Origin of the sequence: Halopenitus persicus, from assembly GCF_900107205.1 — an archaeon.
Lineage (GTDB): Archaea > Halobacteriota > Halobacteria > Halobacteriales > Haloferacaceae > Halopenitus > Halopenitus persicus.
The window spans coordinates 56,776-114,152 of the sequence record NZ_FNPC01000008.1; the positions used below are offsets into that span (position 1 = coordinate 56,776).

The following is a 57,377-nucleotide window of genomic DNA, read 5'->3' on the forward strand; positions in this document are numbered from 1 at the left end:
TGTGTTGGACTTCCTTGAGGAGCGCATCGAAACAGTGTGGTAACTGTACCTGAAGAGAGCGCTAAGGCCCACCCTCAAGGAGCGAGCCGCGAACGCGGCGAGCGAGTAGGGTGGGGAGGGAGTCACCGTGCTCCACTCACGTGTCCCCGCATATCGTTAATACGGTACGGGCCGTATGAACGGTATGACCGCCGAAATACGGCTGAACCGGCTCCGAACCGTCATCGACGCGCTCGAGTACCCGATCGAACGAGCCGACGCCCGCGAGGAGCTGTCCGACGTGACGCTGCTGTATGCCGACGGACGGGAGTCACTGGCCGCGGTCGTTGACCGGTCGAACGACGAGGTCTTCCGGTCGATGGAGGACCTCGAGGCCGCGGTCTTCGGGAACGTGCCGGTCGAAGCGGTCGGCGAACCGGGGCAGTCGGACGGCGACGCCTAGTACAGCCGATCTCGCGTCCATCGTACGAGGGTACTTGTCGTAACCCAGCGACGCGGATCGTGAGACGCCATCGCATATTTCACTTTCACTCGCCTGTTAACGTGGGTTTATATGGGAGAGCGAACAAGCGGGGTGTACATGCCCGAAGACGAACTCGAAGACCTCCCAGGCGTCGGCCCCGCGACCGCGGACAAGCTCGTTGACACCGGCTACGAGAGCTACCAGAGCATCGCGGTCGCCAGCCCCGGGGAGCTGTCGAACACCGCCGACATCGGCTCCTCGACCGCCTCGGACATCATCAACGCCGCGCGGGAGGCCGCCGACGTCGGCGGCTTCGAGACCGGCGCGGCCGTCCTCGAGCGGCGCGAGCAGATCGGCAAGCTCTCCTGGCAGATCGACGAGGTCGACGAGCTGCTCGGCGGCGGCGTCGAGACGCAGTCGATCACGGAGGTCTACGGCGAGTTCGGCGCCGGCAAGTCGCAGGTAACCCACCAGCTGGCGGTCAACGTCCAGCTGCCCCGCGAACACGGCGGGCTCGACGGCGGCGCCATCTTCGTCGACACCGAGGACACGTTCCGACCCGAACGGATCGACGACATGGTCCGCGGGCTCGACGACGAGATCCTCGAAACGGAACTGGAACGCCGCGAGATCGAGGGGACGCCGAACAGCGACGAGGCGCTGGCGGAACTCACCGAGGCGTTCCTCGATCGGATCCACGTCGCGAAGGCGTTCAACTCCAACCACCAGATCCTGCTGGCCGAGAAGGCCAAGGAGCTCGCGGGCGAGCACGAGGAGAGCGAGTGGCCGATCCGGCTCGTCTGTGTGGACTCGCTGACGGCCCACTTCCGCGCGGAGTACGTCGGCCGCGGCGAGCTCGCCGAGCGCCAGCAGAAGCTGAACAAACACCTCCACGACCTGATGCGGATCGGCGACCTGTACAACACGTCGATCCTCGTCACCAACCAGGTCGCCTCGAACCCCGACTCCTACTTCGGCGACCCGACCCAGCCGATCGGCGGCAACATCCTCGGCCACACCTCCACGTTCCGGATCTACCTGCGCAAGTCGAAGGGCGACAAGCGGATCGTCCGGCTCGTGGACGCGCCGAATCTCGCCGACGGCGAGGCCGTGATGCGCGTCCAGGACGCCGGCCTCAAACCGGAGTAAGCCGGCCCGAGAGGACGCGACGGGCGTCGGTCTCACACCACCCACGCGAGCCGACACCATCTCTTGCAACGATTTCCGCGACGACGTCTTTTGCAACGATTGCCGCGACCACCTTTTGAAACGATGTCCGCGATGGCGACTCACGAGAAGCGCACGCGAGCGTTTCGGGGTGAGATACCAACTGTTTGATAAAACGATCGTCAAGTTGTTCGGCAACATTTGTGCCGAAATTGCCGAGAATACGTCCTTATATTGGCCTAATTCGATTGTATATATGACGAACGTCGACTGAGAAACCATTATTATGCTGTTTTTCAACTCCACGATTTATATACCTCCATCCACCCCAGTCGAAACGTGATTTCGAACACGAACGCGGAGGAATCGGTTGGAATAGTTCACGATCGTAAACCATCTACCCTCGATGGGGCGGTGATCGCCTGATGGTGGGCGCGGGTCTCCTCGCGCAGGTCGATCCCTCGGTGATCGCCGAGGGCGTGAACCTGCTGTGGGTCGCGGTCGCCTGCTTCCTGATCTTCTTCATGCACGCCGGCTTCGCGATGCTGGAGGCGGGACAGGTGCGTGCGAAGAACGTGGCGAACCAGCTGACGAAGAACCTGCTGACCTGGAGCGTCGGCGTGCTCGTCTACTTCCTGATCGGGTTCGGGATCGAGGGCGTCGCCGGCGGCGGCGGATTCACGATGGAGACGCTCACCGGCGCGATGACCGCGTCGGACGGGGCCTGGGTCAACAGCTGGCTGTTCGGCGCCGTCTTCGCGATGACGGCGGCGACCATCGTCTCCGGCGCGGTCGCCGGCCGCGCGAAGCTCCGCGCGTACGTCGCGTACACGATCGCCATCGCGGCGGTCATCTACCCGGTCGTCGCCGGGATGTCCTGGGGCGGGAACGGGTTCCTCGTCGGGCTCGGCTTCACGGACTTCGCCGGCGGGATGGTCGTCCACGGGATGGGCGGCATCGCCGGCCTGACGGCCGCGTACGTGATCGGCCCGCGGATGGACCGCTACGCCGAGGACGGGTCCACGAACGTCATTCCCGGCCACTCGATGACGTTCGCGGTGCTCGGCACCCTCGTCCTGGCGTTCGGCTGGTACGGCTTCAACGTCGGCACGACCGCGACCGTGTTCACCGTCGAGAACGGCGAGCTCGCGCTCGGCGGGTACTCGGTCGTCGGCCGCGTCGCGCTCACGACGACGCTCGGGATGGCGGCGGGCGGCATCGGCGCGGCCCTCGGGTCGCTCGCGCTCACGAAGAAGGTCGACACGCTCTACGTCGCCAACGGCCTGCTCGCCGGGCTCGTCGGCGTCACGGGGATCGTCAACCTGGTCACCTGGTGGGGCGCCATCGCGGTCGCGCTGGTGTGCGGCCTCCAGCTGCCGTTCGTCTTCGAGTTCGTCTCCGACACGCTGAAGATCGACGACGTCTGTGCGGTCTTCCCGGTTCACGGCTCCGCCGGCGTCATCGGCATCCTGGCGCTGCCGTTCGTCCACGTGAACGGCTTCTCGGTCGACCTGCTCGTCTCGCAGGTGGTCGGGACCGTCGTGATCACGGTCTGGACGGTCGCGGCGACCGCGGCCGTCTTCGGCGTCTTCAAGGCGGCCGGTCAGGCTCGCGTCGCGCCCGAACACGAGCGTGAGGGCCTCGACGTCTCCGAACACGGCGTCGACACCTACCCCGAGTTCGGCAAGCCGATCGCCGCCGACGGCTCCGGAACCAGCGTCCGCGCCGACGGCGGCGAGGAGACTGGCTCGGAGATCAAGATGGTCACGGCCATCGTCCGCCCCGAGAAGCTCGGCGACATCAAGACGGCGCTGGCGGGGATCGGAGCCCCCTCGCTGACGGTGACGAACGTCTCCGGCCGCGGCTCCCAGCCGGCCAAGACGGGCCAGTGGCGCGGCGAGGAGTACGTCGTCGACCTCCACCAGAAGGTGAAGGTGGAGTGCGTCGTCGCCGACGTGCCGGCCGACGAGGTCGCCGAAGCGATCCGCGAGGCCGCAAGCACCGGCGAGCCCGGCGACGGGAAGGTCTTCGTCCTGCCGGTCGAGGACGCGCTGCAGGTGCGTACGGGCACGGCCGGCCCCGAGGCGGTGTAAGCCGCCGAGGCAGTCCGAATCGGTCCGAGCTTCGGGTGGTTTTTTAAGCAGTCACCCGCTCCATTTCGAGCAGTTACCCGCTTTCTTTTTAAGTAGCCACTCGGCCTCTTTTAAGTAATCTCCCCGAGAACGACCGCTCCGTGACGCGTCACTCCGCGTCGTCGAGCCGGTCCCGAACCAGCGGCGAGTCGGACGTCGTACACTCGGGTCGACCGCAGACGCCGGCGTCGGCGCCGGCACGTTCAACGCCCGCGGAGAGACGGTCGATCGACCAGTCGGCGTCGTGACCGTGGGTTCGTCGATGGTCCTCGATGGCGGTCCGTGCTCGGCGAAGGGACGTGAACGTCTCCGTGAACGCGCAGGACTCGCAGTCGACCGTCACGCGAGCGCTATCCATACCGGAGCGGTCGGGGTCAGCGGAGAAAACGATCACGGTTTGAAAAGCCTGAGCGAGCGGTCCGACGGGAAGCGGGCGACCGACCGCGCTCCGAACGGAACCCCTTTTTCACCTCCCGGTCGAAGGGGGGGATATGAACAACGACCGCTCGCGCGCGCTGTACGACCGCGCGCTCTCGGTGCTTCCCGGCGGGGTGAACTCCTCGGTGCGGGCGACGCTGCCGCATCCGGTGTTCGTCGACCACGGCGACGGCGGCCACGTCATCGACGCCGACGGAAACCGGTACGTCGACTGGGTGATGGGCTACGGGCCGCTGCTGTACGGCCACGACGTCCCCGAACCGGTGACCGCGGCGATCCAGTCCGCGGCGGCGGACGGCCCGATGTACGGCGTTCCGACCGAGATCGAGGTCGAACACGCCGAGTTCATCGCGCGCCACGTTCCCAGCGTCGAGCAGGTGCGGTTCGTCAACTCCGGCACGGAAGCGACCGTCTCCGCGGTTCGGCTTGCCCGGGGACACACCGGCCGTGACAAGATCGTGGTGATGCAGGGCGGCTACCACGGCGCCCAGGAGTCGACGCTCGTCGAGGGCGAGCCCGGGTCGCAGGCGCCCTCCACGGCGGGCGTTCCCTCGGAGTTCGCCGAACACACCCTGCCGATCCCGTTCAACGACCCGGAGGCCGCACGCGAGGTCTTCGCCGAGCATGGCGACGAGATCGCGGCGGTGCTCGTCGAGCCGGTCCTCGCGAACTCCGGGATCGTGATGCCCGTTGACGGGTACCACGAGACGCTGCGCGAGCTGTGTGACGAGCACGGGTCCCTGCTCGTCTTCGACGAGGTGATCACCGGCTTCCGCGTCGGCGGGCTGGGGTGTGCACAGGGCAAGCTCGGCGTGACCCCCGACCTCACCACGTTCGGGAAGATCGTCGGCGGCGGGTTCCCCGTCGGCGCGATCGGCGGCCGCGCGGACGTGATGGAGGGCTTCACGCCGGCCGGCGACGTCTTCCAGGCGGGGACCTTCTCGGGACACCCGGTGGCGATGGCGGCCGGCAAGGCCTACCTGGAGTACGCGGCCGAACACGACGTCTACGAGCACGTCAACGATCTCGGCGAGAAGCTGCGCGCCGGGATCACCGACATCTGCGCCGACCAGGCGCCGACGTACACGGTCGTCGGAACGGACTCGCTTTTCAAGACGGTCTTCACGCGCGAGGGCCCGACCGGGGAGGACCTCGAGGCGTGCTGCCCGGCGGGATGTACCCAGGACCCCGACTGTCCGCGGTACGACTACTGTCCGAAGACGGGCGCCGACGTCGCCCGCGCCGAGACCGACCGCTGGGAACGCGTGTTCCGCCAGGAGATGAAGGAGCAGGGGATCCTCCTCACCGGCAACCAGTTCGAGAGCCAGTTCGTCTCGTACGCCCACACCGAGGCGGACGTCGAGGAGACGCTCGAGGCGTACAAACACGCGCTCTAGGACGCGGAAACACGCGACCGCGGACCGAAAACACGCGACCGCGGACCGAAAACACGCGACCTCGGACCGAAAACACGCGACCTCGGACCGAAAACACGCGACCGCGGACCGAAAACGCGCGCTTAGCACGCGACCGTCGCCGCCGCTCGACGGACGGATGCGCCACATCCCGACGAGACCGAAATTGGTGGCCTTTTCACCGCCGGGACCGTCGGTTCGAGTATGACACGATCGCTTCGACTCGCGACCCGCGGATCCGACCTCGCCGTGAAACAGGCGGCGACGGTCGCGGACGCGCTCGCGACCCGGCGCCGGGAGGTCGAGACCCGTACGGTCGAAACCCGCGGCGACCGGATCCCGGACGCGCTCATCCACGAGCTGGGGAGGACGGGCGCGTTCGTCCGATCGCTGGACGAGGAGGTGCTCGCCGGCGACGCCGACCTCGCGGTCCACTCGCTGAAGGACGTCCCGACGGAGGGGATCGACGACCTCGTCATCGCCGGCGTTCCCGAGCGCGGACCGGCCGGCGACGTCCTCGTGACGCCGGCCGGGCGCGACCTCGACGACCTCGACCCGGGATCAGTGATCGGAACCGCATCGCTGCGCCGCACCGCGCAGATCAAGGCCGCCCGGCCGGATCTCGAGGTGGAGCCGATCCGCGGAAACGTCGACACGCGGATCGAGAAGCTGCTCGCGCCCGAACTCCAGCGCGAACACGAGGCGCGAATGGAGGCGCAGTCGGAGGCGAAAGGCGAGGCGGGGGGCGAGGAAAACGCGGCAGACGCTGCGGACGATGAGGACGACCGCGAGTTCGAGGCGACCGTCGAGGAGTGGTTCGACTCGCTGTCGGAGCTCGAACGGGCCGCGATGGAGCGGGAGGTCGAGAGCGAGTACGACGGACTGGTGCTCGCGGAGGCGGGGCTCGCCCGGTCCGGCCTGCTCGAGGAGGTCCCGACCGTGCGGCTCGAGCGCGGCGAGTTCGTCCCGGCGGCCGGCCAGGGCGCGATCGCGGTCGTCGCCGCGGACCCGGACGTGATCGACGCGGTTCGCTCGGCGGTCGACCACCCGCGGACGCGCGTGGAGACGACCGTCGAGCGGACGATCCTCGCGGAGCTGGGCGGCGGCTGCATCGCCCCGATCGGCATCAACGCGATCGTGCAGGGGTCGTACGTGCACACGACCGTCCGCGTGCTCTCGCAGGACGGGACCGAGGAGGTCGCCGAAACGCGAGACCTCGATATCGAGCGCTACGGGCAGGACGCGCGGGCGTTCGGTCGGGATCTCGCCGACCGGGGCGCGGACGAGCTGATCGAACGCGCGCGCAAACGGAGCGACGAGGATGACTGAGGACGACGTTCCGGCCGAGGCGGGGTCGGCCGATGGGGTCCCGACGGAGGATCCGGAGGAGGCGGCCGGCAAGGTGTACCTCGTCGGCTCGGGACCGGGCGATCCGGAGCTGCTGACGGTGCGGGCGAAGCGGCTCCTCGAGGCGGCCGACGTCGTACTCCACGACAAGCTGCCGGGCCCGGAGATCATCGAGTCGATCCCCGAGGAGAAGCGCGAGGACGTCGGCAAGCGGGCCGACGGCGAGTGGACGCCGCAGGAGTACACCAACCGTCGGCTGGTCGAGCTCGCCCGTGAGGGCAGGACGGTCGTGCGGCTGAAGGGCGGTGACCCCTTCGTGTTCGGCCGCGGCGGCGAGGAGCTCGAGCATCTCGCGGCGGCCGGCGTGCCGGTCGAGGTCGTGCCGGGCGTCACCTCGGCGATCGCCGGAGCCGGCGTGGCCGGGATCCCCGTGACCCACCGCGAGCACGCCTCCTCGGTGTCGTTCGTGACGGGCCACGAGGACCCGACGAAGGAGGATTCGGCGGTCGACTGGGAGGCGCTCGCGGCCACCGGCGGGACGATCGTGGTGTTGATGGGCGTCGGCAAGCTGCCGGAGTACGTCGCCGAGCTCCGGAGCGCGGGGATGGACCCCGAGACCCCCGTGGCGCTCGTCGAGCGCGCGACGTGGCCGGACATGCGCGTGGCGACTGGGACCCTCGAGACGATCGTCTCGGTTCGCGACGAGGCGGGGATCGAGCCGCCCGCCATCACCGTGATCGGCGCGGTCGCGGCAAGTCGGGACCGCGTGGTCGACGTCCTGGAGAACGCCAACGCGGCGCCGGTCGGAACCGAACCGGAGCAAAGACAGGGGAGGAACCGATGAGCCGGCAGGTTCGCGTCGCCGTCTTCCGCCCCGACGACGACCGGATCGAGGACGCGGTCGAGCTGCTGGAGTCGCTGGGTGCCGACCCGGTCCCCGACCCGATGCTTGCGGTGAAACCGACCGGCGAGACGCCGGCTGACGCGCCCTACGTCGTCCTCACGAGCAAGACCGGCGTCGAGCTCGCCGCCGAGCGGGGCTGGGTTCCGGCCGCGGAAACGACGCTCGTCGCGATCGGCCCCGCGACCGCGGCGGCGGCCCGGGAGGCCGGGTGGACGGTCGATCTGATCCCCGAGGAGTACACCTCCGCGGGACTCGTCGACCTGCTCGCAGACCGGATCGCGGAGGGGCCCGAAGGGGACGAGGGGGACGAAGGGACCGAGGGAGCCGAGGGGGGCAAGGGGGCCGAGGGCACCGCGAACGGAGGCGTCGCGATCGAGGTCGCCCGGTCGGACCACGGCAGCGCGGTGCTCACCGAGGGGCTCGCGGCCGCCGGGGCGGACGTCCACGAGACGGTGCTCTACCGGCTCGTCCGCCCCGAGGAGGCCGGCCGGTCGACCGAGCTGGCCGCCGCGGGCGAGCTGGAGGCCGCCGCGTTCACCTCCTCGTTGACCGTCGAGCACTTCCTCGAGGCCGCCGCCGAGCGCGGGGTCGAGGACGCCGCGCGGGCGGGACTCGCGGACGCCGTCGTCGGAACCATCGGCGACCCGACCCGCGAGACGGCCGAAGCGCACGGGATCGACGTCGACGTCGTTCCCGCGGAGGCGACCTTCGAGTCGCTCGCGACCGCGGTCGTCGAGCACGCGGCGCCGAGCCACCGCGGCGAGTGAGCGTCTCGGCGCGGCGGTGACCCGACCCGCGGCGGCAGCCACCGCCGGCAGCCATCGCCGGCAGCCATCGCCGGACCGATCTAGCCGCGGATCCGGTCGTCGAACGCCGCCCAGGCGTCGGGAAACGCCTCGAGTCGGGCCGCCGATAGCGTGTACAGCGCGTACTCGGCGTCCAGCCGAACCGTCCTGTCGTCCGTGATCCAGCGGCGGATCCGGTCGTCCGTCGACGCGATCCGGGACCGTTCGGCGGCAAGGAAGTCGCCGCCCACGGTGGGGTCGGCGGCCGAGACCGGAAGTTCCTCGAGCGCCGCGACCGCCGACTCGCGGGCCGACCGAACCGTCTCGGGCGTCGCCTCGCGATGCCCGCCCTCCTCGATGGTCGTTCGAACGCGATCGAGCGCCCGCCGGTTGACGTCGAGCTCGAGGGCGGTCGCGAGCGACCGGCCGAGCCGGCGCTGCTCCTCGAACAGGGTTTCGTGTAGATGCGAGACCACCCGGGCGCCCTCGGCCACGATCTCGCGGGCCGGGGCCGCGTCGGTCTCGATCAACTCCCGTGGATCGGCCGTCTTGTCGGTCGGATACTCGGCAGCCCGAAGGTCCTCGCGCGCGGTTTCGAGCGCCGCCGTAAACCGTCCTTCGTAGTCGGTGGGTGAGTCGGCGTCGGCATCAGCAGCGTCGCCGGTATCAGCATCGCCGTCGCCACCGCCGTTGCCCTCGTCCTCAGCACGCTCGCGGTGGCGCGTCGACAGGTGCTCGAGAGCTGCCAGCCGCGAGACGGCGCGTTCGACCTGCCCGGCCAGCGCGCCGACCCACAGCGCGTGCCCCTCGGGCGCGGCGTGGTGGTGCGTGGGCCGATCGAGGTCGGTACGGGCGCGGTCGAGGAGCGTCTCGAGACGGACGGCGGTGAGCAGGGTCCGGTGCGGGTCGATCCCCGCATAGGTGAGCGCGTCGGCACCGGTCGCGAGTCGATCCCGTGCGTCCGCGCGGGCGTCCTCGACGGCGGACCGCCGCTCCGTCGGCGACCCGACCGCGGCAACCGCCGCGGCGGCGCTGCGGGCGTCCCCGCGGGGGCCGTGGGATTCCGCGAGCGCGCGGGCGGCGGTCGGCGCGTCCGTGACGTCCCCGAGGCCGCGAGCAGCCTGCTCGCGAAACCGTTCGACCTCCCGGCGTGCAGCCCCGTTCGGAACGTCGGCGGCGGTGAGCGGATCCGGAACGTCGGCCAGCAGCGCGTCGACCCGGTCGGCTGCCGCGGCGACCGCCCCGGCGCTCGGCTGCACCGGTTCGGGCTGCGGCGGGGTCTCGATGGCGGACTCGACCGTCCCCTCGAGCGCCGCCGCATCGTACGTCGGGGGCGAGTCCTCGCCGCGATCGAGGACGTCGAGACAGCCGGCCGACGCGAACGCGAGACCGGCGCCGGCCGCTCCGAGAACCGACCGACGTGACCGGGTCACGCGTCATCACCGCCGTTCGTTCCGGTCGCGTCAACCGATTCGAGCCGGCAGTTCGAGCTGGTTCCGAGCCCCATCCCGGACGGGGACGAGTCATAGGCCTGCGGAACGCGCAGCGCCGTCACGAGCAGGTGGCGGTCGTCCACCTCGCAGGCTGCGTCCGCCGGACGGAGCCGTCGACAGCGGCTGGCGTGAAACTCGTCGGCCTCGAGCTCGACGTACTCCGTCGAGAGCGCGTAACAGGCCGAAATCGGCTCCTGGATCAGGACGGCCGACTCGGACTCGAAGTCGGTCGCGGCCAGGAAGGACCGGAGGGCGTCGACGCCTTCGGGTTCGCGGTCGAACCGAAGGCGGTCGAGATGGGCGTCCTCGAGAATGAACCACATCCGGTTCCGGAGTCCCCGGTCCTCGAGATCCGGCGTCGGGGTGGTGGGGGAGGCATCCGGTTCGGTCGTTTCCCTCCCGCCGTCCGGATCCTCCGGATCGAACCCGAACGGGACGATCGGATCGAGCGACGGATCGCGCAGCGTCTCGACCGCGAAGTCGGTCGTGGCCGACTCGGGCGGGTGCGAGGGGTCGTCGCCGACGGTGCGGCTCGTGGACGTGCTCCCGTCGAGACACCCGGCCGCGGCGCTCGCCAGGAGGGCGGCGCCCGCGGCGAGGAGGGATCGCCGGGACCGATGGAGGGCGGGCATACGTCCCGCTGATCGGTCACGATTGAAATAGCTACGGGAACCGACCGCGCGGAACGGGGAGCGATAGCGCGGCGGAAAGCCGACCGCGCGGTGCGAGCGGCGTCGACCGGACGACCCCTTTTAGGCGATGGCGCGTGCAGTGCCGGTATGGCCGACGAGGGGATCGACGACGGACAGCGGGATGACCGACGCGGTGGCGGGCAGCACGACGACGGCGACGAGGACGCGGACGCGGACGGCGACGAGGGGGGCGGCACCGGCGCGGACGACGAAACGGAAACCGCGCGCTACGCCGATCCGGACGAGAACCCGTACGTGACCGACCCGCCGACCGACTTCGACCCGGTCGCGGAGCTGTCCGAATCGACCGCGCGCACGCAGGCCGACCGCCTCCGGGCGGCGATCCGCGAACACGACTACCGGTACTACGTCGAGGCGGACCCGATCGTCTCGGACGCGACCTACGACGCGCTCTTCGACCGGCTCGTTGACCTCGAGGAGGCGTTCGACCTGCGGACCGAAGATTCCCCGACCCAGCGCGTCGGCGGGGAGCCGGTCGACGAGCTCGAGGCGGTCGAGCACGCCGCGCCGATGCTCTCGATCGACCAGACGACGGACCCCGACGACGTTCGGGAGTTCGACGACCGGGTGCGGCGGGAGCTCGCGGAGGCGGAATTCGACGGCGTCGGCGACGACTGGAGCCTCGAGTACGTCTGCGAGCCGAAGTTCGACGGCCTCTCGGTGGAGGTCGTCTACGAGGACGGCGAGTACGCCCGCGCGGCGACGCGCGGCGACGGGACGACCGGCGACGACGTGACCGAGCAGGTGGCGACGATCCGTGCGGTGCCGGGCCGGCTCCGCGGGGCGCCCGACGACGTCCCGTCGACGCTCGCCGTCCGCGGTGAGGTCTACATCCCGCGGGACGCCTTCCAGGAGCTGAACCGCGAGCGCCAGGAGCGCGGCGAGGAGCCGTTCGCGAATCCCCGGAACGCCGCGGCCGGAACGCTGCGACGGCTCGACCCCTCGATCGTCGCCGACCGGCCGCTCAGCGTCTTCTTCTTCGACGTGCTCGAGTGGACGGTCGGCGATGCCGGGACGGACGCGGCGGACGAGACGGACGCGGCGGACGAGACGGCCGGTGACGCTCCCGAGCGCCCGGCAACCCACTGGGCCGAGCTCGACGCCCTCGAGAGCTTCGGGCTGCGCCGGAACGACCGGACCGAACTCGTGACCGACGTCGAGGACGCGATCGACTACCGCGACCGGACCGCCGCGATCCGCGACGAACTCGAGTACGAGATCGACGGGATCGTGATCAAGGTGAACGATCTGGCGGCGTGTGAGGAGCTCGGGACCACCTCCCGCTCGTACCGCTGGGCGTTCGCCTACAAGTTCCCGCCGCGGACGGAGACGACGACGGTCGAGGAGATCGTCGTCCAGGTCGGGCGGACGGGACGATTGACGCCGGTCGCCCTCCTCGACCCGGTCGACGTCGGCGGCGTCACGGTCTCACGGGCGACGCTGCACAACCCCGCCGAGATCGAGGCGCTGAACGTGAACGTGGGGGATCACGTCCGGGTGTATCGCGCCGGCGACGTCATCCCGTACATCCCGACGGTCGTCGAGAAGCGGTCCGACGGCCCCTACGAGTTCCCCGAGACCTGTCCGGTCTGCGACTCGCCGGTCGAGCGTGACGGTCCGCTGGCGTACTGCACCGGCGGGCTCGGCTGTCCGGCCCAGCTCGAGCGCGCGATCGAACACTGGGCGCGTCGGGATGCGCTCGACATCGAGGGGCTGGGTCCCGAGACGGTCGAGCAGCTGCGGGCGGCGGGGCTGGTCGAGTCGCTGCCGGACCTCTACCGGCTCGACCGCGAGGATCTCGCCTCGCTGGAAGGGTTCGGCGAGACGAGCGCGGAGAACCTGCTTGCGGAGCTGGACGCGAGCCGGAACCCGCCGCTGCCCGAGTTTCTGGCCGCCCTCGGGATCCCGGACGTGGGCGCCGCGACCGCCCGGAACCTCGCCGAGTCGTTCGGCACGCTCGACGCGCTCCTCGAGGCGTCGGAGGACGACCTCCGGACGGTCGAGGACGTCGGCGAGACCGTCGCGGGCGAGATCAGGGAGTTCCTCGACGGGGAGCGGAACCGCGAGACGATCGCCGAGCTCCGCGAGCTGGGCGTGGACCCCGAACCGTACGAAACCGAGACCGGTGACGCGGAGCTCGAGGGACTCACGTTCGTGTTCACGGGCGCGCTGTCGGTCCCGCGGAGCGAGGCGCAGGCGGTCGTCGAGCGACACGGCGGCAGCGCGACCGGGAGCGTCTCCGGCAACACGGACTACCTCGTGGTCGGGGAGGACCCCGGCCGGAGCAAGCGACGGGACGCCGAGGACCACGGCGTCGAGACGATCGACGAGGCGGACTTTGCGGATCTCCTCGCCGACCACGGGATCGAGTGGCCGCCGGAATCGTGAGGACGGCGGACGCCCTGCCCCGTCCATCGAGCACGACGTACCCCCGTCCCGCGAGCGCCTCGAACACCCCGTTTCGAGCGCCGTCGAACACCCACAGCCCTTTATCCGAACGGGCGGAACCGGGGCGTATGACAGCCATCGAGCTCTCCGGCGTGACGAAACGGTTCGGGGAGTTGACAGCGGTCGACGACCTCGACCTGGCGGTCGAGGAGGGCGACGTGTTCGGCTTCCTCGGGCCGAACGGGGCCGGCAAGTCGACGACGATCAACGTCCTGTTGGACTTCGTCCGGCCGACGTCGGGGTCGGTCCGCGTCCTGGGACACGACGCCCAGCGGGACGGCGTCGCGGTCCGGGAGCGGACCGGCGTGCTCCCGGAGGGGTTCGACGTCTACGACCGGCTGACGGGACGGCAGCACGTCGAGTTCGCGGTCGAGTCGAAGGAGGTCGACGACGACCCCGACGCGATCCTCGAACGGGTGGGGCTGATCGGGGACGGCGACCGGAAGGCCGGCGGCTACTCGAAGGGGATGCGCCAGCGGCTCGCGCTCGGGATGGCGCTCGTGGGCGACCCGGATCTGCTGATCCTCGACGAGCCGTCCTCGGGTCTCGACCCGACCGGCGCGAAGGAGATGCGCGAGATCGTTCGTGAGGAGGCCGCCGACGGGACGACCGTCTTCTTCTCCTCGCACGTGCTCGGGCAGGTCGAGGCCGTCTGCGACCGCGTCGGCATCCTCCGCGACGGCCGGCTCGTCGCCGAGGACTCGATCGACGGCCTGCGGGAGGCGGTCGGCGGCGACGAGACGCTGATCGTCACCGTCGACGCGGCGACGGCCGAGGACCTCGAGGGGGTTCGCGCGATCGACGGCGTCGCCAGCGCCGAGACCGATGGCGAGGGGACCGTCCGCGTGAGCTGTGACAGCGGCGTGAAGACCGACGTGATCGGGGCCCTCGAGGCGGCCGGCGTGACGGTACGGGACTTCACGACCCAGGAGGCCTCGCTCGAGGACCTCTTCATCGCCTACACCGAGGGGGAGGTGGCCGAATGAGCTACCGCGCGGTCGCCCGCAAGGACTTCCAGGACGCGGTCAGGTCCCGGTGGATCTGGGTGCTCTCGGCGCTTTTCATCGTGGTGTTCGCCGGGCCGGCCCTGCTGCGGTTCACGCTCGGGATCGGGCTCGGCGACACCAACGAGGCGACCGGGATCACGGTGCTTTTCATCCAGTTCATGAAGGAGGGGACCGCGGTGCTCGTGCCGATCATCGCGATCGTCGTCGGCTACGCGTCGATCACGCGCGAACGCGAGAGCGGAACGTTGAAGCTCCTGTTGTCGCTGCCGCACTCGCGCGGCGACGTCGTGCTCGGGAAGGTGCTCGGCCGGTCCGCCGTCGTCGCGCTGCCGATCGCGATCGGCTTCCTCGTGGCCGGACTCGTACTGATCCCGGCCACGAGCGGGGGCGCCGTGAGCCGGTTCGTCGCGTTCGCGCTGCTGACCGTCGTGCTCGGCGTCGTCTTCGTCGGGTTGGCCGTCGGGATCTCGGCGGCCTCCGAGAGCGACCGCCAGGCGATGGTCGGGTCGGTCGGACTGTTCCTGCTCACCAGCCTCTTTTGGGGGACCGCCGCGGGGCGGATCGCCTCGGCGCTCAACGAGTACGCCGGCGTGACCGTCCAACAGCAGTATCTCGTCGAGCTCGGGCTCAAGGTCGTCAACCCGGTGGCGGCCTACAAGACGCTGGTCGACTCGCTGGTCTACGCGAGCCAGATGGAGGCCCGCCAGCAGCTGTTCGGGTTCTTCCTCTTCTTCGACCCGGCGGCCGCCGAGGCGCTCGGCGACGAGCTGCCGGTCGTCTTCACCGACCCCGTTATCGCCGCGCTGCTTGCGTTGTGGTTCGTCGTCCCGGTGTACGTCGGGATGACGGTCTTCGAGCGCGTCGACCTGTAGGCGGACGGCGCCGGTCGCCGCACCGACCGGAGCGTGGCGTGGATGGCGATCGGCGCGGCATAACGGCGGCGTAGCGTGACGGCGGCGTAGCGTGACGGCGGCGTAGCGTGATGGCGACCGGCGCGGCGTGACGGCGGTCGGACCGGCACGAAAGCCCTATTTCGGACGGGGCCCATCAGTCGACAGTGCCGACGTTCCGCTACCCGTGCCCCGGCTGTCACACGACGAACAGCCTCCACGAGGCCGACTGCGAGTTCGAGGGGGTCGACTGGCCGCGGATCGAGCGGGCCTACACCGACCTGTTGGCGGTGCTCACCCGGGAGCCAAAGGGGATCACGGAGCCGGAACTGCGCGCCGCGATCCCCGACGACTGGTCCGGGATCCACGCGGCCGCGCTCGGGCTGTTGGAACGCGAGCAGCGGGTCGTCCGGGACGAGGGCGAGGAGGGACCGCTCCGGCTGTTGACCGCCGCGGAGTTCAAGGAGCGCGTCTCCGAGCCGACGCGGGAGCCGATGCGGACGATCTACGAGCGCGGGTCGGTGCCGGGCTGTCACGACAACGCGGTCTTCGCGATGATCGCGTGGTACGAGATGGTCGGGCTCTCCTGGAGCGAGACGAAGGACCACGTGGTCGACTGGCTCCGGACCTCCGGCGCGTGGGACCGGGGCGGCTTCGAGGAGTCCTCGCCCGCGGAGCTCGTCGAGAGCAAGCGCCACGTCTACGACGCCGGGTACGGCTGGAAGGAGAAGGCGCAGGCCGCCAAACGCGTGATCGAGCGACACGGATGAGGCGCGGAGGGACAGGCGGGGTTCGGGGACGGACCGCAACCGCGACAGGTTTAGCACGCCGCCGGTCCTCCCGCTGGTATGGTCGGGGTTGCGACGCTTCCGTGGCCGGCGATCGGGTCGGTAGCCGCCGGGATCGGCAGTCTCGCGCTGATCCGATACGTGCTCGACCATCGCGGAACGCCCGGGGCGAACTGGTTCATCGCGGTGCTGCTTGCCCAGGCGGTCTGGTGTCTCGGCTACGGGGTCGGCCTGTTCGTCTTCGATCCCCGATTGCGACTGGCGTTCGAGGCGGTCGTCTGGCTCGGGATCGTCTGGACCGGGCTCACGTTTCTGGCGTTCGCGCTCGAGTACACCGGCCGCGGGGACGTCGTTCGCGGGGCGGGCTACGGCGCGTTCGCCGCCTTCGGGGTCGTGACCACGGTGCTGACCGTGACGAACCAGCTTCACGGCGCGATGTGGTCCGGGTTCGGTCTCGACCCCGTCCTCGGCGTCGCGACGGTCACGTACGCGATCGGCGCGTGGGGCTATCTGACGCTCGGCGTCGCGACCTTGTCGGTCGTGGTCGCGGTGGTCCTGCTCGTCGACACGCTGTTGAGCTACGGACCGCTGTATCGTCGGGAGGCCGCCGCCGTCGCGTTGAGTTCGATCCCGCCGGGGTTCGCCCTGCTGGCGTGGGCGTTCGGGGTCGGTCCGGTGCCGCAGCTCAACCTGGCGCCGGTGATGTTCCTCCCGCACGTCGCGCTCGACGCGTACGCGTTCGGGCGGGCCGACCTCTTCGAGCGGAATCCGACGACGATCCGGACGGCCGAGCGGACCGCGATCGACGACCTGGCGGACCCGATCGCGATCGTCGACCTGGACGAACGGATCGTCCGGCTGAACGACGCCGCCACCGCTGCCTTCGGGGGTGCCGACGGGTCGCCGCTGGACCGGCAGTTGACGGCGGTCGTGGGCGCCGACGTCGACCTCCCGAGCGCTGCGGAGGGCGGCGGTGGCGAAACGGGCCCCGGGACGGGGGGTGGGACCGATGACGGGGCCGGCGGCGAACCGGCTCCGGGAACGATCGAGCACCGAGTCGACGGTCGGGACCGGACGTACGCGGTGTCGGCGTCGCGGCTCCGCGATCCGGCGGGAACGCACGTGGGATACACCGTGGTGTTCACCGACATCACCGAGCAGGAGCGGCGGCGCCAGCAGCTGGAGGTGCTCAACCGGATCCTGCGCCACAACCTCCGAAACGACGCCGGGGTGGTCCACGGGTATGCCGAGCTGCTCGTCGACCGGGTGGACGAGGACGACCGCCGGATGGCCGACGCGATCGAGCGGCGGGCCGGCGCCCTCGCGGCGCTCGGGGAGAAGGCCCGCACCGTCGAGACGCTGATCGACGGCGAGCCGTCACGGCGGCTCTCGGTCGACGACCTGGTTCGTTCGGCCGTTGCTGACGTCCGGAACCGGGACCGGATCGACACGGCGGACGTGGATCTCTCGGTGACGGTGAACGGCCGGGCGAACGGCGGAACCGATGGGTCTCCGGAGGACGAAGCGAGCGGCGGAACCGATGGGAGCTCGAAGGACGAAGCGAACGGCGTGATCGAGGGGGAGTTCCGGGAGGCGACCCTGACCGCGGCGGTGACGAACCTGGTGGAGAACGCGATCCGCCATCACGACGGAAACGGGAGCGAGCGGCCGGACGGAGCACCGTGGGTCCGCGTGACCGTCGCGCTCGACGGCGACGACGTCGTGGTGACGGTCGCGGACGACGGCCCCGGGATCCCCGACCACGAGCTCGAGACGATCGCGGCCGGGGAGGAGACGGCGCTCGAACACGGGTCGGGGTTGGGACTGTGGATCGTCCACTGGGCGAGCGACGCCCTCGGCGGGACGATCACCTACACGGATCGATCGCCGCGGGGCACGCGCGCCGAGCTGCGGCTGCCGGGCGGGAAGGACGATCCGAGGCGGTAAGGCCGGCGATCGGCGGGGAAGAAGGCAGGGACGAACGGGAAAGAAGGCAGGGACGAAGCGGAAGAGAACGAAGCGATCGAAGTCGTTGGGCGAGCGCGAACCGCGTTACTCGCTCTGGATGCGGGGCGCGAGCATGAACGTCACGTTGCCCATCCCCTCGGCGAAGGAGTAGTGCAGCTTGACCGGGAACTCCTCGCCGAGCTCGACGACCACCTCGGCGTCCTTCGGAATGGCCTTGTTCATGTCCTTGAGGTAGTCCAGCGAGAACAGCGAGTCGGCGGGACCGGCCGTGAGGTCGATGAGGTCGTCACGCTCCAGGTTCAGATCGACGTCGTCGGTGTCCCCTTCGGCCTCGATCGAGAAGGCCTCCGCGGCCTCGTCGACGCGGAGCCGGATGTGGTCCGAGACCATGTCCGCGGCGGTGATGCCGCGGTCGATCTGGGCGCCCTCCAGGACGATCTCCGCGGGGAGGTCGAGCTCCGGAATGTCGGGCTCCTGACGGATCGAGTCCGGGTCGATGAGCGCGAGGGTGTAGGAGAGCCCGTCGATCTCGATGTGGAGCTTGCGGGTCTCCTCGTCGAGCTCGAGGTGGACGAGGTCCCCGGAGTTGGCCATCCCGGCGATGTCCTGCAGGCGCGCGAGGTTGACGCCGATGACGCCGCCGTCGGCCTCGTAGGACTCGAAGGCGGCGGCTTCAAGCGACAGATCCACCATCCCGACGTTGGCGGGGTCGACGGCGCGGATTGCGAGCTCCTCCTCGTTCAGGCGGATCTTACACTCGTCGACCAACACGCTCACCGACTCGAGCGCGTCCTGGAGCGTCGACGCACTCACGATGGCCTTGAACATATACGGACCGCTACGGCGCAATACCCTAAAAAGACCCGCGATCCGATATAGCTTCTTCGCGTGCGCGACGCGTGCGTTGTCGCTCGAGCCAGCAGTCGTTGCCCCGCTCAGTCGTCGCTCGGATCCGGCATCGACGACCCGACGGTTCCGGGGGTTCGCGTCGTCCGCGGGACGTCGATCCCGCCGAGCACCATCGCGAACAGCACGAGCGGCGAGAGGAACCCGAACAGGTAGAACGGCGCGTACTCGAGGGTCGGAACGCCGGTCACCGAGGCCATATACACGCCGCCGGCGTGCCAGGGGAGCAGCGCGCCGGTGGGCGTCCCGGCCGCCTCGACGGCCCGCGAGAGCTGATCGCCGTCGAGGTCGAACTCGGCGTAAAGGTTCCGCAGCGTCACGCCGGGGAGGACGATGCTCATGTACTGCTGGGCCGTGAGCGCGTTGATGAGGATCGCCGAGACGCCGGTGCCGGCGATCAGGCTGCCGGACCCCTGAACCGCGCTCGTGAGCCCGTGTGCGAGGACGGCGAGAACCCCGGTTCGCTCGAGGACGCCGCCGAGCGACAGCGCGGCGACGACCACGGTGATCGTCCACGCGGAGCCGGTGAGCCCGCCGGCGGCGAGGAGGTCGTTCACCAGGTCGCTGCCCGTCTCCGGGGCCGTCCCGGACATGAAGACCTCCCAGGCGGCGACGAAGCCGGTCCCCTGAAGGAGGATCGCGGTGGCGACCCCCGCGAAGACGCCGGCGACGAGCGACGGCAGCGCCGGGTGGCCGCGCAGCGCCAGGCCGAAGGTGACCGCCAGGGGGGCGAAGACGAGCGGCGAGAGGTCGTAGGTCCCCGCCAGGGCCCCCTGAATCTCGGCGAGCCGGTCGGCTGGGATCGCCCCGGCCGTGCCCAGGCCGATGACGGCGAAGGCCGCGAGCGCGATCCCGAACGCGATGGCCGTCCCGAGCCGCATTCGCCGGATGTGGGCGTACAGGTCGGTGTTCGTCACGCCGGCGGCGAGGTTCGTCGTGTCCGACAGCGGCGACTGCTTGTCGCCGGCGTACGCGCCGGAGAGCACCGCGCCGACGGTCATCGGCGCGGGCACGCCGAGCCCGGCGCCGATCCCGACGAAGGCGACGCCGAGAGTCCCGACCGTGGTCCAGGAGGAGCCGATCGAGAAGGCGACGACCGCCGAGAGGACGGCGGCGACCGGAAGGAAGACCGTCGGGGTGAGAAACGACAGCCCGTAGTACATCAGTCCGGGGATCGTCCCGGACGCGATCCACGTCGCGATGAGCGCGTAGATGACGAAGAGGATCAACAGCGCCTGAATGCCCATCAGCAGGCCGTTCGAGACGCCATCGAAGAGCTCCTCCCACTCGTATCCGAGGTACCGACCGATCCCGGCGACGAAGACGATGCTCCACAGCAGGGGCGCGTGCGGGTCCAGGCCGAGCACGGCCGACCCGATCCCGAGGAACGCGACCACCGCGAGGACCGGAACGAGCGCGAGCCGGAAGGACGGCCGCCTCTCGACCGGTATCTCCTCGTAGGTGGTCGGGGTGAACGCTGGTGCCATCACGCCGGTGTATGTTCTACACGAATTAATACTATTTGGAATATTCCTAGTAAGCATACGCGGCGGTAACGATCACCACGGTGAATATCACCACGGTCAGCGTACGCAGAACGGTTTTCCGTCCGCATCACGAGCGATACTCAGAGGATGAGCCACGATCGACCGGGGGGACGATCCGAGGATGGTCGACCGAACGGACGGAGACGTCGGTCGATCAGTGACGAGACCGAGGGACGACGGACCATCGATCGGCGAACGATGCTCGCCGCGATCGCGGGCACGGGGACCGGCGGGCTCGCGGGTTGCGGCGCGTTCGAGCGCGGCGACGACGGCGAGACGACGGCGACGGACGACGACGAGTGGGCCCGCAGCGTGGCCGAACGGTTCGCGCCGACGCTCTACTTCGACGTCCACGAGCGCTGGTTTCCGACCGACCCACGCCCGTATACGCGCGAGGAGGAGGGCACGACGATCGTCGACGGCTTCGACGCCCTCGACGGGTATCACCGCCGCTACGAGGAGTCCGAGGAGCCCCCGAACCCGACGATGTTCTATCACGTCCGCGAATACGCCGACTCGCCGCTCGCGGTGGTGCAGTTCTGGTACTACGCCGCCTTCGATCAGTTCACGACCAACTTCCACTGGCACGACTGGGAGGTGCTCCACGTGTTCGTGGACACGGACACCGAGGACCCACAGCTGTACGTCGCGAGCTCGCACTCGCGGGCCGTTCCGAACAACGAGTTCCTCGATCCCGACCCCGAACGGACCCCACGGATCCTCTCGGAACTCGGGTCGCACTCGAGCGCCCTCTCGGTCAACGAGATCCCGGACCGCTTCCAGCGTCTCTCGACCGACGGGCTGCTCGCCGACATCACGAACACGGCGATCGAGGGGATCGAGGACCTCGCGGAGGTCCCGCTGGCCTACGGACTGCCGCGGGACGAGGGGTCGGTGCTGCCGTACGTCGTCCCCGAATACGAGGGGGCGCCGATCCACGAACACGAGGATCTCCCGTCGGTGGACCGGGAGTCGTTGATCGACGACGTCCTCACGATCCGGTCGCTCGAGGCGATCCAGGAGCCGCCGGCCGACCTCCCGGAGCGGGAGACCGGGCTCGTCTTCGGGTACGGCGGGAGCACCGACGGCGGAGGCACGGACGGCGGAGGCACGGACGGCGGAGACACGGACGGCGGAGGCACGGACGGCGGAGGCACGGCCGGTGGAAGCACGGATAACGGAGGCACGGACGACGGAACGGGATCGATCGACGTGGAATACGATCTCGTTCCAACCGCGGAGATCGAGCACATCGACGACTTCGTCGGGCCGCAGTTGAGCTTCGAGTTCGCGGTTCCCGAGACGATCGAGGACGCGGTGGCGGGCCACATCTCGACGACGGGAACCCCCTGGAGCCAGCCGCGGTACGAGAACCCCGCGGCGGACGTCACGGTTCCGTTCCACAGACAGGCGCTGGCGGACCGGTACGACGCGATCGGGGACGCGGCGCCGATCAACACCGTCCTCACGCGCGTGACGAGCACGATCGCGGACGACGACGCGCCCGAGAACGACGGGGTCACGACGACCGAATCGGCGGTCGAATCGGTCGCGCTCCTCGAGAGCGACCCCGTGGCCGTCCCGACGTTCGCCGGCGTCGCCGCGGTGCACGACGTTCCCGAGGGCGACCATCGGTTGACCGTCAACGGCGCCGGGCAGGCACCCCACAGCGAGCGCGTGACCGTCGAGGGGAGCGGGTCGACGACCACGGCCGGCGTCGAGGGCGAGATCCCGCTCGTCGCGCGCGAACGCGCCAGGCGGATCTCGGTCAGCGACGAGGCGGCCGACGTCGAACTGTCGCGGGTGGCCCTCGAGGACGACTTCGGCGGCCGGCTGTACGACTCCGCAGTCGAGGGATCGGACGCGGTCTACGTCCACGACGGCGGCGCGTACACGGTCGAGTTCCGCGACGCGGACGACGCGGTGGGTGCGTCCCGCGTCAATCCGGATCCGGCCGCCGAATCGGCGATCCGGATCGATCGCCCCGAGACCGGGACCGCGTCGCTGGCCGCCTTCGTGGGCGATATCGCGGATGAAACGCGGGCGGAGATCGCCGCGGTCGAGGACGAACGGGACGATGAGGGGGACGGCGACACGGACGCTGACGAGACGGACGCCGACGGGACGCCGACCGACGGGGGTACCGAGAACGCCGGAGGCGGCTCCTCCGGAACCGACCGGGACGGCTCCGAGAACGCGGTCGTCGGACTCCGTCGTTCCCTCGAAGCGATCGCCGAGAGCGCGCGGGCGGCGGCGGCGGCCTCGCGGGCCGGAAACCGCCGCGCCGCGGAGCAGCGGCTCGAGGCGGTTCGCGACCGGCTCGAACGCGCGGTCGAGCGTCTCGAGGCGGCGGGGGATGGCGTTCCCGCGCCGCTGTCACGGGCGACGCGTCGCCGCCTCGATCAGGCGTCGCGTCGGGCGGAGCAGGCACGGAACTCCCGAAAACCGTGACGTACGAGCCGTGTGGCGAAGAACTGGCTGCGTACCGGGGCGCTCAGGCGCGCTCGATCTCGACGTGCCACTCGTCGTCGGCGACGCGGGTCGTCTCGTAGCGGAACCCGCGTCGTTCGAGGACGTCGTAGAGCGGTTCGGGTTCGAAGCCGTTGACGAGCGTCAGCCGCTCGTCGGGGCCGAGGTCGGTGAGGGCGTCGTCGATCCGCTCGAACGGCGGATCCTCGGAGTCGCGAACGTCGAGGCGGGTGGTGTGGGTACTCATCGGGTCACTCCCGTTTCGGGAACTCCGCGCGGTACTCGTCGGGCGCCGCCTCCGTGACGCTGTACCCCTCCTCGTCGAACGCCTCGACCTCCGCGGCCATCTCGTAGAACAGCGGCTTCGGCTCGTGGTCGTTGACGATCGTCAGGGTCTCGCCCGGCTCCATCGCCGCGAACTCGTCGTGGATCGTGTCGTGGCGGTCGACCGGCGGGATGTCACGTACGTCGAGCGTGGGCATACGGCCGAGTATGCGGGACCCGTCCGCCTCCGTCTTCCGGCGAATATGTTCGCTGCGGATCGACGAACTGACTCGTCCGGCGTCGTCCCTACGAGAGCTCGTCGGCCAGTTCGGCGTAGGAGTCGACGACGAGCCCGGGTTCGTGTCCGAGTCGTGTCGGCGGGACGTCGAAGCGGTTCACGAGGGCCGTCTCCATCCCCGCCGCCGAGGCGCCGGCGACATCGAAGGTGTGGGTCGCGACCATCGTACACTCCTCGAGCGGACGGTCGACGTGGTCCTCGATCGTCCGATAGGCGTCGGGATGCGGCTTATAAACGCCGGCCTCGTCGACGCTCGCGATCCCGTCGACGTACGCGTCGAAGCCGGTGTTGCCGGCCAGCGTCCGGAGCATCTCGGGGGTCCCGTCCGAGAGGATGTAGAGGTCGTGGCCCGCCTCCCGAAGCCGTCCGAAGTGGGACAGGTCCTCGTAGGGCTCGAGGTGTTCGTAGGCCGCCATCAGCGTCTCCACGATCTCCTCGGTCGGCTCGACGCCGTAATACTCGAGCGCGTACCGAAGCGACCGAACGGTGAGCTCGTACCAGTCCTCGTAGGCGCCCATCAGCGAGACCTCCATCGAGTAGCCGATCTGGTGGTCGACCCACAGCCGCGAGAGGTCCGCCGCCAGGTCGGTCGGGAGACCGGTGACGGCCGCGATCTCGTCGACGATCGAGTGTTGGTTGTGGGTCGACCCGTACACGTCGAAACAGAGTACCTCGGACATCGCCGGGTGGACGAGCGGGGTCGTAAAGAAATCCGGGGGTGGATGGGCAACATTCACGTCCGGGCTCGACCGAGCACCGGGTGATGACCGATCGCAGGACGGACGCTGAGCGAAACGAGGCCGCCGAGCTCGCCTGGGAGACCGCGGGGACGCGGGTCGACTACGCGTGTCCGGGCTTCGACGTGCGCGTCGACGACGTCCGCTTCCCGGACGGGACCGCCGACGAGTACCACTACGTCGACGAGCCGCCGGCGGTCGTGATCCTCCCGTTCACGTCGGCGGGGGACGTCGTCGTGATCGACGAGTGGCGCCAGGCGGTCGACCGGGTCAATCGCGGGCTGCCGGCCGGAACCGTCGAGCCCGAGGACGCCGCAGGCTCGGAGACGGCACCCGCGCGCGAGTCCGGAACGACGGCCGGCCGAGACTTCGAGACGGCGGCCGCGCGCGAACTCGCGGAGGAGACGGGGTATGCGGCGCGGGGCGGCTTCGAGCATCTGATCACCGTCGAGCCGACCAACGGGATCGCCAACTCGGTCCACCACCACTTCCTCGCGCACGACTGCGAGCCCACCGCCGAGCGCGACCTCGACCACAACGAGTCGATCGACGTCGACGTCGTGGACTACGAGGACCTCCTCGCGGCCGTCGTGGACGGGGCGTGTCGGGACGGGCGGACGGTGACCGCGGTCCTGCAGTACGAGCTGACGCGACGGTGAGGTTCCGGAGTGCCAACCGTTTTGCGCCTCGGTCGCGTACCGCGGGTATGTTGATGGACGTGACCCGACGGTCCCCGATCGCGTCGGTCATCGCGGTCGTGAGCGCGATCGGATTGGGCGCCGGCGGCCTCCTCCTCGGATTTCTGTTGACGTTCGTGGGTGGCGGCGTGTTGATAGTCGGGTTCGGCGTCGAGATCGGCGCGTCGCTCGGGCTGGTTCTCAGCCTCGTGTTCGTACAGGGAGTCGGCTGTGCCGGCGTCGCGCTGGCGTACGCGTACCTCAGGCCGGAGATCCAGCCGGTCGTTCGCGACCTCCTCGGGATCCCCCCGGACGCGAGCCGGTTTTCGATCGGCGCCTCGGTGCCAAACCTCCGCGACGTCCTCGTCGTGGTCGGCGGGTACGTGCTCGCGTTCGGCGGGGCGCTCGCCGGCGCGTTCGCCCTCTCGGCCTACCAGGCGCTCACGAACACGGAGATAGACACCGGCACGAACCAGGCCGCCGAGATCGGGATGTCGAATCCCGAAACCCTGCTGCTGCTCATTCCCGCCTCGATCCTGCTCATCGGCCCCGGCGAGGAGCTGCTGTTCCGCGGCGTCGTCCAGGGGCGCCTCCGGGAGGTCTTCCATCCCGCCATCGCGATCGTGCTCGCCAGCACGGTTTTCGCGGCGCTCCACTGGTTCGCGCTGACGGGCGGGTCGGCGACCGGGAACCTCGTCAGCGTCGCGATCCTCGTGGTCCCGAGCCTCGTCTTCGGGGTGAGCTACGAGTACACGGGCAACATCGTCGTGCCGGCGCTGATCCACGGGGTCTACAACGCGACCCTGTTCACGCTGTTGTACGTCACGATCGCCTACAGCGATGCGCTCCCGGCCGCCGGGACGGCGATCACGGCGATCGTCTGAGACGGCCCCCCGTTTGAGACCGCGGTCGTCCGAGACCGCGGTCGTCCGAGGCGGCGATCGGTCGGCCGTTCGGTTCTCACTCCCGGCGTCGCACCTCGTGGCGGCCGAACCCGTATCGGAGCCGGTTCGCGAGCCGCCGGGAGAACCGCCCCTCGTTCCGGGAGTCGAACCGCTCGGCGAGCGCGTTGTAGATGAGCGGAACGGGGACCTCCTGTTCGAGCGCCTCCTGAACCGTCCAGGTCCCGGTCGACCCGCCGGCGACGTGGTCGGCGACGTCACCCAGGTCGGAACCCTCCTCGCGGAACGCCTCCTCACACAGCTCCAGCAGCCACGACCGGATCACGGCGCCGTTGTTCCAGGTCCGGGCGACGGACTCCATATCGAGGTCGAACCGGCCCTCGTGGAGCAGCTCGAACCCCTCGCCGTACGCCTGCATCAGCGCGTACTCGACGCCGTTGTGGACCATCTTCACGTAGTGGCCCGCCCCGGACTCGCCCATTCGGTCGTGGCCGTCGGGCCCCGTCGCGACCGCGTCGAAGACGGGAACGAGTTCCTCGTAGGCCCACGCCGGCCCGCCGACCATCAGCGAGAACCCGGCCTCGGCGCTGGCGGGGCCGCCGGAGGTGCCGCAGTCGAGGTAGGCCGCCGCGGTCGCCTCGGCACGCCGGATGGAGGCCTCGAAGCGGGAGTTCCCGCCGTCGACGACGACGTCGTCGTTCCCGAGGTGTGGCTCGAGGTCGTCGAGGGTGGCGTCGACGGCCTCGCCGGCGGGGACCATCAGCCAGATCCGCTTGCCGTCCTCGCCGCCCGCCTCGAGTCGGTCACAGAGGTCGGCCACCGAATCAGCCGGCTCCGCGCCGGCCTCCGCGGCGGCCGCGGTCGCCTCCGCCGAGAGGTCGAAGGCCACCACGTCGTGGCCCGCATCGAGACAGCGGTCGACGACGATCCGCCCCATCCGGCCCAAGCCGATGACGCCCAGTTGCATACGCGGGAGGTCGGGAGGCCGGTCCCTAGTGGTTGCGATCGGCGGCGGGCCAAGGGCCGGAAAAAAGCGTGGCGGACGACGATGACGGCGGCTGCCGTCCTCAGGTGTCGCTTCGCTGGTACCGGTTGCGCAACAGGATCGCGGTCGCGTTGAGCAGGATCATCGTCGCGAGCAGGACGACGACGCCCGCGGCGACCACGCCGTATCGGAACTCCGGCTGCGGGCGGGCCCGCCAGTTGTAGATCTGCATCGGCATCGCGCTCACGCTGTCGAAGAGCGTGGTCGGGACGCTGAAGACGCTCGTGGCGGCGCCGATCATGATGAGCGGCGCGGTCTCGCCGATCGCGCGACCGAGCGCGAGGATCGTTCCGGTGAGGATCCCAGGCAGCGCCTGCGGGAGCGTGACGTTTCGGAGCGTCTGCCACTCGCTGGCGCCCATCCCGCGGCTCGCCTGCCGGTAGGAGTCGGGGACGGCGCGCAGCGCCTCCTGGGAGGAGACGATGACGATCGGCAACACGAGCAGGCCGACGGTCAGCCCGCCGACGAGGACGATCCCGCTCTCGAGGCCGATCCCGCGGACGAAGACCGCGAGGCCGAGCAGCCCGTAGACGACCGAGGGAACGCCCGCGAGATTGGCGATGTTGACCCGGACGAGCCGGGTGATCCGGTTCTTGGGGGCGTACTCCTCCAGGTAGACCGCCGCTCCGATCCCGATCGGAAAGACGGCGAAGACCATCACGATCAGGATGAGCAGCGACCCGACGATCGGGGCGAGGAACCCGGCCTCGGCCGGGGTTCGCGAGGGGAGGCTCGTGAGGAACTGCCAATCGACCCAGGAGCCGTGCTCGGGGTCGAGGATCGAGAAGGCGTCGACCGCGACGTACGCAAGGAGGATGAACACCATCGCGATCCCGGAGAGCGCGGCGAGCAGGAGCGCGAACGCGAACGCCTTGTCCCGGAGCGCGCGGTACAGCGGCCCCCAGCCGCTCCGGGCGAACGGGTTGTCACCCGCGTCGGGATCAGCCCCGTCAGCGGAACCCGTGCCGGCGGTTCCGGAGTCGGTCTCGACGCTCATTGGTACTCCTCCCGGAGCCGGTCACGGATGATCTCCGCGCCGATGTTCAGGCTGAAAGTGAACACGAACAACACGAGTCCGAGCGCGAACATCGAGTAGTAGGCCGGCGTGCCGCCGCCGCCCTCGGCGTGGGCGACGTTGACCATCGCCGCCGTGATCGTCTCGCTCGACTGCAGGAGGTTCTGGTCGATCTCGAGGATGCTCAACATCCGCGGCGTCTGACCGGCCGCGACGGTGACCGCCATCGTCTCGCCGATGGCTCGCGAAAGCGCGAGCACGAACGAGGAGAAGATCCCGGAGACGGCCGCGGGGACGACGACGCGCACGGAGGTGTCGAACTTCGTCGACCCGAGCCCGTAAGCGGCCTGTCGAAGGTCGTCCGGGACCGCCGAGAGCGCGTCCTCGGAGATCGACGAGACCATCGGAATGATCATTACGCCGACCACGATCGACGCCGAGAGCGCGTTGAACGTCTCGACGGGGAGGCCGATCCACTCGAGGAACGGCGTGATGTACACCAGCGCGAAGTAGCCGTAGACGATCGTCGGGATCCCGGCGAGGATCTCGAGGGCCGGTTTCAGCACCGACCGCGTGGTCTCGGAGGCGAACTCCGAGAGGTACAACGCGGCCGCGAGCCCGGTCGGGAGCGCGATGACCGCCGAGACCACGGTGATCAGGATCGTCCCGCTCAACAACGGCAGGACGCCGAACTTGTACTCGCCGTCCCCGGTGAGCTGCGTCGGCTTCCACTCGGTGCCGGTGAGGAAGTCGGCGACGGGCACCTGCGCGAAGAACGTGGTGGCGTCCCGAAGCAGGGTAAAGATGATTCCGACGGTGATGAGAACCGTCAGGACCGCACACGCCAGGAAGACGCCCTTGACGACGCGTCCGATCCGGCGTTCGCGGTCGGACCGTTCGCCGATCGCGGTGCTTGCAGTCATCTGCTCACTCGCTTACTGCGTCGTCGATCTTCGAGAGGTTGGCCTGTATCTCCTCGTCGTTCATCGGAACGTAGCCGATGTCGTCGGCGACGATCGACTGGTCGCCGGTCATCTCGATCGCGAACCGGATGAACGGCTCGAGCGCCGGGTTCTCGGTCAGCCGGTTCCCGTTGACGTACCAGAAGATCGGCCGCGAGAGGGGATACTCTCCGGTCGAGGCACCCTCCAGGCTCGGCGGCGTACAGCCGTCGCCGGCGTCGACGTCGAGCGCCTTCACCTGGTCCTGGTTGTTCGTGTAATACGAGAACGGGAGGTAGCCGTGTGCGTACCGACTCCCCTCGACGCCGGAGGCGATGATGTCGTCCTGTTCGGTGCCCTCGAAGTCGTCCCGGATCTGACGGAACTTCCCGATGACCTCCTCGGTCCAGTAGTCGAAGGTCCCGCTCGTCGTCGCGGGACCGTACAGCTCGAAGGGTTCGTCCGGCCACTCGGAGTTGACGTCCGACCACAGTTCGTTCTCGGCGTCGGGGTCCCAGATCTGGCCCAGTTCCTCCATCGTCATACAGTCGACCCAGTCGGCCTCGTTGTTGGCGATCGCGGTCAGCGCGTCGCCGGCACACTGGATCTCGATCGGCTCGAAGCCGTTCTCCCGGCACCGCTCGACCTCCTCCTCGAGGATGGGCCGTGAGGCGCCGTTGATGTCGCTGTCGCCCGGAATGAAGAACTGTTCGAACCCGCCGGTCGTTCCGTCCGAGGAAACCGAGATGTTCACGCCGTCGTTCTCCTGCTGGTACTCCTCGGCGACGGCCTCCGACAGCGGGAAAACCGTGCTGCTACCGGTAATGCGGATCTCCCGTTCATTGCCGCCGCCCAGACAGCCGGCGAGGCCGACGGTCGCTGCCGCGCCCGCCGTCGTGAGGAACCGACGTCGCGTTCCGAATTCCGTTCGATCGCCACGGTTGGAGACGTCCATCATCGTGACCAAGTCGGGACGGAGGGATGAACGCTACTATTAGCGGTATCCATTCGACATACGACTATATAGGGATATATACCCACGGCGACCCGGAACTCGCCGTGAGCCGCGTGATCAGCGGTCGACGGTGACGGAGGCACCCTGAGAATGGTGGGAGAGCGCGGCCACGGGACTGGTGACGGACGCCACCGCGGAATAATGGCGGATCGCGGCCGTGAAGCCGGTCGACGCCCGCGTTCGCGGGAGCGCTAGGCGTAGTCGTCGTACGTCGGCCGTCCCGACGCGGGCGGGAACTTCCCGACCGGAACGGTGGCCTGGTCGCCGCTCGCCATCTCCTTGATCGTCACCTCGTCGTTGGCCAGATCCTGCTCGCCGACGATGACGGTCGTCTCGGCGTTGATCGAGTCGGCGTAGCCGAGCTGGCCGCCGAAGCCGCGGTCGGCGAGGTCGGTTTCCACGACGTGGCCGAGCGCGCGCAGCTCGCGGGCGATCCGGGCGGCCTCCTGTCGGGTGTCGCCGACGGAGAGCACGTAGTAGTCGGTTTCGAGCGCCTCGTCGGGCCAGACGCCGGCCCGCTGACACAGCAGTTTGAGGGTCGCGTGTCCGGGGGCGACCCCGACCGCGGGAGTGGGCTGGCCGCCGAAGCTCTCGATGAGGTCGTCGTAGCGCCCGCCGCCGAAGACCGACCGGGAGACCTCGCCGGTCGAGTCGAAGCACTCGAAGACGACGCCGGTGTAGTAGTCGAGCCCGCGGGCGGTCGTCAGCGAGACGTCACAGTACTCGCCCGCGCCGAAGTCGTCGGCCGCCGACAGGACCGCCCGGAGGTTCTCGACGGCGGCCTCGACGTCCGGGCCGCCGACCTCCGCGACCGCGTCCAGGTCGTCGACGCCGTCGACGCCGACGATGAGGTCGTCGAACTCGCGGGCGGTCGACCGGTCGATCCCGGCCTCCGCCAGCAGCGTGAGGTATTCGGCCTCGTCGATCTTCGCGCGCTTGTCGACCGCCCGGATCGCCGCGGCGGCGTCGACCGCGTCCGGGTCGTCGGCCAGCGCCCGCACCAGTCCGCCGAGGATGTCCCGGTGGGAGACCCGGAACTCGAAGTCGTCGCCGGTCAGCCCGAGGGACGTGAGCGCGTCCGCCGCGACCGCCAGAACCTCCGCGTCGGCCTCCGGCTCCGACGACCCGAAGACGTCGATGTTGGTCTGGTAGAACTCCCGGAAGCGTCCCTGTTGGACCTGCTCGTAGCGCCAGAACGGGCGGGTGGAGACCCACTTGATGGGCTTCGAGAGCTCCTGCCCCTTCGCGACGACCATCCGCGCGACGGTCGGGGTGAGCTCGGGCGTCAACGCGACGTCGCGGCCGCCCTGGTCGGTGAACGAATAGAGCTCCTCGACGATCCCCTCGCCGGACTTGTCCGTGTACATCCGGGTGCGTTCGAGCGCGGGCGTGGCGACCTCGCGGAAGCCGTACCGCTTTGCGGCGGCCTCGATCGTGTCGGTCACCTCGCGGCGAGCCGACTGCTCGCCGGGATAGAAGTCGCGAAATCCCTTGAGTCGGTCGTACATACGCCGCGGTTCGGCCAGCGGGCGCTTGAAACCATCCCTTCGGGATCGTGGCGGCGACGGCGCGAGGCCGTGCCGGTCGGCGACGACGCACAGCCGTGTCGGGCGACGACCGGGAGCGTACCGGGCAGCGACGACGGCACGATCCCACGTCGGTCCGATCCCACGTCGGTCCCGGTCCCGGGCCTCGGCTCAGCCGGTCCCAGCCTCGACTCAGCCGGTCCGGCCGCGAACGTAGGTCTGTTCGTGGTCCGGAAAGACCTCCGCGATCGCCGCCTCGCCGTGCGTCTCCGCGAGCAGGGCGCGGAGCTCGTCCTCGTAGTCGGCCTTGGCGATCTCCGCGCTCGGGCCGGTCTCGACCTCGAAGGTCTCCTCGACGAGCCGGTCGACGGCGTGGCGCCCGAACCCCGACAGCGGCGCCAGATAGTCGACGTCGTGACGATCCTCGAGGCTCTGCGCCTGCGCCCGGGAGACGGTCGGCACGCGGTCGTCCCGGCGGGTACCGTCGGCGATCGCGTCGACGTCGAGGGCGGCGATGGCCTCGAGGGCGTGTTCGTGAACGTGCTGGATGCCGTTTCGCGGGTAGCCGTCCTCGTGCATCCGGTCGACCGCCTCGCGGGCGACCGACTCCTCGAGGGCGACGCGCTCGAAGGGGAACCCGAGCGCGTCGGCCGCCCGCTCGGCGTGTCGCCAGTCGTCGGTGATCCCGAAGCTGCCGGTGACACACCGGACGTCGTAGAAGCGGTCGAGCAGCACCGCCGCGAGCGAGGAGTCCTTGCCGCCGCTGTACAGGAGGGCCAGCTCCATCCTCAGCGCCGGCGGATGTCGAAGCTCTTCTGCTCGGGCTGGAGCTCGCGCAGGAGCTCCTTCATCTGATCCTCGTCGATCCGTCCCTGCACGCGACCGCTCTGAGCCAGCGCCGCGACCTGCTTTTTCACCTGCGCGGCGAAGTCGGGTTTCGACATCTCGACGGCGTTGAGCCGCTGGCGGGCGCCGTCGGTGAGGTGCTGTTTGAGGACGGCCTCCTGTTGGGCCTCCGCCTGCTGGCGAGCCGCCTCCTGGGCCTCCTCGTTCCCGCCGCCCTGGGCCCGCTCCTGGAGTTCCTGTCGCTTCTGTTCGCGGAGTTCCTCGAGCCGATCGTCGTCGGGATTGCCGCTCATACGGATCCCTTTCGGCTGCTCGCGAAAAACGATTTCGGAGGCAGGAACCGATCGCGGCGATCGAAACGGCGATCCGACCCGACGATCGAAGCGACGATCGGGCCTGGTGCCGGAAGTGACGACCGAAGCGGCGATCGGGTCTGGTGCCGGAAGAGGCGGCCGAAGCGGCGATTCGACCCGGCGCCGGAAGGGGCGACGGAATCCGGCGGAGTCAGCCGGAAAAGAGGCTCGAGTGAACCGGCGCGTGCGAGGTCCCGGATCCGTCAGCCACCGGCTCGTCGGGCTCGGCGGCGTCGACGACCGACTTCCCGTCGGTTCCGGACCGAAGGAAATCGCGGACCGGCGGCCCGACGCTCTCGGGTTCGACGAGGAACGCGTCGTGGCCGTGGTCGGAGTCGACGAGGTGGTGGGCCACCGGCACGTCGGACTCGCGGAACGCGTCGGCGAGGTCGGCGGACTGGTCGACGGTGAAATGCCAGTCCTGCGAGAAGGACATCACGAGCGCCTCGCCGGTGAACGCCGCGAGGGCGTCCGCGTCGTCCGCGTACCCGCCCGCGAGGTCGTACTCGTCCATCGCGCGGGTGAGATAGAGGTAGCTGTTCGCGTCGAAGCGCTCCGCGAACGACCCGGCGTTGTAATCCAGATACGACTCGACCTCGCGGTACGGGAAGAACGCCGCCGTCGGGTTCTCGGGGACGTCCAAGCCCTCACCGCGCGTCAGCGAGTCGCGGCCGGCCGACCGCCGGCCGAACTTCCGGTCCATCGAGGACTTCGAGAGGTACATCACGTGGCCGATCTGTCTGGCCAGCCCGAGGCCGGTGTCCGGCGTGGGTCGGTCGCCGTAGTAGTCGCCGCCGTTCCAGTTCGGGTCCGACCGGATGGCCCGCCTCGCGATCGCGTCCAGGGCGAGACACTGCGGGTCGAGCCGGGCCGCCGCCGCGATCACGATCAGGTAGTCGGCGTCGTCGGGATACCGTTTCCCCCAATCGAGCACGTTCATCCCGCCGACGCTGCCGCCGACGACCGCCCGGAGCCGGCCGACGCCGAGATGGTCGAGCAGCCGGCGCTGGGCGCGGGTCCAGTCGGCGACCTGCACCGGCGGGAAATCGAGTGCCCAGCGGTCGTGGTCGACCTCCCGGTCGGGATCGACGTCGTCCGGTCGGCGGCTCGCGGGCCCGGAGCTGCCGTAACACGACCCCGGAACGTTCGCGCAGACGACGTAGTACTCGGTGGTGTCGATCGCCTTGCCCGGCCCGACGACGTCGTCCCACCACGCGCGAGCCTGGCCGGCCTGGTTGGGCGACGCCTCGTCGGCGTCGCCGGCATCATCGGCGGTGCTCGCGTCGGCGTCGCCGGCGGAACCGGCGTCCCCGTTTTCGTCGGCGTCGGCGTCGCCGTCGGCCGCAGCATCCTCCGTGGTCGAATCCGGAACCTCGGGCGTCCGCGCGACGTTCTGGCTGCCGGTCAACGCGTGACAGACGAGGACCGCGTTGTCCCCGTCGAACTCGCCGTAGGTCTCGTAGGCGATCCGCAACTCGGGGATCGATCGGCCACACTCGAAGGTGAACTCCCCGAGGGAAGCGATCCCGCTGTCGTGTGGTGTCGTCGTCATCTGTGGGCTGTGAGTGGAGCGTTCGTTCGGACGACGTCGGGGGGCGAAACGGGGACGACGTCGGGAGCGATGGCGGTCATTCGTCGATTCCGTGCGTCACCGGTCGGTCCCGACCGGCGAGGCGTCGTTTTCGGCGCCGGCGTTCGATCCGGCCGCGAGGCCGGCGTCGAGGTCGGCGAGGACGTCCGCGGGGTCCTCGAGGCCGACGGAGAGACGCAGCATCTCCGGGAAGACGCCGGCCGCGCGCTGGGCCTCGCGGTCCATCTGTGCATGCGTGGTGGAGGCGGGGTGGATGATTAACGATTTCGCGTCGCCGACGTTCGCGAGGAAGCTCGTCAGCTCGACGGACTCACAGAGCGTCTTGGCCGCCTCGTAGCCGTCCGCGACGCCGAAGGTGACCATCCCGCCGAAGCCGTCGAGGTATTTCGAGGCGTTGTCGTGGGTCCGGTGGCCCTCGAGGCCGGGATACGCGACCCACTCGACGCGGTCGTCGTCCCGGAGGAACTCCGCGACCGTCCGGGCGTTCTCGCAGTGGCGGTCCATCCGCAACGGAAGCGTGTTGGCCCCCTGAATCGTCTGCCAGGCGTCGAAGGGGGACTGCTGGCCGCCGGTCGGCCGGACGCCGCGCTGGCGGGCGACGTTCGCGAAGGCGGCGTCGCCGAACCGCTCGACGAAGTCGATCGGGAACGCCGGGCTCTGCCCGGAGAGCTCGTCGTAGTCCGCGTCCGGGTGGTCCCACGGGAACGTGCCGCCGTCGACGACCACGCCGCCGACGGTCGTGCCGTTGCCGGTGATCCACTTCGTGGTCGACTCCCAGACGACGTCCGCGCCGTGTTCGAACGGGCGGCACAGCGCCGGGGTCGCGAACGTGTTGTCGACGACGAGCGGGACGGCGTGCTCGTGGGCGATCCCGGCCAGCCGCTCGAGGTCCGGCGTCACGAGCGAGGGGTTGGCGATCGTCTCGACGTGGACGAAGGCGGTGTCCTCGTCGATCGCCTCGGCGTACGCGTCGTACTCGAGGGTGTCGACGAGCCGGGCCTCCACCCCGCGGCGGTCGGCGATCGTCGTGAAATACGTGGACGTGCCGCCGTACATCTCCGCGGCGGCGACCACGTTGTCGCCAGCGGACGCGAGCACGGTCGTGATCGCGTCGATCGCGGCCATCCCGGAGCCGGTCGCGACCGCGTCGCTGCCGCCCTCGAGGTCGGCGATCCGGTCCTCGAGTGCGGCGACGGTGGGGTTCGACAGCCGGGAGTAGATGTGGCCGTCGGCGCGAAGCGCGTACATCTCCGCCGTCGTGTCGGCGTCCTCGAAGACGTAGGAGGTGGTCTGATGGATCGGCGTCGCGCGCGAGCCGGTCGCCGGATCCGGGTCGGTTCCGGCGTGGAGGCTCCGGGTCTGGAACCCTCGAGTCATGTACTATACGCATATCACTCGTGATATCTATAACCGTCAGTTACGGCAAGGCCTGCCGGACCCCGATCGTGGTGCCATACGTCACGAACGGAGGTCCGTTCGTCACGCGGGCTCGCACGTCACGAACCGGACGGTCGTCCACTTCACGCTCGGCCGCTCGGCGGCAGTCCGGCGTTCGAAAACGGCCGATAGAACTATGTGTATTACATTATATTTTTGACCATAAGGGCGAGAGAGACGGGGATCGAACGAGACGTTGCGCACCGGGGGACGCCGGAAGGACGAACAACCAATGTCAACATCCGAATCGGTCGAGGAGGCCGTCGAGGCGTTACGACAGTTCGGGCTCCGGGAGTACGAATCGAAGTGTTTCGTGGGGCTGCTGCGTCTCTCGACGGGGACCGCAAAGGAGATCAGCGAGATGGCTGACGTCCCACGGACGCGCGTCTACGACGCGGTCCGCGTGTTGGAGGCCCGCGGACTGGTCACGACCCAGCACTCGAGTCCCAAACGGTTTCGGGCGGTCACGCCGGAGGAGGCGACCCGAACGTTCCGCGAACGGTACGAGCGGGAGCTCGAGCGATTGTCTGCGTCGCTCGAGGCGCTGACGGACGTCGAGGATGCCGCCGATCTGCCGGACGTCTGGACGATGACGGGTCGCGCCCGTATCGACGACCGGATCCGGCGACTGACGCGCGAGGCGACCGAGGAGATCGTGTTCGTCGTCGGGGACGTGACGTTTCTCACCGAGGAGGTGATCGAGGCTCTCACGGGCGTGAGCGACGACGTGTCGCTGTTGATCGGCGGTGTCGACGACGCCCTCCAGCGCCGGATCCGGAGCGCGGTGCCGCGAGCGGAGACGTTCGTGTCCGGACTGGAGTGGCTGGCGGACGGGAGCGGGGACGGCGGGCGGCGGTCCATCGGACGACTGTTGCTGATCGACCGCTCGGCGACGCTCATCAGCACCGTCGGGGCGACCGCCGACGACGAACACGCGATGTACGGTGCAGGCCTCGAAAACGGGCTGGTGGTCGTCGCCCGCCGACTGCTCGCGCGGGACGGTCCCCTCACGCTCCGCTCCCGGAGCAACTGACGGACGAACGGTAGGACGACCATAACTAACCGCCGAAGGGCCGCATCGGTCGGTATGAAGGCGTCCAACGAAACGGGGCTCCTGTCCCACCTGCGGCGCCCGGAGTACACGGGCGAGAATCGATGCATCCCCTGTACGGTCCTCAACCTCGCCATCGCAGTCGCCCTCTCGATCGGTGCGGGATACGCCGCGTTGGCGTTCGAGCTGCCGCCGATCGGCGTCGGCGCCGCGACGCTGGCGCTGGCTGTCGTCGTGATCTACCTGCGGGGATATCTGATACCGGGGACGCCGACGATCACGAAGCGATATTTCCCGGATCGGGTGCTGGCGTGGTTCGAGAAGACGCCGGCGGACGTCGACCGGGAGGGCGTCAGGAACGGCGGTATCGATCGGGAAGAGGTGAATCCGGAGGCGCTGTTGCTCGAGATCGGGATCGTGGTCGACGACCCGTCGAACGAGGACCTGGTTCTCGATCCCGAGTTCGAACGGGCGTGGGAGCGCACGATCCGCGACCACTGGCGGGAGGAGCGGGCGGCGAAACGGAGCCTCGGAACGTTCGTGGACGCCGACCCGAACGAGATCGAGTTCGACGCACATTCCGGCTCGTTCCTGGCGTGGGCCGACGAGGCGTACTTGGCCTCGTGGCCGTCCCGGGCGGCCTGCGTGGCGGACACGGCCGCGGCGACGGAACTGCCGAAGTGGGACGCCGACTGGGGTCGGCGGTCGCTCGCGCTCCGCGCGGAGATCCTCGGCGCGCTCCGACTGTTCCTCGAGCAGTGTCCCGCCTGCGGCGGCGCGGTCGTGTTGTCACAGGACGTCGTCGAGTCCTGCTGTCGGAGCCGGGACGTGGTGACGGCCACGTGTCAGTCCTGTGATTCGCGGCTGTTCGAGCTCGACGTCGACCCCGACGACCTGCCGGAGCGATAGCTGTCCCCCGAAACCGATGGGAGCCGCCCAAAAGCGATAGCTGTCCCCCGAAACCGATAGCTACCGCCCGAAAACGGACGGTCTCGATCCGACGACGTCGCTTCCGGAGGACGGTCGAGGAGCCGAAGACGCCCTTAAAAACCGAGGCCGTTCTAGCGCCGGTCACGCGCACTGGAGACCGCGAAGGCGATCGCCGACAGGGCGATCGTCGACGCCACGAGCAGCGCCGAGACGTGCCCGTTCTGTGAGAAGTAGGGGAGATATCCGAGCGTCGCGGTCGTCACGAACGCGGTCGAGACGGCCGCGAGCCCGAGCCAGTACTCCCGCCACGAGAGCTGGCCGTCGGAGATCGACTCGAGGTAGACGGTGCAATCCTTCGCGGTGGGCGCCAGCTCGACGACGCCCGACCGCTTCTCGTACTCGACGATCCCGTTGTCGTCGAGGGTCGGCAGGTGGATCTGGTAGAGGGAGGTGTAGACCCGCTTGCGTTGTTTATACGTCACCTCCCGCCGCGAGACGTCGTTCTCCTCGGCGGCGATCACCTCGGAGAGGTCGCGGATCGTCATTTGCCCGTCCTCGGCCGTACTCAGGTGTTCGATGACGCGACGGCGACGCCGGTTCGACAGCATGCTGAAGACCGTGTCCTTGGGGAGTTCCCGGTCGGCGGACGCCTCGTCCGCCTCGCCCGGGTCCGAGGCGGCATCGATCTTCTCGGGATCGATCTCCTCGGGATCGCTCGCGTGGCGTCCCGCCGCCAGCGCGAGGAGTCCCGTCATAGCGTTCGACCCTCCCCGGCCGACGCGGGCGGCACGTCAACCGGCACCGGAACGGACAACGCGGATGCAGTCACCCGCCCGAACGGTCGAATCGGTCGATGGTTGCGATACGATCGGGATGGTCGGCGGTGTGTGGGTTGGGACATCGGCCTCGGTTGGGCAGGATCGTTCACTCGTCGGTTCGGTACGCGAGTCGAGGTGCCGGTCAACGACTCCGACGGACGGTCTCGAACATACCGATTCCGTCGGCGGTGTCGTCGCGATGAACACCAACGGGAACGGGTACCATATATGTATGACATTTTCACTCGATCGCGGTGTTGTGTGTTTCCGAGTGACAATCTACGTCGGATCGGTCGTCGATGTTCCCGATCGAATCGAACCGACGGGACAGCAGCCCGGATGAATCGGTTAGCAGTCCGGACGAATCGGTTAGCAGTCCGGACGAATCGGTTAGCAGTCCGGACGAATCGGCCAGCAGCCCGGACGATCCGGACGGGAAGCACGACGGCGTCCCGTGGAGCGGCGGCGACCGACATCGCTACCGCACCCCCCGCTCGAATCCACGAAGGGAGCGAAGCACGTACCATCGGTGGGTCCAGAACTGGGCGCCGATGGCGACCGCGAAGGCGAACAGCGAGAGGCTGGCCCACAAGAGCGGGTCGACGCGTCCGACGAGGGGCGCATCCAGCAGCGCCGCCACGACGAGAGCCAGGGACAACACGCCGAGCGTGCGATACAGCTCACCCCACGTGATGCCGTAGGACGTGATCACCTCCATATAGGTGTCGACGTCCCGCGCGCGCTCGCGGAGGCGGATGACGTGGGTGTTCGGGTCGTACTCGACGATGCCGAGGTCGTCGAGCATCGGGAGATGTGTCTGGCGAAGCGAGCTGCGGACGCTCTCGTAGGCCGCCTGTGGCGGCGGTGATTCCCCGGTCTCCTCGACCGCGATCTCCGTGGCCAGTCCGCCGAGCGTGACGGTCCCGTTCGAGGTCGTCAGGTGACGGACCGCCTCGCGACGACGCGCGTTCGCGAGGACGGTATACACGTCCGATTCCGGAAGGTCGTTCGTTCGAAACATGGGCATATGGACATCATCTCCGATCGTGTGTGAACTGGTGACGGTGTCAACCCGGGATTGTATCGGAACCACCGTCAGGATGGGGCTCCTACCGGTGGCGAACGCCGCGTTGGCTCGACCGTAGGGGCGGTCTACGGGCGCCGAATCGCCGGTTCAACCGACGGTTCGATCGGTCAACCGTTCGGTTCGTTACGCCGGAGACGGGCGAACGAGCCGTTGTAAGTCCCGTTTTCTTCCGAAGCCGGCGTTCGTTCGTGACGTGTCGACTCGTAACTAGGTGGGCTGCGCTCACAGAGGGAATCAACTGAACGGGCGGACCGCCGGGGTCTCGGCCCCGTTCAGGGACCACTCATGACAGACGACACGAACCACCGACACGGACTCTCCCGACGCCGCGTACTCGGCGGCCTCGGCGCGATCGGCGTCGCCTCCGCGGGCGCCGGGATCGGCACGACGGCCTATTTCAGCGACGAGGAGAGCTTCGAGGAGAACAGCCTCACTGCGGGCGAGCTCGACCTGAAGCTCGACTACAAGGCGACCTACGCGGGCGGCCCCGGTCGCCTGGAGGAGATCAACGGCTGGTACAGCGAGGACGGACCCGGCGAGCCCTTCGATGTCGAGGAGGTCGAGGACGGGACCTACCTGATCGGCGAGGTTCCGGACGTTGACAGCGGCGACCTCTGGGAAGACGAGGTGCAGAACACGGATCTCTGTGCCGCGGATCTCGGCCTGATCAACGGCGACGAGATCCCGGTGTTCACCCTCGAAGATGTCAAACCGGGCGACTCCGGCGAGGTGACCGTCAGCCTCCACATCTGTGACAACCCCGCGTGGATGTATATGAACGGCGAGCTGACGGCCAACGACGAGAACACCGTCACGGAGCCGGAGGCAAGCTCGAACGACGAGAACAACGATATCTCGGACAGCGAGATCGAGGGCGACGGCGAGCTCGCTGACGCCATTCAGACGAAGCTGTGGTACGACGAGAACTGTAACAACGTCCACGACGGCGGCGGGCAGGAGCAGCGTGATCGACCGCTCTGCATCCAACTGGTGATCGATTCGTCGGGATCGATCGGGAGTTCCACGATGGCAGATGTTCGGAGCGCTGCGAAGGAATTTGCCGGCCAATTCCTCCCGGAAGATGAAGGGGAGGAGACGGACAATATGGTCGGTGTTGTCGACTTCGAGAGTTCTGCAGACCCGGTTCAGTCCCTGACGGACAGCCTCAGTGATGTTGAGAGCGCGATTGACGGCCTTACATCCGGAGGCAGTACCAATATAGCGAACGGCATCAACGTCGGGCAATCCGGAGACGACGGAGAATCCGGCCTTCTGGATTGTCCTGGCGGAAAAGACCGAATAATGGTCGTGTTCACCGACGGCCAGGACAGCTCCGATTCCACTGGCGAGGGTGATGCCGCCAAAGCAGCGGGAACCACGATCTACGCGATCGGCGTTGGCGGGGCCGATATGGAGCAACTCGAGGGATTCGTCGGAGAGGGTTACGATTCGAGCTCGGGAGAAGAAGAGCCCGAGATCGATCCCCAGAACTACATCTTCCCGGGCACGGGTGAGACGTCGATCGATCAGCTCTTCTCACAGGTTTCCGAGACGATCGCCGGCGATGAGACGGTCATCAAAGAGGGCTCGCTCGCCGAGACGATGGCGGCCCTCGAGAACGGGATCGCCCTCGACGGCGACCGCTCCTCGGAGGAGATGGATCCGTTCGTCGGCGGGATGACCCACTGTCTCGGCTTCGAGTGGGAGCTGCCGGAAGACGTCGGCAACGAGGTCCAGACCGACTCGGTCGGCTTTGACCTCGGCTTCTACGCGCTCCAGAGCCGCCACAACGATCAGCCACCGGCGAACCCGTTCGACGGCAACTTCACCGATGACAACGGGCTCCCGTCGGGCGGGAACAGCACGAACGCCACCAACTGATCGAGAACCGCCCACGACGGCCCACGGGGTTTCCCCCCGTGATACGGCGGTTCGACTCCGCCGGTGGGTTTCCCCGCAAGGGGGATGAGACGAATGAGAAAGAAAAACACGATCGGGCTATCACGCCGACGGGTACTCGCGAGCATGGGGGCGATCGGCGTCGCCTCCGCGGGTGCCGGCCTCGGCACGACGGCCTATTTCAGCGACGAGGAGAGCTTCGAGGGGAACAGTCTCGCCGCGGGCGAGCTCGACCTCAAGGTCGACTGGCAACAGACCTACGACGGACCGATCCCGACCGGCGAGAACGCGGGCCAGGTCAAGGAACACGCCGTGAACGCCTACCCAGACACCTCGGGTGACAATGACTACGGCGACGGTCTCCAGGACCTGAACGGGGTTCACTACTCCGGCGCCGGCGAAATCGACCCGGTGTTCAACGCGGCGGAGGTTCCCGCCTGCTGTGACTGTGGCGACGACGAGTACTACGTCACCTACGGCGGCGAGTCGTACTGCATCGAACCGCTCACCGGCGACGATCCGATAGAAGCCTACGAAAACGAGACGGGCGTGAGATCCGAGAATGAGGACATTCAGGGTGAGTCACGCAGTACGGTATTCCTCTGGAAGGATGCGCCGGATGATGAAGACGGTAACATATACCTGTTTATCGTCCAAGACGCGAAGGACACTGAGACTGGAGGTACTGCCTCGTACGTCATCGAGGGCGCTCCCAATGCTCAGTGGGAGTCCGGCAGTTGGATCGTCGAGGATGATGATGGCGCTAGTACCGACGACGAGTACATGGAAAACGGCGTCGCGGAAGGTCACTGGGTCTGGGAAGGTGCGAATACCGATGGCGGCGTCTTTGGCCCAGTCAACAACGACGATGGCACACTGGGCGACTTCGCTCTCAGGCTCACACCCGAGCTGAACCAGAAAGCGGGACTATACGACGAATTCGCGAACGGAGACTACGATGACTGGTTCGATGGTTCCTGGAGCCCGCTAACCAGGTTAGTCGTGCTTGACGGTTCAGCTAGCAACGTAATCACGCTGGAAGAGGGGATCGAAGATTCCGGCGAGGGCGTCGAGGATGTCACCATCCACAGCTCGTGTGGGATCGACAGCGGCGTCGAGCTGGAGACGCCGGCCGTCTTCCGCAGCGAGAACTACCCCGAGCAGGAACACCTCGTTCAGTTCGACGACGTGAAGCCGGGAGACAACGGCGAGATCACCTTCTCGCTGCACCTCTGTGACAACCCCGGATACGTCTGGATGACCGCCGCCAACTTCAGCGAGAACGGCGGCACGCTCACCGAACCCGAGATCGACGCGATACTCGATAACGCCGGCAATGACGGCCCGACCACCGTCGACGAGGTCGAGGACTCCGGCCACCTCGCCGACCACGTCGAAGTCACGGTCTGGTACGACGAGGACTGTGACAACGTCTACGACGAGGAGGTTGAAGAGGCCATCTTCGAGGGGACGCTCCGCGATCTGATGGAGAACACCTTCGAACTCGAGGACGACGAGGACGAGGGAATGGTCCAGCTGGGCGAGGACTGTTACCCCGCCCGGGCGGGCTTCTGTATCGGCTTCGAGTGGTGGGTCCCGACCGAGGTCGGCAACATCATCCAGGGCGACGAGGCGCACTTCGACCTCGGCTTCTACACCGAGCAGTGCCGCCACAACGAGGACCCCGGAAACACCGTTGACGGGAACAACACCGCGAATGACACCGCAAACGGGACGGTGAACGGAACAGAGAACGGCACGCCGCAGCCGAGCTGATCGAGGTCGCAGCGTCGACGCATCGATCGGGGCAGTCGCTCCGGTCGATCGTTTCGACCGCTCGAAACGACGTCCGTGGATACGACCGCCGCGGTCGGGATCCGAGGCCGGTTCGACTCCGGCCGCGGGCTTCCCCAACCCGGGGATCACCCCATGAGCAACGACGACCCATCCGGACTGTCACGACGAACGGTGCTCGCCGGGCTCGGTGCCATCGGCGTCGGATCCGCCGGCGCCGGCTTCGGGACCACCGCCTATCTGAACGACGAGGAGACGTTCGCCGGGAACGCCATCACTGCGGGAACGCTCGACCTCAAGATCGACTGGTCGGAACACTACTTCGACGGCAGCGCGGGCAGGGAGCTCGGCAGCTACCTCGCGGCCGACGAAACCCTCGGCGACCGCCGGGGATTCCCGAGTTCGGATCCGGTCTTCGCGGTTCCGCAGGCTGACGTCGGCGCGTTCATGGACGCGACGGCGCTCGAGGCGTACCCGGACGACACGAACGACGGCCTGCAGAGCCCGCCGGAGGGCTGGGACGATCCGGCGTCGGACGCGTACGTCTGTACGCTCGGCGCCGACGTCGCGTCGGACATGGATCCCCGCGAGGAGGGTGCCGGAACCGGCCTGCGAACGAAGAACGACGACACCTGGAACGACGAGGAGAACGCTCCCGAGCCCCTCGTCTCGCTGTCGGACGTCAAGCCGTGCGACTTCGGGGAGGTGACGATCAGCTATCATCTGTGTGATAATCCCGGCTATATCTGGTTGACCGGCGATCTCACCGAGAACGCCCAAAACGGATACAACGAGCCCGAGCGCGAGCGGCTGGCGGAGCTGTACGACGTGCCTCCCGAGGAGGGACAGCTCGCGGACCGCCTGTTCGTCCGGCTGTGGTACGACGACGGCGACAACCTCGTGGAGGACGGCGAGACGGAGATCGTGACCGGGCCGCTGAGCGCGGTGCTGGAGCTGCTGAGCGAAGGACGAGGAATCCCGCTCTCCCCGACCGGCGAATCCGGGATCGTTCCGATCGACGGACCCGGTGACGGAACCGGAAGCGAGAACGGAGCCGGCGACGGGATCACGCTGACCGAGGACGATTGCCACGTCGAGCAGGGCAACCCCAGTTGCAGCGACCACGGACTCCTCCGCGCGATCAAGGTCGAATCGGAGGACCTGCCGGCCGGGTCCGGCGAGTCGCTGACCTACCAGACCGCCGTCGGCACCGTGACGATCACGGTGACGGAGTGGGACGACGAGGACGATGAGGTGCTGGAGTTCGACGTCGAGTTCGACGGGTTCCAGGCCCACACGGTCATCGTGAAGGGCGGCCCGAACGCGAACGTCTGCAGCCGGAGCGAGGACGGCGAGGTCCTGTCCGCGAGCGCGGGCGAGGGGCTCGGCGCGCCCTTCCGGACCGGCGACCGGCGCTATGCCGTGAGCCACGTCAGCATCTGTTACGACGTCGAGGGCCCGGGACCGGATCCTGACCCCGATCCGGACCCCGATGATCCGGATCCGCGGTGCTTCGAGCCCTCGACGACCCACTACGTGGGTCTGGAGTGGTGGCTGCCGTGTACGGTCGGCAACGAGGTCCAGACCGACTCGGTCGGCTTCGACCTCGGCTTCTACGCCGAACAGTGCCGCCACAACGACTCGCCGGGGATCGGGAACGCGACCGGCACCGGGGACGGGAACGCGACCGGCACCGAGGACGGGAACGCGACCGGCACCGAGGACGGGAGCGGCTTATGATCCGAGGATCCACGAGTCGGGGCGTATCGAACGGTATGGAGAGTCTACCGTCGGGAATCGGTCCGGTAGGTACTCCATGCATATGTCCCGAGAGCGCGATCGATTCACTCGAACGGGAACGGCCGATGCGCGACCGACGGTCGGGGGGACCCCGATCCGAACGCGGTCGGGTCACCGGCCGTTCCGCCGGGTGGTGAATCAAACGCATGACGACCGATGACCGATCGACGCTGACCCGACGACGCCTGCTTGCGGGCGCGAGCAGCATCGGCGTTCTCGGATTGACGGTCGGCCGCCGGGTCGCTCCGAGCCGCCCGTCCACCGATCTTCCCGACCGATACACACGGTATACGTACGCTGCGACGCCGGATCAGGCGGGCGAGAACGATCCGGAGATCCGGGTCGGCTGGAACAGCACCTACAACGGCGAGGCCGTGGGTGGCGACGGGACCGAAACCGGCGAGGAAACCGACGCGGGACGGAACGAGTCGGACTCCACGGTCGAACCGAGCGGAACGAACGGCGGCGGATCCGGAGGAGCTGGCGGACCGCGCCTCGGCAACGACGGGGGCGTTCCGGGACCGCTGATCGACGCCTCGAACGTGCTCCCGGGCGACTCCGGGACGGTCAGCATCGGGCTGTCGGTCGAGGAGATGGACGCGCGCGTCCGGCTGTTCCTCACGGACGGCACCGGTGAGAACCCGGTTTCGGGAGCGCTCGCGGACGTCATCGAGGTGGCGCTCTGGTACGACACCGGGATCCTCGGGATCGGGGGCTGTCGCGGGGCGGAGTCGATGCCCGAGAACCCGACGATCGAGACGACGCTCCGGGACCTCGGCGACCGGTACGGCCCGAACAGCGACGGTCTCCTCGTCACGGACGGACTCGAGGACTGTCTCGCGGAGGGCGAGCACTTCTGTCTGGGTTTCGCCTGGCGGATCGACGAATCGGTCACGAACGCCTACCAGGGCACCGCGGCCGACTTCGGGCTCGCGTTCCGCGCCGAACAGTGTGGAGGCGGCCAATGAACCGAGACCGCCTCGACGTGAGCCGGCGGCGACTGCTCGCGGGCGTGAGCGGCCTCGGCGCGTTCGGGTTCGCCGGAGGCGCGACGAGCGCCGCGTACCTCTCGGACCGCGAGACCGCCTCGGGAACCCAACGGACCGGCAGCGTGGGGCTCGGCGTGGCGTGCGACTCGTGTGTCACCGCGGACGGCGTGACCACGTTCGCCATCGAGGGGGTCGAACCCGGCGATGAGGGAACCGAACGGTTCGGGCTCTCGATCGAGGGGAATCCGGTCCGGGTCTGGCTGCGAACCACGTGTCCGCCGGCCGTCGATCCGCTCGGGGAGGCGCTGGAGGTCCGACTTCGCGTCGCGGCGGACTGCAACGCCGCCGGCGGGCGACGAACGCTGTACCCGAGCAGCGGCTGGACGACGCTCGCTGAGCTTCGCGAGGCGCTCGTCGATGGCGTCCGTGTGGACGACCCGACGGATCCCTGCCTTGCGGCGGGCGACGATCCGTGTCTCGAGTTCGACTACCGGCTCCCGAGCGACGCAGCGTGGGCAGGCAGCGCCGCCGGCGAGGTTGGATTCGAGCTCGTGGCCCAGCAGTGCCGTCACGTTCCCGAGTCGGACGCAACCCCGCCGTTCGAGGCGTCAGCGTCCGGGTCGACGTGTCCCGACGTGGAGTGTGAGACGTGCTCCGAACTCGGGACGATCGACCTCGCCGATGACCGGCTCGAACCCGGCGAGACGTACGCGCTCGACGAGCGACACGAGCTGCAGGTCCTCCGAACCACGGACGCGGTCGACGGCGACGGGAACCGGGAGACGGTCTGTGCTTCGGTCCGGCTGCTGCGGGACGCCGGCGGGACCGGGGAGTTCGAGGAGTCCGCCGCGCCGCCGATCTGTGCGATCACGGTAACCGGACGCACGGATGCCGACGGCGAGTCGGGATCGGAGACGCGAACCGCCACCCACGACGTCGATCCGCCGCTCACCCGAACGCGCGGTCGTATCTGTACGCCGAGCGACGAGAACGGCGGCGACGGGACCCGGCCGGGGATCGATTCGATCACCGTCTCGACGTGTGCTGACGGGGACGAAAACGGCGGCGGAAACGGAGACGACGGCAACGGAAACGGCGACGAAAACGGCGGCGGAAACGGAGACGACTGCATCCCCTGCGGGCCGGAGTCGGTCGATCGTCGCGTCGGTGGCGCGACGTTCGAGTACGCCGATCCGACAGGGAACGGGAGCGTGACCATCGTGATCACCCAGCAGTCGAACGGAAAATCGCCGCGGAAGACGGTCACGATCGAGGACGTCACGCCGGGTGACTCCATCACCGTCCCGCTTGCCGGGAACAAGAATCCGGAGTTCGCGTTCTCGGTGCGCGATCCGAACGGCGACGAGTGGACGCTCGGGACGAAACACACGAGCTGTTCGCAGCCGTTCGGTCCCGGAACCACGGTCACTGACGGGACGCGGGCGCTGACCGTGCTCGAGGCCGTGACGAAGGACGGCGCGTCCATCTGCGAGGTGAGCGACTCGTGAACCGAACCGCCGTGTCACGCGTGCTCGGAGTGATCGTGTTGATCGCGCTCGTCGCCCCGTTCCTGATCTACGCGGTCCCCGGCGTGGTCGGCGCCGAACACGGCTTCGTGGTGCTCACCGGGAGCATGGCGCCCGCGATCGAGCCGGGCGACGTCGTTATCGTCGACGAGACCGATCCGGACGCCGTCGAGACCGGGGACGTGATCACCTTCGTTCGTGGGACCGCGGAAACGCCGGTGACGCACCGCGTCGTCGACGTCCGCGGAAGCGGCCCCGAACGCCAGTTCGAGACCAAGGGCGACGCCAACGACGACGCCGACATTCGCGCGGTGCCGGCGGAGAACGTCGTCGGCAAGGTCCGGTTTACGATACCGTACATCGGCTACGTCATCCAGGCGGTCAACTCGCGAAGCGGGTTCCTCCTGCTCGTGGCGGCCCCGCTCGGGCTGTTGATCGCGACGGAGCTGTGGTCGCTGTTGGCCACGAGCCGGACCGGGTCGACGCCCGACGAGCGGACGGCCGGAGGCAGCACTGAGGCAGCCGATTCCGACAGAGAGGCGGTCGAGTCCGGCGCGGGCGATGCGGCGAGGGCCGCCGATGCGGCCGGTGTAACGCCGGCGACAGCGACGGCGGCCGACACGAGCGGAGCGACCAAAGCGGCGGCCGCGACCGAACCGGCCGATGACGTCGTCCTCACCGAGGACGACCTCAAGCTCTCGACGGGTGTGTTGGTCCTGGTGGTACCGTACTGCGTCTACGTCGCGTGGGAGCTGCAGACGGCGCTGTCGCTCGCGGTGGCGTTCGCGGCCACGCTGTCGGCGATCGCGATCGGCGGCGCGATGGTCTCGCTTCGTCGCAGCCGTGATCACGACGGCTCGACTGCGGACGCCGCCTCGACGCCGAAAGCCAGCTCGACGGCGGAAGTCGGTTCGACGCCGGAAGTCGGTTCGACGCCGGAACCGGCCGGACCGGCGGCCCCGACCAGTCCGACGGCGGCCAACGGGGGTCGTGCCGGCACGCCCGTCGAGGGAACCGGGACGGCGGTCGACGAGGCCGAGGCGACGACGGGATCCGGCGGATGGGGTCGAATCGGCATCCCCGTGATCGACGGCGCCGGATCCGGAGACTCGGACGCGGGCGGGGGCGGGGTTACCGCTCGGGAAACGCCCTCCCCGACCCCGCTCTTCGATGCCGACTCGGAGGGCGCGGCACCCCGCGGTGAGAAGACGGAGGAGGATCGAAATGACACTAAATAGATACGATCGGATCGTGGTCGGGCTGGTCTGCCTGTGCGTTACCCTCGCCGCCGTCGGCGGCGGGGCGGCGACGGCCGCGTTACTCGGCGATTCGGCGGCGGTGAACGGGACGATCGAGACCGGCGAGACGTTCGCGACCGAGGTGGTCGATCGGGCGCCGATCCCGGCCGCGAGCGGAAACGTACCGACCGACGTCGGCGTCCGGAACGTCGAGGAATCGAAGGACGAGGGATCGGACGGCGAGAGAACGGACGACGAGGGAGCGGACGACGAGAAGAACGAGGGAGGAAACGCCGAAGGGGAGGATAAAAAAGGAGGGAGCGGATCCGGAAACGGAAACGACGAAACGCCCGGTACGCCCGGTGAGAATGCCGGTCAACCAGCCGGTGAGGCTCCCGAGACGCCGGGTGAGAAACCGGATGAAAAACCGGAACGACCCGACGGGAAGCCTGACACGCCCGACGAGGATGACGACATATCCGACGGGAAGAACGGCGAGCCCGACAAGGGCGAAACGGGCGAGGAGGACGAAAGCCCCGAAAACGACGTCGGTGGCGGGGACGACCCTGATGCGGACGAAGGGAACACTGAGGAGAAGAGTTCGGACGAGAAGGAGAGTTCCGGCGAGGAAGAAACGCCGGACGAGGATGACGACGCCGAACCGAACGAGGAGGAGGAGGAAAGCGACGGCGAGACCGGCGAGAAGGACGCAGGAAACGGTGGCGGTGATGATGCGGACGGCGACGATGCCAGCACCTCGAACGGAGACCAGTCCGGCGACGATGCGACCAACGGCGACGATGCGACCAACGGCGACGATACGACCGATGGCGGAACCTCCGGCGACGGGGATGACTCCGACGATGGCGAAGACGGAGGTTCCGAAAGCGGGTCCGGATCCGAGTCCGGCACGAGTTAAGCGGCGAACAGGTTGAGCCGCTCACCGATCGCGGCGGCGTCGTCCGCGTCCGTCGAGACGGCCGATCGGAGCGTGCGTTTATCCCGGATGAGGAGCGTATATCGCGATATGTCCGCCGCCGACCCACCAGTGCCGGCCCTCGCGGAGCGCGCCGCGGCCTGCGCCGAACGTCTCCGGGCCGCCGACCGCGTCCTCCTCGCGTCCCACATCGACGCTGACGGGCTGACAAGCGGGGCGATCGCCTCGAACGCGCTCGAGCGCGCGGGGATCGACCACGAGACCGTCTTCGAGAAGCAGCTCGACGAGGAATCGATCGCCGGGATCGCGGCCCGCGAGTTCGAGACCGTTCTGTTCACCGACTTCGGGTCGGGCCAGCTGGACGTCATCGCCGACCACGAGGCGGCCGGCGACTTCACGCCGGTCATCGCCGACCACCACCAGCCGGCCGACGCCGACACGGAGTACCACCTCAATCCGCTGCTGTTCGGCATCGACGGTGCCTCGGAGCTGTCGGGGGCAGGCGCGAGCTACGTCCTCGCGCACGCGCTGGACCCGGCCAATCGGGACCTCGCGGCGCTCGCGGTGGTGGGCGCGGTCGGCGATATGCAGGGCGGGACCGAGGGACTGACCGGCGCGAACGAGGGGATCGTCGACCACGCGGTCGCGGCCGGCGTCCTCGAGACGCGGACCGACATCGCCCTCTACGGGCGCCAGACGCGACCGCTCCCGAAGCTGCTCGAATACGCCAGCGACGTCCGGATACCGGGGATATCGAACGACGAGGCGGGCGCGATCGCCTTTCTCTCGGAGCTGGATATCGACGTGAAGGCCGACGGCGACTGGCGGCGCTGGGTCGACCTTGACGACGCGGAGCGGCGAACGCTCGTGAGCGCGCTGTTGCAGCGGGCCGTCTCCTCGGGGGTGCCCGCGAGCCGGATCGAGGAGCTCGTCGGGACCTCCTACACGCTCACCGACGAGGAGCCCGGAACGGCGCTGCGCGACGTCAGCGAGTACTCGACGTTACTCAACGCGACCGCCCGATACGAGCGCGCGGACGTCGGGCTCGCGGTCTGCCTCGGCGAGCGCGGGGCGCCGCTCGAGCGCGCGCGGACCCTCCTGCGGAACCACCGCCGGAACCTCTCGGAGGGGCTCCAGTGGGTGAAAACGGAGGGCGTCGTCGAGGAGGACAACCTCCAGTGGTTCGACGCGGGATCGCGGATTCGGGAGACGATCGTGGGGATCGTCGCCGGGATGGCGATCGGGTCCCCGGCGGTCGACCGGTCGAAGCCGATCGTCGCCTTCGCCGAGAAGGACGCCGAGCACGTGAAGGTCTCCAGCCGCGGCTCCCACCGGCTGGTCAGGCAGGGGCTGGATCTGTCGGCCGTGATGCGGGAGGCGTCGCGGGCCGTCGGCGGCGACGGCGGCGGCCACGACGTCGCCGCCGGCGCGACCATCCCGAGCGGGACCCAGCGGGAGTTCGTGGCGGCGGCGGACGCCATCGTCGGCGAGCAGCTGGAGTAGCCGCGCTGGAGCCGGGGTAACGTCGGAGTATTACGTTCGATATTTACGTTGCCGAAAGGTAACCACGCGTGGATGAGTTACACCGGTCCGACTGACCTGTATATCGATGGCGAGTGGACGAGCGCGGACGACGGCGAGACGTTTACGACCGAGGATCCCGCGACCGAGGAGCCGTACGCGACCGTCGCGGAGGCGAGCGCGGAGGACGTTGACCGCGCGGTCGAAGCGGCCCGCGCGGCGGCCGATCGCGACGCCGAGTGGCGATCGCTTGACCCGCGGGAGCGCGGCCGGTACCTCGAGTCGTTCGCGGACGCGATCGAGGCCCGCAAGGACGAGATCGTCCGCGTCGAGTCCCGCGACAACGGGAAGACGCCCTTCGAGGCGACGCTCGACGTGGACATGGTCATCGACACGGTCCGGTATTACGCCGGCTGGACCGACAAGATCGAGGGCGACGAGGTGCCGGTGCCGGGCGACCGGCTGAACTACACCGTACGCGAGCCCCTCGGCGTCACCGGCCACGTGATCCCGTGGAACTACCCCTTCCAGCTCGCCGGCCGGAGCCTCGCGCCGGCGCTGGCGTGCGGAAACACGGCCGTCCTGAAGCCCTCGAGCACGACGCCGCTGTCCGCGCTCTACTACGCGGCGGCGGCCGAGGAGGCCGGCCTGCCGGACGGCGTCGTCAACGTCGTCCCCGGTCGCGGGAGCGTCGCCGGCAACCGGCTGGTCGAACACCCCGACGTCGACCACGTCGCGTTCACCGGGAGCACCGGGGTCGGGAAGGGCGTGATGGAGCGTGCGGCACAAAACGTCACCGGCGTCACGCTCGAGCTCGGCGGCAAGGGGCCGAACATCGTCTTCCCGGACGCCGACCTCGACGCGGCCGCGGCCGGCTGTCACTACGGGATCTTCATGAACGCCGGCCAGATGTGCTGGGCGGGCTCGCGGCTGCTCGTCCACGAGGACGTCCACGACGAGGTCGTCGATCGCGTCGTCGAGCGGGCGGAATCGACGCCGCTCGGGAGCGGGATCGACGACGACGGTCGGATGGGCCCGGTCGTCAGCGAGAGCCAACACGAGGAGGTTCTCGAGTACATCGAGACCGGCCGCCGCGAGGGCGCGACGGTCGCGACCGGCGGGGACGTCCCCGACGGAAAGGACGCGGGCTACTTCATCGAGCCGACCGTGTTCACCGACGTCACGAACGACATGACGATCGCCAGGGAGGAGATCTTCGGTCCCGTGTTGTCGGTCATCGAGTTCGGCGACCGGGAGGAGGCCATCGAGATCGCCAACGACTCGCCGTACGGTCTGATGGCCGGGATCTGGACGAGCGACCTGCAGACGGCGCACGGCGTCGCCGACTACCTCGATTACGGGATGGTCAGCATCAACGAGTTCCCGGTGACCCAGCCCCAGACGCCCTTCGGCGGGTTCAAGCAGAGCGGAAACGGCCGCGAGCAGGGGACCGAGGCGCTCCACGAGTACACCCAGACGAAGAACGTCAACGTCAATCTGGAGTGACGGCCGTCACCGGCGACCCGGAACGATGACCGTCACCGGCGGCCCGAGTGGGGGACTTCACGCGCCGCCGGAACCGTCGCTCTCGTCGTAGAGGTCGGTGACCTCGGCGGCGAACCGGTCGAGGATGTCCCGACGCTTCTTCTTCATCGTCGGGGTGAGCAATCCGTTCGCCTGAGTGAACGGTTCCGGAACGAGCCAAAACCGTTTGATGCGTTCGTGAGGCTCGAGGTCGGCGTTCACCCTGTCGACGTCCCGCTGAATCCGATCGTGGACGCGGTCGTCTCGACTCACGGCCTTGGGATCGTCGGAAAGATCGATGCCCTGCTCGGCGGCCCAGTCGCGAAGCGCCTCGGCGTTCGGCACGACGAGCGCGGAGACGAACTTTCGGTCGTCGCCGACCACGAGACACTGCTCGACGACCGCGGCGTCGGCGAGCCGGTCCTCGATCGGCCCCGGCATCACGTTCTTCCCGGTCGAGAGGACGATCCGGCGGTCGGCACGTCCCCGGAACTCGAGGTAGCCGTCGGGGCGGAGCACGACGACGTCGCCGGTCCGGAACCAGCCGTCGTCAGTGAAGGCCGCGGCGGTCGCGTCGGGACGGTTCCAGTAGCCGTCGGTTACCTGCGGGCCGCGTACCAGAAGCTCGCCGAGCGTGCCCTCGACGTCGGCGGCGTGGTCATCGTTCGTCGCCGCGTCGGCGTGGGCATCGTTCGCCGTCGCGTCGGCGGCTTGGTCGTCGTCCGCCACCGGGTCGTCGACGGCGCGGTCGTCGCCCGCACCCGCGTCGTCGATTTGGTCGTCGTCCGCCACCGCATCGTCGACGGCGACGTCGGTATCGACCACCGGCGGGCCGATCGTCCCGACGACGGGCGCCTCGGGCGGGTTGACCGAGACGACGGGCGCGGTCTCGGTGAGACCGTACCCCTCGAGGATGGGAAGCCCCATCCCGTGATACAGCGCGCAGAGGTCGGCCGACAGCGAGCCGCCGCCCGAGATGAAGAAGTCGACGTTCCCACCGAGCGCCTGCCGAACCGAGTCGAAGACGAGCCGGTCGGCGACCGCGCGTTTGGCGGCCAGCACCGGCCCCGGATCGTCGGTCCGGTGGACCGTTCGGGCGACCGAACACGCCCACTCGAAGATCCGGCGGGAAAGCGTCGAGTCGGACGCCTGCTGGCGCATCGCCGCGAAGAGCTTCTCGTAGACGCGGGGCACGCTCGTGGCGGTCGTGGGGCGAACGAGCTCGAAGTCCTCGCGGAGCGTGTCCGGGCTCTCGGCGTACGCGACCGTCGCGCCGGCGGCGAACATCAGGAAGTGGCCGGCGAGCCGCTCGAAGACGTGCGCCAGCGGGAGGAACGACAGGGTCGTCGATTCGGGGTCGATCCGTGGAATGTCCGGAGGTTTGTCCGGGCGGGGGCCGAGCCGTTTGTAACACTGCGTCAGGTTCGCCCGGAGGTTGTGGTGGGTGAGCGGGACGCCCTTGGGGCGACCGGTGGTTCCGGACGTGTAGATGAGGGTCGCGAGATCCGACGTGGAGCGCTCATCGATCCAGCCCTCGTAGGCGTCCCGGTCGAACGTTTCACGGCCGCGCTCGTGAAGCGCCGCGAGCGAGACGACGGGCGGCGTCTCATCGTCCGTGTCGTGATCCATCGGTTTCGCGTCCGGAACGTCGTCGATCGAGACGATCGCCTCGAGGTCGTGATCGAGGCCCTCGCGGACGTCGAGCACCCGGTCACACAGCGCCGCGTTCTCGACCACGACGACGCTCGCGCCCGGGTCCTCGAGCAGGTACCGGAGCCGCGAGTCCGAGGCGGACGGGTAGACGGTCGTGACGACGCCGCCGGCGGCGAGGACGGCGAAGTCGACCTGCGCCCATTCCATCCGGGTGTGGGAGATGATCGCGACCCGGGTGTCGGGTTCGACGCCGAGATCGCGAACGCCGGCGGCGAGCCGCTCGACGATCGACCGCAGCTCGGCGTAGGTGATGTCGGCGTACTCGCCGTCGGGGGCCGCCGGGATCACGCCGCCGGAGACGAGCGACCGGTCGGCGATGCCGCCTTTATACTGCTGTGCGATCCGATCGGCGTTGCGCCGGGCGCTGCGATCGAAGGTCCGTGGAAGCGGCTCCTCGGCGACGACCGGGTCGTCGAACTCGCGTTCCGCCTCCCGCCAGTCCATAGTCGGCAGTCGGGCGGGATTCCTGATAAACGGTGTGGGCTGTAGTCGGGAGCGGGCGACCGGAAACGCGATCCGACCGCGGGAGCGCTACTCGTCGAGCATTGTGAGGACGCCGCGGACGTTGAGCCGCTCGTTGGCCTCGGCCCGCTCGGTCGTCCAGACCTGGTCGAGTTCGGTGGTTCGCTCGAAGTGGCGGATCACTGCCTCGTCGGACTCGAGCTCCTCGCGCTTGCGCCGGACCGCCTCGACCCACTCGACGGATGCGCGCTGGAACTCCTCGATGACCGCGGGCTCGAACGTCCGGGGGCCGAAATGGGAAAAGCAAAGCGTCGAAGGATCGAGGTCGGCGATCGCGGCGGCGTCGGCGAGGGACTGGTCGAGGTCGAACTGCGGCGGCGGCGTCGTGGGAGTGACGGCGTCGATCTGTGGAACGTAAATCCCGGCCGCGTCGGCGGTGAAGACGACGCCGTCGTCGGGCTCGTGAAAGACGGTCTGGTGGGGCGCGTGGCCCGGCGCCTCGAGGACCTCGAGCTCCCGGTCGCCCAGATCGATCGTGTCGCCGTGGGCGAGTCCTCCGACTCGTGCTTCCGGGATCGGTTCGGGGTCGGCGTAATGGCGCCACTGGTCGCCGACGGCCGCCTTCGTTCCCTCGACGAGCCGGGACGGATCGGTGAGGTGGCGGACGCCGCGGGAGTGAACGCGGACCGACGCCTCGGGGTAGGTGTCGGCCAGCAGCCCGGCGCCGCCGGCGTGGTCGAGGTGCACGTGGGTCGGGAGGATCCACGCGAGGTCGTCGGTTCCGATCCCGATCTCGGAGAGGGTCTCGAACAGGGTGTCGACGTTCGCGCCGGTTCCCGTGTCGATGACCGCGGGCTTGGGAGTGTCGTAGACGTATACGGAACCGTACCCGGGCGCGTCGAACATTCCGGTGTCGTGGTAGTAGAGGTCCTCGACGCCGCGAACCGCCTCGAACTCGCCGGGGGCGAGGCGGTCGACGTCGGCTTCGTGGCGTCCGATGACGCCGTCTCCGTCACTGCTCGTCTCGTCGCGTGCCATTGTGATCGGTGGGGGCGGTCTCGGGGTTAAGCGTTCGGTGCGCGATGAAGCCGATCAGGGCGCGACGCCGACCGTGAGTAAGGTGCCCCAGGTTCGGTACCGGTCGACCATCGCCTCGCGGCTGTCCCAGTCGTCGGTCGGGAACGCGTCCGCGGGCGGGATATCGATCTCCCGGTCCGGAATGGTGTCCTGGGACGCGACGTGGAACCCGGCCTTGCGGAAGGCCTCGCGGTACTGCGAGCGGTTCCAGAGGGTCATCTCGATGTCGATCAGCTCCTGCCACTGGTGGGTGTGTTCGCTCTCGGCGAAGTAGTTGACCGCGCAGTACCAGGTGCCGCCGGGACGGAGGATCCGACGGATCTCCGAGAGAGTGGTGTGGGGGTCGGCGGCGTAGTAGAACGCCTCCATCGAGACGACGTGGTCGACCGAGTCGTCGGCGAACGGGAGGGAATCGAAGTCGCCGACGAGGAACCCGAGCCGGTCGTCGTCGGTGTAGGACCGGGCGTTCCGCGCCATCTCGGGCGCGCCGTCGAGCCCGTAGCCGCGGTCGATCCCGCGTTCGCGCAGCGCGCGAAGCGCGTATCCGGATCCGGTTCCAAGGTCGAGAACCACGTCGTCGGGTTCGACCGGCATCCGCGCCAGCACGTGTTTGGCGGTGTGCCAGTGTCGATCCTCCATCCCGCGGTCCTTGCCGGCCGTCGCCCACTCGTCGAACTCCTCGCGAACGCTCATACGATCGCTCGGTCCGGGACCGTCAAAACAGGTTCGGGACGGCGGCTGCGACAGCTTCGGGACGGCGGCTGCGACAGCTTCGGGACGGCGGCTGCGACAGCTTCGGGACGGCGGCTGCGGCAGCGAGATTGAAATGATAGTGCGCCACGGCAGCGGGTTTTTAAATACTGACGCCGGAGTGAAGGTATGAAGCGGCCACGGGTGCGACGTCCGAACTTTCGGATCGCCGACTCCGCACAACAGACCGTCGGCGGGTTCCTGCTGGCCGGGCCGTTCGTCGTGACCGAGGAGGTGTGGGGGCTCGCACAGGGGATGCACCCCATCCAGGCGGTCCTGACCGCGGGCGTCGTCGCCGCGATCGGCTACGCGGCGCTGTACCGCGCCGACACCGGACGCGACCCCGACACGGAGCAGGCGGTCGCCGGGATCCCGATCCGGTTCGTCTCGTTGATGACCGTCTCGTTCGGGTCGGTGCTGGTGCTCGCGCTTCTCTTCGACGCGCCCGACACGTTCCTCATCGAGCAGGGGATGTCCGGGCGGGAGTTGTGGGTAACGACCGCGAAGGCCGTCACGATCGGGGCGGTCTTCAGCGTCGTCGGCGCCGCGACCGCCGACAGCGTGTTCTGACGGGATCGGAGACCGGTCGATCGACGGCGTTCGGTCCGTGGCCGACGTCGCAACACAACTTAAGTTCGTCCGGCGGATGCCGCCTGTATGGAGTACTCGTTGGCGATCGAGAACGCGCCGGAGACGATTCCCGGGGGAACCGGGCTGTTGTTGGTGCATCCGAG

51 protein-coding genes (2 of these 51 only partly in view) are annotated in these 57,377 nt (G+C 68.8%); 29 read left to right on the forward strand and 22 right to left on the reverse strand.

The features are described 5' to 3' along the window. The 4 genes from BLV25_RS12795 to BLV25_RS12810 all read left to right on the forward strand — a co-directional run. Window positions 1-43, forward strand: partial view of a hypothetical protein gene (locus BLV25_RS12795; RefSeq protein WP_176819499.1) — the 3' portion only. 320 nt of this gene lie to the left of the window's left edge; the window shows 43 of its 363 coding nt (coding positions 321-363); its start codon lies off the left edge, out of view; it ends in the stop codon at window positions 41-43. A 141-nt stretch (window positions 44-184) separates the two neighbouring features. Beyond that, a complete protein-coding gene (locus tag BLV25_RS12800; protein ID WP_021074952.1) occupies window positions 185-442 on the forward strand; it encodes a DUF5789 family protein in 258 nt (85 codons plus the stop codon). A 138-nt stretch (window positions 443-580) separates the two neighbouring features. After that, window positions 581-1,612 (forward strand): DNA repair and recombination protein RadA, encoded by a 1,032-nt coding sequence (gene radA, locus BLV25_RS12805; RefSeq protein WP_021074953.1) that lies wholly within the window; start codon window positions 581-583, stop codon window positions 1,610-1,612. Window positions 1,613-2,055: 443 nt separating this feature from the next. Further along, window positions 2,056-3,723, forward strand: coding sequence for an ammonium transporter (locus tag BLV25_RS12810; protein WP_092733959.1), 1,668 nt, complete (start codon window positions 2,056-2,058; stop codon window positions 3,721-3,723). Between the two features lie 148 nt (window positions 3,724-3,871). Here BLV25_RS12810 and BLV25_RS12815 read toward each other — a convergent pair whose 3' ends face one another. Further along, complete coding sequence (locus BLV25_RS12815) at window positions 3,872-4,120, reverse strand: DUF7542 family protein (protein WP_021074955.1); 249 nt, start codon at window positions 4,118-4,120, stop codon at window positions 3,872-3,874. 133 nt (window positions 4,121-4,253) lie between these two features. On the opposite strand from BLV25_RS12815, the gene hemL reads away from it, so the two are divergent. The 4 genes from hemL (at window position 4,254) to BLV25_RS12835 (ending at window position 8,633) form a co-directional block, all read left to right on the forward strand. Then, window positions 4,254-5,597: a glutamate-1-semialdehyde 2,1-aminomutase gene (gene hemL, locus BLV25_RS12820; RefSeq protein WP_092733962.1), complete on the forward strand. Its 1,344-nt coding sequence runs from the start codon at window positions 4,254-4,256 to the stop codon at window positions 5,595-5,597. 222 nt (window positions 5,598-5,819) lie between these two features. Next, a complete protein-coding gene (gene hemC / locus BLV25_RS12825; RefSeq protein ID WP_021074957.1) occupies window positions 5,820-6,944 on the forward strand; it encodes a hydroxymethylbilane synthase in 1,125 nt (374 codons plus the stop codon). Then, on the forward strand, window positions 6,937-7,806 hold the full coding sequence (gene cobA / locus BLV25_RS12830) for a uroporphyrinogen-III C-methyltransferase (RefSeq protein ID WP_092733965.1): 870 nt from the start codon (window positions 6,937-6,939) through the stop codon (window positions 7,804-7,806). The genes hemC and cobA overlap by 8 nt, the downstream gene beginning before the upstream one ends. Next, entirely contained in the window at window positions 7,803-8,633 is an 831-nt protein-coding gene (locus BLV25_RS12835) for a uroporphyrinogen-III synthase (RefSeq protein WP_092733968.1), read from the forward strand. Before cobA ends, BLV25_RS12835 begins: the two co-directional genes overlap by 4 nt. 80 nt (window positions 8,634-8,713) lie before the next feature. On the opposite strand, the gene BLV25_RS12840 is transcribed toward BLV25_RS12835, so the two are convergent. Beyond that, window positions 8,714-10,084, reverse strand: coding sequence for a hypothetical protein (locus BLV25_RS12840; RefSeq protein ID WP_092733971.1), 1,371 nt, complete (start codon window positions 10,082-10,084; stop codon window positions 8,714-8,716). Next, window positions 10,081-10,776 (reverse strand): hypothetical protein, encoded by a 696-nt coding sequence (locus BLV25_RS12845; RefSeq protein WP_021074821.1) that lies wholly within the window; start codon window positions 10,774-10,776, stop codon window positions 10,081-10,083. The genes BLV25_RS12840 and BLV25_RS12845 overlap by 4 nt, the downstream gene beginning before the upstream one ends. 147 nt (window positions 10,777-10,923) lie before the next feature. Between BLV25_RS12845 and ligA the strand changes: the two genes are divergently transcribed. The 5 genes from ligA (at window position 10,924) to BLV25_RS12870 (ending at window position 17,937) form a co-directional block, all read left to right on the forward strand. After that, a complete protein-coding gene (gene ligA / locus BLV25_RS12850; RefSeq protein WP_092733974.1) occupies window positions 10,924-13,245 on the forward strand; it encodes an NAD-dependent DNA ligase LigA in 2,322 nt (773 codons plus the stop codon). A gap of 128 nt (window positions 13,246-13,373) precedes the next feature. Further along, a complete protein-coding gene (locus BLV25_RS12855) occupies window positions 13,374-14,291 on the forward strand; it encodes an ABC transporter ATP-binding protein (RefSeq protein WP_092733977.1) in 918 nt (305 codons plus the stop codon). After that, complete coding sequence (locus tag BLV25_RS12860) at window positions 14,288-15,184, forward strand: ABC transporter permease (RefSeq protein WP_021074818.1); 897 nt, start codon at window positions 14,288-14,290, stop codon at window positions 15,182-15,184. The genes BLV25_RS12855 and BLV25_RS12860 overlap by 4 nt, the downstream gene beginning before the upstream one ends. Window positions 15,185-15,369: 185 nt before the next feature. After that, a complete protein-coding gene (locus tag BLV25_RS12865; RefSeq protein ID WP_021074817.1) occupies window positions 15,370-15,972 on the forward strand; it encodes a DUF7474 family protein in 603 nt (200 codons plus the stop codon). 78 nt (window positions 15,973-16,050) lie between these two features. Further along, window positions 16,051-17,937, forward strand: coding sequence for a histidine kinase N-terminal 7TM domain-containing protein (locus BLV25_RS12870; RefSeq protein ID WP_092733979.1), 1,887 nt, complete (start codon window positions 16,051-16,053; stop codon window positions 17,935-17,937). 105 nt (window positions 17,938-18,042) lie between these two features. Here the strand turns inward: BLV25_RS12870 and BLV25_RS12875 are convergent, their stop codons facing one another. Further along, on the reverse strand, window positions 18,043-18,786 hold the full coding sequence (locus BLV25_RS12875; protein WP_021074808.1) for a DNA polymerase sliding clamp: 744 nt from the start codon (window positions 18,784-18,786) through the stop codon (window positions 18,043-18,045). A 107-nt stretch (window positions 18,787-18,893) separates the two neighbouring features. Further along, window positions 18,894-20,351 (reverse strand): arginine/ornithine antiporter ArcD, encoded by a 1,458-nt coding sequence (arcD, locus tag BLV25_RS12880; RefSeq protein ID WP_092733982.1) that lies wholly within the window; start codon window positions 20,349-20,351, stop codon window positions 18,894-18,896. Between the two features lie 258 nt (window positions 20,352-20,609). Between arcD and BLV25_RS12885 the strand changes: the two genes are divergently transcribed. Further along, window positions 20,610-22,862 (forward strand): hypothetical protein, encoded by a 2,253-nt coding sequence (locus BLV25_RS12885; RefSeq protein ID WP_394327128.1) that lies wholly within the window; start codon window positions 20,610-20,612, stop codon window positions 22,860-22,862. A gap of 43 nt (window positions 22,863-22,905) precedes the next feature. On the opposite strand, the gene BLV25_RS12890 is transcribed toward BLV25_RS12885, so the two are convergent. The 3 genes from BLV25_RS12890 to BLV25_RS12900 form a co-directional block, all read right to left on the reverse strand. Continuing rightward, window positions 22,906-23,127, reverse strand: coding sequence for a DUF2249 domain-containing protein (locus BLV25_RS12890; RefSeq protein WP_021074698.1), 222 nt, complete (start codon window positions 23,125-23,127; stop codon window positions 22,906-22,908). A 4-nt stretch (window positions 23,128-23,131) separates the two neighbouring features. After that, window positions 23,132-23,362, reverse strand: a complete 231-nt coding sequence (locus BLV25_RS12895; RefSeq protein ID WP_021074697.1) for a DUF2249 domain-containing protein — start codon at window positions 23,360-23,362, stop codon at window positions 23,132-23,134. A gap of 88 nt (window positions 23,363-23,450) precedes the next feature. Next, window positions 23,451-24,122 carry a haloacid dehalogenase type II gene (locus BLV25_RS12900; RefSeq protein ID WP_021074696.1) on the reverse strand — a complete coding sequence of 224 codons (672 nt, stop codon included), beginning with the start codon at window positions 24,120-24,122 and terminating at the stop codon, window positions 23,451-23,453. An 83-nt stretch (window positions 24,123-24,205) separates the two neighbouring features. Here BLV25_RS12900 and BLV25_RS12905 point away from each other — a divergent pair, with 83 nt between their 5' ends. Beyond that, window positions 24,206-24,838, forward strand: a complete 633-nt coding sequence (locus tag BLV25_RS12905; protein ID WP_021074695.1) for an NUDIX hydrolase — start codon at window positions 24,206-24,208, stop codon at window positions 24,836-24,838. A gap of 47 nt (window positions 24,839-24,885) precedes the next feature. Then, window positions 24,886-25,740, forward strand: coding sequence for a CPBP family intramembrane glutamic endopeptidase (locus BLV25_RS12910; RefSeq protein ID WP_394327125.1), 855 nt, complete (start codon window positions 24,886-24,888; stop codon window positions 25,738-25,740). Window positions 25,741-25,816: 76 nt separating this feature from the next. Here the strand turns inward: BLV25_RS12910 and BLV25_RS12915 are convergent, their stop codons facing one another. The 9 genes from BLV25_RS12915 to BLV25_RS12955 form a co-directional block, all read right to left on the reverse strand. Continuing rightward, a complete protein-coding gene (locus tag BLV25_RS12915) occupies window positions 25,817-26,725 on the reverse strand; it encodes a decarboxylating 6-phosphogluconate dehydrogenase (RefSeq protein WP_039401247.1) in 909 nt (302 codons plus the stop codon). A gap of 100 nt (window positions 26,726-26,825) precedes the next feature. Beyond that, on the reverse strand, window positions 26,826-27,800 hold the full coding sequence (pstA, locus tag BLV25_RS12920) for a phosphate ABC transporter permease PstA (RefSeq protein ID WP_092733988.1): 975 nt from the start codon (window positions 27,798-27,800) through the stop codon (window positions 26,826-26,828). After that, window positions 27,797-28,741, reverse strand: coding sequence for a phosphate ABC transporter permease subunit PstC (pstC, locus tag BLV25_RS12925; RefSeq protein ID WP_021074691.1), 945 nt, complete (start codon window positions 28,739-28,741; stop codon window positions 27,797-27,799). The genes pstA and pstC overlap by 4 nt, the downstream gene beginning before the upstream one ends. Before the next feature lie 4 nt (window positions 28,742-28,745). Next, window positions 28,746-29,714 carry a PstS family phosphate ABC transporter substrate-binding protein gene (locus BLV25_RS12930; RefSeq protein ID WP_092734116.1) on the reverse strand — a complete coding sequence of 323 codons (969 nt, stop codon included), beginning with the start codon at window positions 29,712-29,714 and terminating at the stop codon, window positions 28,746-28,748. A gap of 251 nt (window positions 29,715-29,965) precedes the next feature. Further along, window positions 29,966-31,282: a histidine--tRNA ligase gene (gene hisS, locus BLV25_RS12935; protein ID WP_092733991.1), complete on the reverse strand. Its 1,317-nt coding sequence runs from the start codon at window positions 31,280-31,282 to the stop codon at window positions 29,966-29,968. Window positions 31,283-31,492: 210 nt separating this feature from the next. Then, complete coding sequence (locus BLV25_RS12940; protein ID WP_021074688.1) at window positions 31,493-32,086, reverse strand: DUF7411 family protein; 594 nt, start codon at window positions 32,084-32,086, stop codon at window positions 31,493-31,495. Window positions 32,087-32,088: 2 nt separating this feature from the next. After that, window positions 32,089-32,439: a DNA-binding protein gene (locus BLV25_RS12945; protein ID WP_021074687.1), complete on the reverse strand. Its 351-nt coding sequence runs from the start codon at window positions 32,437-32,439 to the stop codon at window positions 32,089-32,091. A 211-nt stretch (window positions 32,440-32,650) separates the two neighbouring features. Continuing rightward, complete coding sequence (gene metX / locus BLV25_RS12950) at window positions 32,651-34,051, reverse strand: homoserine O-acetyltransferase MetX (RefSeq protein WP_092733994.1); 1,401 nt, start codon at window positions 34,049-34,051, stop codon at window positions 32,651-32,653. A 96-nt stretch (window positions 34,052-34,147) separates the two neighbouring features. Next, window positions 34,148-35,467, reverse strand: a complete 1,320-nt coding sequence (locus tag BLV25_RS12955; RefSeq protein ID WP_092733998.1) for an O-acetylhomoserine aminocarboxypropyltransferase/cysteine synthase family protein — start codon at window positions 35,465-35,467, stop codon at window positions 34,148-34,150. A 292-nt stretch (window positions 35,468-35,759) separates the two neighbouring features. On the opposite strand from BLV25_RS12955, the gene BLV25_RS12960 reads away from it, so the two are divergent. Beyond that, window positions 35,760-36,560, forward strand: coding sequence for a TrmB family transcriptional regulator (locus tag BLV25_RS12960; RefSeq protein WP_021074684.1), 801 nt, complete (start codon window positions 35,760-35,762; stop codon window positions 36,558-36,560). Window positions 36,561-36,614: 54 nt separating this feature from the next. Continuing rightward, a complete protein-coding gene (locus tag BLV25_RS12965) occupies window positions 36,615-37,487 on the forward strand; it encodes a hypothetical protein (protein WP_092734001.1) in 873 nt (290 codons plus the stop codon). A 152-nt stretch (window positions 37,488-37,639) separates the two neighbouring features. Here the strand turns inward: BLV25_RS12965 and BLV25_RS12970 are convergent, their stop codons facing one another. After that, window positions 37,640-38,263: a DUF7344 domain-containing protein gene (locus BLV25_RS12970; RefSeq protein WP_092734004.1), complete on the reverse strand. Its 624-nt coding sequence runs from the start codon at window positions 38,261-38,263 to the stop codon at window positions 37,640-37,642. 541 nt (window positions 38,264-38,804) lie between these two features. After that, window positions 38,805-39,353 carry a DUF7344 domain-containing protein gene (locus BLV25_RS12975; RefSeq protein WP_021074681.1) on the reverse strand — a complete coding sequence of 183 codons (549 nt, stop codon included), beginning with the start codon at window positions 39,351-39,353 and terminating at the stop codon, window positions 38,805-38,807. A gap of 345 nt (window positions 39,354-39,698) precedes the next feature. Between BLV25_RS12975 and BLV25_RS12980 the strand changes: the two genes are divergently transcribed. The 9 genes from BLV25_RS12980 (at window position 39,699) to BLV25_RS13020 (ending at window position 52,623) form a co-directional block, all read left to right on the forward strand. Then, window positions 39,699-41,294, forward strand: coding sequence for a vWA domain-containing protein (locus BLV25_RS12980; protein ID WP_092734007.1), 1,596 nt, complete (start codon window positions 39,699-39,701; stop codon window positions 41,292-41,294). Window positions 41,295-41,357: 63 nt separating this feature from the next. Continuing rightward, complete coding sequence (locus BLV25_RS17965) at window positions 41,358-43,088, forward strand: SipW-dependent-type signal peptide-containing protein (protein ID WP_394327126.1); 1,731 nt, start codon at window positions 41,358-41,360, stop codon at window positions 43,086-43,088. Between the two features lie 153 nt (window positions 43,089-43,241). Next, window positions 43,242-44,846, forward strand: coding sequence for a SipW-dependent-type signal peptide-containing protein (locus BLV25_RS16860; RefSeq protein WP_143114444.1), 1,605 nt, complete (start codon window positions 43,242-43,244; stop codon window positions 44,844-44,846). A 206-nt stretch (window positions 44,847-45,052) separates the two neighbouring features. Next, window positions 45,053-45,874 carry a hypothetical protein gene (locus BLV25_RS12995; protein ID WP_092734010.1) on the forward strand — a complete coding sequence of 274 codons (822 nt, stop codon included), beginning with the start codon at window positions 45,053-45,055 and terminating at the stop codon, window positions 45,872-45,874. Next, window positions 45,871-47,403 carry a hypothetical protein gene (locus BLV25_RS13000; RefSeq protein ID WP_092734013.1) on the forward strand — a complete coding sequence of 511 codons (1,533 nt, stop codon included), beginning with the start codon at window positions 45,871-45,873 and terminating at the stop codon, window positions 47,401-47,403. The genes BLV25_RS12995 and BLV25_RS13000 overlap by 4 nt, the downstream gene beginning before the upstream one ends. Continuing rightward, window positions 47,400-48,659 (forward strand): signal peptidase I, encoded by a 1,260-nt coding sequence (locus BLV25_RS13005; protein ID WP_176819497.1) that lies wholly within the window; start codon window positions 47,400-47,402, stop codon window positions 48,657-48,659. Before BLV25_RS13000 ends, BLV25_RS13005 begins: the two co-directional genes overlap by 4 nt. Beyond that, entirely contained in the window at window positions 48,646-49,578 is a 933-nt protein-coding gene (locus tag BLV25_RS13010) for a putative sodium/potassium/calcium exchanger (RefSeq protein ID WP_143114445.1), read from the forward strand. Before BLV25_RS13005 ends, BLV25_RS13010 begins: the two co-directional genes overlap by 14 nt. Before the next feature lie 108 nt (window positions 49,579-49,686). After that, window positions 49,687-51,099, forward strand: coding sequence for a single-stranded-DNA-specific exonuclease RecJ (locus BLV25_RS13015; protein ID WP_092734022.1), 1,413 nt, complete (start codon window positions 49,687-49,689; stop codon window positions 51,097-51,099). A 72-nt stretch (window positions 51,100-51,171) separates the two neighbouring features. Next, on the forward strand, window positions 51,172-52,623 hold the full coding sequence (locus BLV25_RS13020; RefSeq protein WP_021074672.1) for an aldehyde dehydrogenase family protein: 1,452 nt from the start codon (window positions 51,172-51,174) through the stop codon (window positions 52,621-52,623). Window positions 52,624-52,680: 57 nt separating this feature from the next. On the opposite strand, the gene BLV25_RS13025 is transcribed toward BLV25_RS13020, so the two are convergent. From BLV25_RS13025 to BLV25_RS13035, 3 genes are all read right to left on the reverse strand, one after another. After that, window positions 52,681-54,798, reverse strand: a complete 2,118-nt coding sequence (locus BLV25_RS13025) for an AMP-dependent synthetase/ligase (RefSeq protein ID WP_092734025.1) — start codon at window positions 54,796-54,798, stop codon at window positions 52,681-52,683. A gap of 87 nt (window positions 54,799-54,885) precedes the next feature. Beyond that, complete coding sequence (locus BLV25_RS13030) at window positions 54,886-55,854, reverse strand: MBL fold metallo-hydrolase (protein WP_092734028.1); 969 nt, start codon at window positions 55,852-55,854, stop codon at window positions 54,886-54,888. Between the two features lie 54 nt (window positions 55,855-55,908). Beyond that, window positions 55,909-56,586, reverse strand: coding sequence for a class I SAM-dependent methyltransferase (locus BLV25_RS13035; protein WP_021074669.1), 678 nt, complete (start codon window positions 56,584-56,586; stop codon window positions 55,909-55,911). 186 nt (window positions 56,587-56,772) lie between these two features. Between BLV25_RS13035 and BLV25_RS13040 the strand changes: the two genes are divergently transcribed. Both BLV25_RS13040 and BLV25_RS13045 read left to right on the forward strand, forming a co-directional pair. Further along, window positions 56,773-57,213, forward strand: a complete 441-nt coding sequence (locus tag BLV25_RS13040; RefSeq protein WP_021074668.1) for a membrane protein — start codon at window positions 56,773-56,775, stop codon at window positions 57,211-57,213. Between the two features lie 87 nt (window positions 57,214-57,300). Then, window positions 57,301-57,377, forward strand: the 5' end (the start) of a protein-coding gene (locus BLV25_RS13045) for a DUF7090 family protein (protein WP_021074667.1). Its footprint extends 505 nt past the window's final position; only the first 77 of its 582 coding nucleotides appear in the window; it begins with the start codon at window positions 57,301-57,303; the stop codon falls past the right edge of the window.

Bases quoted from the DNA above. Each gene is read 5' to 3' on its own strand.
- BLV25_RS12800 (WP_021074952.1), top strand. From the start codon at position 185: ATGACCGCCGAAATACGGCTGAACCGGCTCCGAACCGTCATCGACGCG.
- radA (WP_021074953.1), top strand. From the start codon at position 581: ATGCCCGAAGACGAACTCGAAGACCTCCCAGGCGTCGGCCCCGCGACC.
- BLV25_RS12810 (WP_092733959.1), top strand. From the start codon at position 2,056: ATGGTGGGCGCGGGTCTCCTCGCGCAGGTCGATCCCTCGGTGATCGCC.
- BLV25_RS12815 (WP_021074955.1), bottom strand. From the start codon at position 4,120: ATGGATAGCGCTCGCGTGACGGTCGACTGCGAGTCCTGCGCGTTCACG.
- hemL (WP_092733962.1), top strand. From the start codon at position 4,254: ATGAACAACGACCGCTCGCGCGCGCTGTACGACCGCGCGCTCTCGGTG.
- hemC (WP_021074957.1), top strand. From the start codon at position 5,820: ATGACACGATCGCTTCGACTCGCGACCCGCGGATCCGACCTCGCCGTG.
- cobA (WP_092733965.1), top strand. From the start codon at position 6,937: ATGACTGAGGACGACGTTCCGGCCGAGGCGGGGTCGGCCGATGGGGTC.
- BLV25_RS12835 (WP_092733968.1), top strand. From the start codon at position 7,803: ATGAGCCGGCAGGTTCGCGTCGCCGTCTTCCGCCCCGACGACGACCGG.
- BLV25_RS12845 (WP_021074821.1), bottom strand. From the start codon at position 10,776: ATGCCCGCCCTCCATCGGTCCCGGCGATCCCTCCTCGCCGCGGGCGCC.
- ligA (WP_092733974.1), top strand. From the start codon at position 10,924: ATGGCCGACGAGGGGATCGACGACGGACAGCGGGATGACCGACGCGGT.
- BLV25_RS12855 (WP_092733977.1), top strand. From the start codon at position 13,374: ATGACAGCCATCGAGCTCTCCGGCGTGACGAAACGGTTCGGGGAGTTG.
- BLV25_RS12860 (WP_021074818.1), top strand. From the start codon at position 14,288: ATGAGCTACCGCGCGGTCGCCCGCAAGGACTTCCAGGACGCGGTCAGG.
- BLV25_RS12870 (WP_092733979.1), top strand. From the start codon at position 16,051: ATGGTCGGGGTTGCGACGCTTCCGTGGCCGGCGATCGGGTCGGTAGCC.
- BLV25_RS12875 (WP_021074808.1), bottom strand. From the start codon at position 18,786: ATGTTCAAGGCCATCGTGAGTGCGTCGACGCTCCAGGACGCGCTCGAG.
- arcD (WP_092733982.1), bottom strand. From the start codon at position 20,351: ATGGCACCAGCGTTCACCCCGACCACCTACGAGGAGATACCGGTCGAG.
- BLV25_RS12885 (WP_394327128.1), top strand. From the start codon at position 20,610: ATGCTCGCCGCGATCGCGGGCACGGGGACCGGCGGGCTCGCGGGTTGC.
- BLV25_RS12890 (WP_021074698.1), bottom strand. From the start codon at position 23,127: ATGAGTACCCACACCACCCGCCTCGACGTTCGCGACTCCGAGGATCCG.
- BLV25_RS12895 (WP_021074697.1), bottom strand. From the start codon at position 23,362: ATGCCCACGCTCGACGTACGTGACATCCCGCCGGTCGACCGCCACGAC.
- BLV25_RS12900 (WP_021074696.1), bottom strand. From the start codon at position 24,122: ATGTCCGAGGTACTCTGTTTCGACGTGTACGGGTCGACCCACAACCAA.
- BLV25_RS12905 (WP_021074695.1), top strand. From the start codon at position 24,206: ATGACCGATCGCAGGACGGACGCTGAGCGAAACGAGGCCGCCGAGCTC.
- BLV25_RS12910 (WP_394327125.1), top strand. From the start codon at position 24,886: ATGTTGATGGACGTGACCCGACGGTCCCCGATCGCGTCGGTCATCGCG.
- BLV25_RS12915 (WP_039401247.1), bottom strand. From the start codon at position 26,725: ATGCAACTGGGCGTCATCGGCTTGGGCCGGATGGGGCGGATCGTCGTC.
- pstA (WP_092733988.1), bottom strand. From the start codon at position 27,800: ATGAGCGTCGAGACCGACTCCGGAACCGCCGGCACGGGTTCCGCTGAC.
- pstC (WP_021074691.1), bottom strand. From the start codon at position 28,741: ATGACTGCAAGCACCGCGATCGGCGAACGGTCCGACCGCGAACGCCGG.
- BLV25_RS12930 (WP_092734116.1), bottom strand. From the start codon at position 29,714: ATGGACGTCTCCAACCGTGGCGATCGAACGGAATTCGGAACGCGACGT.
- hisS (WP_092733991.1), bottom strand. From the start codon at position 31,282: ATGTACGACCGACTCAAGGGATTTCGCGACTTCTATCCCGGCGAGCAG.
- BLV25_RS12940 (WP_021074688.1), bottom strand. From the start codon at position 32,086: ATGGAGCTGGCCCTCCTGTACAGCGGCGGCAAGGACTCCTCGCTCGCG.
- BLV25_RS12945 (WP_021074687.1), bottom strand. From the start codon at position 32,439: ATGAGCGGCAATCCCGACGACGATCGGCTCGAGGAACTCCGCGAACAG.
- metX (WP_092733994.1), bottom strand. From the start codon at position 34,051: ATGACGACGACACCACACGACAGCGGGATCGCTTCCCTCGGGGAGTTC.
- BLV25_RS12955 (WP_092733998.1), bottom strand. From the start codon at position 35,467: ATGACTCGAGGGTTCCAGACCCGGAGCCTCCACGCCGGAACCGACCCG.
- BLV25_RS12960 (WP_021074684.1), top strand. From the start codon at position 35,760: ATGTCAACATCCGAATCGGTCGAGGAGGCCGTCGAGGCGTTACGACAG.
- BLV25_RS12965 (WP_092734001.1), top strand. From the start codon at position 36,615: ATGAAGGCGTCCAACGAAACGGGGCTCCTGTCCCACCTGCGGCGCCCG.
- BLV25_RS12970 (WP_092734004.1), bottom strand. From the start codon at position 38,263: ATGACGGGACTCCTCGCGCTGGCGGCGGGACGCCACGCGAGCGATCCC.
- BLV25_RS12975 (WP_021074681.1), bottom strand. From the start codon at position 39,353: ATGCCCATGTTTCGAACGAACGACCTTCCGGAATCGGACGTGTATACC.
- BLV25_RS12980 (WP_092734007.1), top strand. From the start codon at position 39,699: ATGACAGACGACACGAACCACCGACACGGACTCTCCCGACGCCGCGTA.
- BLV25_RS16860 (WP_143114444.1), top strand. From the start codon at position 43,242: ATGAGCAACGACGACCCATCCGGACTGTCACGACGAACGGTGCTCGCC.
- BLV25_RS12995 (WP_092734010.1), top strand. From the start codon at position 45,053: ATGACGACCGATGACCGATCGACGCTGACCCGACGACGCCTGCTTGCG.
- BLV25_RS13000 (WP_092734013.1), top strand. From the start codon at position 45,871: ATGAACCGAGACCGCCTCGACGTGAGCCGGCGGCGACTGCTCGCGGGC.
- BLV25_RS13010 (WP_143114445.1), top strand. From the start codon at position 48,646: ATGACACTAAATAGATACGATCGGATCGTGGTCGGGCTGGTCTGCCTG.
- BLV25_RS13015 (WP_092734022.1), top strand. From the start codon at position 49,687: ATGTCCGCCGCCGACCCACCAGTGCCGGCCCTCGCGGAGCGCGCCGCG.
- BLV25_RS13020 (WP_021074672.1), top strand. From the start codon at position 51,172: ATGAGTTACACCGGTCCGACTGACCTGTATATCGATGGCGAGTGGACG.
- BLV25_RS13025 (WP_092734025.1), bottom strand. From the start codon at position 54,798: ATGGACTGGCGGGAGGCGGAACGCGAGTTCGACGACCCGGTCGTCGCC.
- BLV25_RS13030 (WP_092734028.1), bottom strand. From the start codon at position 55,854: ATGGCACGCGACGAGACGAGCAGTGACGGAGACGGCGTCATCGGACGC.
- BLV25_RS13035 (WP_021074669.1), bottom strand. From the start codon at position 56,586: ATGAGCGTTCGCGAGGAGTTCGACGAGTGGGCGACGGCCGGCAAGGAC.
- BLV25_RS13040 (WP_021074668.1), top strand. From the start codon at position 56,773: ATGAAGCGGCCACGGGTGCGACGTCCGAACTTTCGGATCGCCGACTCC.